Raw genomic sequence first — 42,908 nt, 5'->3', positions numbered from 1 at the left:
CCTCCGATGGATCCAGTCTTTTCACCAGGTAATCATTCCATTTAAAGAACTCTTTTGCAGCCACAGTAACAGCCATAGCAGCACAGATCACCGCTGCCACAATTAATACACGGCCACGTATCTTCTTTCTCTTATATCTTTTACCTGCAACATCTGCTTTATCAATCTGCTGCAGCGTCTCTTCAAACTTTTCGTGAAAATCATACGGTACTTCTGGTGCTATATCTTTCCATTTATTTTCTAACATGGCATTTTCCCCTTTCCTGTCACTTTATCCGACATTTTACTGTTCTTCCTGGCAGTTGGTGGTTTTTCCTCATTAGAAAGCTGTTCTTTTAAAGAATCTCTTGCCCTGGAAAGTTTGCTTTTGATCGTTCCTGTCGGGATCTCCAGAATTTCACTAATCTCTTTTTGCGAAAAACCCTCTATATAATATAATGTTACCAAAATTCTCAAATCTTCCGGAAGTTCCATGATTGCCATATATAAATGATCATAACGATTTTCCTCAAACATTCTTGCATTATCCATATAATCTTCATATGGAATCACATTTTTTCGTCTTCGAAGAATCCCTTTACACTCATTGATCAGTATCCTGGTGATCCATGTTCGAAAAAATTTCTCTCTTTTTAATGTAGGAAGTTTTTCGTATGCTTTAAGAAGAGTTTCCTGTACCGCATCACCACAATCAGAGTCATTCTTCAAAATAGACTTTGATACATGATACAGCATGGCTTCTGCCTCCCGAACCTCCCTGATAAATGCATCTTTTGTCATAATATGTTTTCTCCTTCTGTCCGGCCGGATCTATATACGTTTTTGTTTTACACTAATTAGATGCATATACAGGCAAATTGGTTCTCGTAATAGCAGATTTTTATAAATATTTAGTTGTTTCCTGTAGAAACTGCCCACCCCGCCTGTACTCTTTGTATCACGCTGCCATCGCGTGCATCGATCGTAAGAAGCGAAACACCTGCATCATCCATCGTCACGTCTCCCATGACCAGTCCATCCTCCCCATTTCCGTACTTATACTCTGGTTCTTCGGATGTCCATGTTCCATAAAAATCCCACACTGGGATCAGGACTGCTTCGGTATTGCTGCCTTCACTGTCTGGCATGCGCATATAACCCAGCTGTACCTTTGTTATGGTTATCTCCGCGCTCTGTGCATCAATGGACGGATAACGGTAGTTGCTTCCTCCATCGACAGCAATCATCCGATTCTTGTCTTCTGTCATGACCTGCAAAGTGATCGTTTTTTCAAAGATATCCTTGACCTCATCAAAAGGAAGTAAGAACAGCCTCTCATCGGAAACATTCGATGCTTCAATGGGATTTCTATGTAAAAAGCTCTGAATTGTCCCACTACAAAAATCCATCGTCAGTACTTCATTTTCCCAACCTTCAGATTGTCCTTCATGAAGTGTTCCATCTTCGTTTTCCCATTCAAGGGCCTGCTCATTAACAGGCAGAGAGATTTCCCTTACATAATTAACCGGGATCCCGTCTAGCGCCCGTTCAAAAATAAAATCATCTTTTTCCAAAGTAGTGTTTCCTTCGGTAAGTGCTTTTGAAGAACTTTCAAATAGCTCCCAGTCTCCGGACACAAGACCTGAAACCTTCTCCTTTGCTTCCTTTTCAGACACTTTCCCGCTTCCTGCCTTTATATAATTTTGAAAGCGTTCTTCCCTTTCTTTTTTCTCGCTCGATGCCAGAGTCATGTCTCCACAATCGTCAAAAATAAACTTCGCTATTTGAAATCCAAGTTCCTCCACACCAGATTCCTGCTCACTCTTTACATAAGAGTACTGATAGGTCAGCCCATCTACTGTATACGTCCCCGCCTGTTCATTCTCATCGTTCTCTTCCTGCATGGGCTGTCCTTTGCCAAATGTATCTTTTATCTTGTTCTGTTCTTCTTCAGAAATCGCTACTCTCTTTACTTTTTTTAAACAGATCGTATCCACATCCGGCACTTTTACCGGTGCATCTGCTGTCAGAGTGAACTTCATCGGATTTTCTTTATCCTCCCGATCCGCCGATCTTAAATCCACCTGGATTATTGCCCGATAAGTTTCCGGTGCCTCTACCTGTTCTGCAACTGTTTCCTGAACTGTTTTCTTGTTCTCCTCTTTTTTCTGATCTGTTTCATCTTTTTCTTCTACAACAGCAGACTGGACAACACGGTCACATCCTGATACCGCCAGAAGATTCATACACAGAACGGCTCCCATAAACATTTTTATTTTCTTCATTCTTTTTCCGTCCTTTCCTTTCGGTATTAAAAAAGGTACCCTCTTCTTATAAGAAAAGAGTACCATATTGCCTTTCCAATGTATTCATCAAAATGTAAACAACTTGTAAATCAGAAGACAGCCCTTACCGTTGTCCCCTCTCCCGGCTGACTTTCGATCTGCAGGAATCCGCCATGAAGTTCTGCTACCTTCACACAGAGTGCCAGACCAAGCCCGGAGCCGCCTTCTTTTCGGCTTCGTGATTTGTCCACCATATAGAACGCATCTGTGATCTTTCCCAGTTCTTCCTCTGGGATCCCAATTCCAGTATCCGACACCTCAAAGATCTTTTTTCCAGCTTTCTCATAGGCCTTTACCCAAATGCTTCCACCAGCAACTGTAGCTTTTAGGGCATTGTCAATCAGATTTACCAGAAGACTTTCCATCAAAGCTGCGTCCATCTTCATGGAAAATGCTTCATATTCCGTCTTCAGCTGCACATTTTTCTTCTCTGCCGGTTCCCTTTCCATATCAATAACGTTCTTTAAAAGTTCACCTGCCGGAGTCATTTCCATCTGTATGGCATGGTTCTGATAAAGTCCCAGTAGCTGCAGCATTTTTCCCGAAAGAGCCTCCAGACGTTTTCCCTCCCGGTTGATATGTTCCAATGCCCTGTCTTTCTGTTCATCTTTTAGTTTTACATGACGCAGGGTATCCGAATAACCAATAATGGAGGTTAACGGTGTTCTCATCTCATGGGAAAGTGCTCCCATGAGCAGTTCCTGTTTCTCTGCCACCTCCTGCAGTTTCTCCATCCGTTCCACAGTCCTCTTCATCATCATATAAATAAAAAGTCCTGCAATCAGAAACACTGCCAAATAAATTCCAGTAAACCAGCCAGCTGTCTGCCTCAGCTCTGTAAAGAGTCCTGTGACTTCCCGAACAGAGAGGACGTCATATCCTTCTAGTTTAGATAAAACTACTTTTTGAAGAAGAAGATATTTCTTCCCCAGTTTCTGTATCTTGTAGGCATATGGATCATTTTCATTCTTCAGGCCCAGATTTTCAATTCCTACAACTTCATAATCTGTCAGGTTTTCAATGGCCGCATTACTTTTCTTATCGATCAACGCCATGCCCGCCCCACAGCATCGTTGGAATTGAAATCCCATATAGGCTTTCTTTCCGCTCTCTGACATCTGTTCATATTTGCTGTTGTCCCAAAATTGTTCCAGAAGTGTCTTCCCGTTTTCCAATTGTCTTCCGTAAGTCTCTGCTGCATTATTCAGCCTTCGGTTTCCTGTGACATAAATGCTTAATGCACCCACTGGGATCAGTGCGCACAATAAAGTTACCAGCATAAGAAGTACTGTCCGTTTCCACAGCTTCATACTTATTCCTCCAGACGGTATCCAAGCTTCGGGATCGTCTTGATCTCATCATAAAGTTCCAGTTTTTTTCTGAGCTGTCCGATATGAACATCTACCGTCCTGCTTTCCCCCAGGTAGTCTTCTCCCCAGACCCGTTTTAACAATTCTTCCCTTCCGAGGGCAATGTTTTTATTTTGGAGGAGCAGCACAAAGAGGTCATATTCCATTGGTTTCAGATTAACCGGAATCCCGTCTTTTAAAACCTGATGACTTTGCACATTCACCATAATATTCCGGATCATCAGAACTTTCCTGTCCCGTCCGGTCCTCTCCAGCACCTTCTCAATACGTACCAGAAGTTCCAGCATCTCAAAAGGTTTTACCATATAATCTTCCGCACCCAGCTTTAATCCCTTCACCTTGGAAGCCACATCATCCTTTGCAGTCAGGTAGAGTACCGGAATATCTTTCTTTTTAAAATCCTCCATCAGTGCAAATCCGTCTTTTCCCGGCAGCATGATATCCACCACTGCCATATCTGCATCCTCATGCCATAAGAGCAGCCGCTGGGCTTCTTCCCCATCATAAGCTGCCACAGTCTCATATCCTGCCGCTTCCAGATTCATACACAACAATTCTGAAATTGCACGGTCGTCCTCGATTACCAAAATTTTATTCTTCATTCCTGCTGCCACCTCTGGTACTTTTTTACAGTATAGCTTTTTTTATATCTCACGTCTATATGTATGGATATCTTATCCCTTTATCGGTACATTCCTATTCCCGCACTTAAAGCTACTAATTAATCATTCAACCTTTCATTTTCTCATTAGCATATTTCAGCAATTCATTATGTGAACTGTCAACTCCAGATAAAAAATATCCTCTTTACCTGATATTAATCCGTATCTTCTCTCCAACAGCTTTCCATTCGGAATCATCTGCTACATCGTACACTTTTCCTTCTTCTTCGGCATAGGTATCGTCATCTAAATCATACGTTTCAGTAATATTGCTTTCCATTACTCTGGCAATGATCTGTTTTAACTTTGTTATTGTAGTATCGATCCAGGAAGCTACGGTATCATTCTGTTCCTGCAAGCGCATAAAAAATGTATTCAAATCAATCTTGCCAAAAGACGTGTCCCTTAATCTGTACTTCTCGCCAATGACGGTCACCATAAATTCCCAGGCCAATCGGCTCTGCTTCATCAACGCATACAGACAAATCTGTTTTGCTACATCTGTTGGCTGTGATGCAATCGCAGAAACCAGTGAGTCATCTTCCAGTGCATGAAGCCGTTTGATACAAGCTTTTGCTATGCGTGTGATAGATTTTTCCGTTGGGTACTGAAAAAGATTCTGCTCTACAATTTCTTTCACAATCGCATCATCTGAATTTCCTTCTGCCATTAGCTTTGCGATAGAACGCATCTCGTAGAAAAGGAACGGTTCTCTGGTCAAAGACGCAATATAACGATAAGAATGATCCATACTACCGTACCTCCTTACTGTTCCTCTTTTTTATCTGGAACAAATTCCATGATGTCTCCAACATCACAATTTAATACAGAACAAACAATTCACCACAAACAATTACTCTTCAACCAGCAATACTTTTTCGCTTAAGACCCATGTAGAAATTACATATTAAGAAATAAAAGGAGTTTGCATTATGAGAAAGCTTTTAGCAGACACTTCTATTTCTAACAATCCAAAGATTATAGAAGAATTAAAAAAAGCTGGATGGAAATCCACCACAGCTTATCGCCAGGAAAAAGGAACTCGTTGTTATCAATTTGGTGTTTTATACAGGTTTGAAAATTCATCCGTTCTTAAACAGACAAGTTATTCAAAACGCGTAACTGATAAACAAGTTACGCATTACGCCACAGGAAAAACCGCAGAGAATAAGGCTTTTGAAGCGGGTTCAAACCTGACTATGGGAAACCCATCGTCCCGGTTTGAACCCCCGTATCCTGATATTGCATTTTCTTTCAGCACGTTACCTTCCATAAAGAATATGCTTTCAAACGAGTTCCGCATCACCATTGCCCTTGATACCGAATATGTTACAGGTTCTGCGGATGATGAGATTTCTCGCGAAATTATCACCTGGCAGTTTGCATTCTGGAATCCTGTTAATATAGATCAGATTGTGGAAGTTATCTTCTACTCTCTCAATGGTAACAGACTTCCTCTTTCTTTTGCCCTGTCATGGATGATTGAGAACTTCCATTTAACGAATTATCCTCAGGTATCTCTTTCCGAAAAGGGCATTGACTATCGCGAAACACAACGTTGGGTTTCTCATTCGCGAAAGTCTGGAAAAGACTCTCATAACTATGCCAGACAGATTTACTCTACTTCAAAAGAAGCAATAGAATGTTGTGATAATCCTGCTGAGAAAGAGGCTCTGTTGAACTGTAACCTTAACAGGCAGGACAAGAACTACAATCCTTCTGACCAGTCTGCCTGGTGCTTGGGATATTACAATTCCTTCGGTGACTCTGATAAATCTGCTATTCCCGTAACATTGATCTGCCACTCAAACAAAGCAGATCTTACTTCTTTTGATTTAACAGGATGGAATTTTTTACATAAGTTGAAGGATATACAAGGTGGGATGCTTTCCCTGAAACCGCAGTATATCCACCCTCGCACCTGTTCATGGCACTGGCGTTTTTATCCCATTCAGATCAGTTTCCGTGATACGTTATGCTACGCACCACCAAAAAAGAAAAAACTTGAACACCTTGGTAACATCGTTAACATATATAAACATGAAATATCCAAAAAGGAACTTGCTGACATGAGCTCTTTCCTTCTTTCTAACCCCGTTAAGTATATGGAATATGCCATAACAGACAGTATCATCGTACTTCAATATTCCACAGCTTTATGGGGGCAAAACCAAACTATGCCTTTGACCGTTTCCTCTGCTGCAGTGCGATCGGCCGTACCACAGCTTTCAAAAGCACTTAATGTTCTTCCTGATAATGCAAATGATTTTGACAGGAAATTCAGAGGACTGACCAGAATCTCTCATGGACGTCAGTTAATCATAAATAAATACAATAAACCTTCTTACATAGAAGATACCTCTCTGGTCCCATTAAATGATGACTGCAGAATCTTACATGAGTATGCCAAAAACGCATATCATGGTGGGTATAATGGATCTTCTATCATTGGATATTATGATAAGGTCACTACATATGACTATGATCTGATAAATGCATATCCTACCTGTATGTGTCTGGTACCTGATGTAGACTGGTGTAATTCTGTTGTTATTCAACGTGAAATATATAATCGCCCGATTATACTACAGGATTTTCGAACACCTTTTGATCCTATGTTTGGTTACATAAGGTTCCGCTTTCCGGAATCCGTCAAGTACCCTTGCATCCCTGTTTCAGTGGAAGGCTGTCTCATTTTTCCTCAATCATCAGAGGGCTTAGACGGTGTTTATGCTTCAGGACCTGAAATCTATCTTGCCCTCCGGCTGGGAGCTGAAATCACAGCCGTCCGTGTATATGTTGGTACTGTTTTAGTAGATGATGACCTTCAGATATCCCACAGTCTCTACCATACTGTCAAACAACTTGTAGTTGATCGCAAATGTGTACAGGACACCATTGGAAAAGGCACCATTCCGGATTTTCTGCTGAAAACAGCAGTTACTTCTTTGTATGGAAAAACTGCTCAGGATGTTGTAGAAAAAAGCTCCTGGGATGCTTATAAAGAAATAATGCAAAATATTGGTGGCTCCCGGATCACTTCCCCTGTACATGCCTGTCTCACCACCGCTGGTGTACGATGCTGCCTTATCGCTGCCATGAATCAGTTAAATACTCTTGATTATAACTGTTTCAGTGTGACCACTGACGGTTTCATAAGTGACGCCCCTTCTGAGGTTGTATACAGGCTGAATCTGTTTGGTTTTGCAAGATTGTTTCAGGAAGCCCGCCTGAAATTAACAGACAATCGCAGTTCAGACATCTGGCAACTGAAACATCAGCAATCTGATCTGCTTAATATAACTACGCGTGGAAATGTATCACTCGCTCCTGATGGCGTCTGTGCTCACAATAGTTATTCTACAGGGTACACACCTGATTCTTATGAGGACAGGCTTGCCTTTATGACTAAAGTTCTCTCCCGAACAGGTCCTTTATCCTGTACCACAAAAAAATTCACTGGATTTCGTGATCTGGCAAAAAATAATGATGCTAAAGATTTTAGTGCAACAGACATCACCCGCTCCATTCGAATGGATTTTGATTTAAAAAGACTTCCAGATCCGCAAACATTCCATACAGTATATCCCGTGATAAATGAAACCACTTATGAAATAGCAAATTTTGAAACACGACCTTATACATCAATCGAACAATACAGAAAATATAAGTCAATTGGTAACAGCTGTGTGGTTCTCCGCACTGAGAATGACTGGTCTGTTTTCTTTAGGAAATCTTATGCAAAAAAAGGCGGAAGTGAGCATCATATTGCCGATCATGATGCGTACGCCTTCCGCCAGTTATTTACCATTATTATGGGATACCGTCTCAGGATGTGGGATATTCCATATCTGAGTAATAATAAGCTTTCTGTTAATCAGGTTCTTGACTGGATAAACAAATTCAATCCTTCCTCTCGGGTCTTCAAAAAATCCGACTGGAAAAATGCACGGAATGCAATGCGTGCTGCTCAGATGTTAACCATGCAGGAAGTCTCTGATTTGTTTACAAAAATGCAGTGTATAATGTTGTAACTACTCTACAACATCATCCACCACAACTTCTGCAGGAGATTCTTTAATATCTCTTGCCTGAAGTTTAGTATCGTATTCTGCCAGCGCGCTAACTGCCTTTTTAATTGCTGCATCCGCAGCTTCGATATAATCGGAAAGAATAGCCGCGCATTTGACAATTTCCTGACTTTCAAAATCATACTGAAGAGCATTCTTTGCGTGCTTTGTCTTTTCACCTGCTTTAGTAGAAATCTGTGTTGTCAGGTATCTCATCTTGTCGATCTGGATAGTCGTCTCATCCAGTTCAGTGATTAAAAGATCAAGTTCCATATGATTGACTCCTTTTGTACATAATCGGCTGTCAGATTTTTTCTCCGGCAGCAGTTAATAAGTTGCCAGAAGCCTCCCCACGGTGCTATAATCAGATTTAGCTGCAGGGAAACTCCTGTGGCAGACTCATATAAACCAGTTCACTATCTTGTCAGGGCAGTTGGACTGGTTTTTAATTTTTCGGCAAATGCTCATCTAATACACGTCTTATTGCTTCAGCTTTGGTAATATTATTATCATCTGCATATTTAAGCAATCGATCATAGAGCTTATCATCTACTCTCACTTTCAGATCATGATTTTTCAACGCATCTGTCGGTCTGCCAGTGCGTGGACTCAATTTAATTTCACCTCCCAACTTTTGAGTTCCATAAATACATTATATACTTTTGAGTTCCAAATTTCAACTAAATTTACTACAAAATTATACAATTAAAAAGCACCTTCCTTTTTCAGACACCCTGCATCTTAAAATCACATATTAAAGATAAAAAGGTGATTAACTATGCAGACTGAAGTAAAAAAATCAAGACTGGAAAATCTTTTTATCGATGGTACAATTGATGAGGAAACGGTAGCGGATATTGAAAAAATGCTAACCAGAAAAAAAGTAGAAAAACTTCACAAGTACACAATCTTTTACAACGAGAAAAGAGATGCCTGGTACACTGCCAATCCCCAGAACTACGACAAACGGATTCAACGAAAAACCCGCGGTGAATTGTTGGATGCATTAAAACCATACTATATAGAATCCACTTCTGTTTGCCTGCAGGATATTTTCGAAGAATGGCTCGCCTACAAAAGAACTATCACTGACAGTCCTAACACTATTTGTGCCCACCGAAAACACTGGAGAAGATTTTTTGATGGAACTGATTTTTTTCAGATACCCTTACAGGAAATAAAGGTCTCGGATATCAATTCCTGGGCCAACCAGTTGATCAAAAAATATAATTTATCCAGTCACGCCTGGCAGACGATAAAAACCATTCCAAAACAGATGTTTGAGTATGCGAAAGACCATGGATATATTGCCCGTAATCCATTTCCTGAACTCAAGGTAACCGTTAAATTCCGTCAGGTGTCTAAGCCAACCAGTGAAACTCAGGTTTACAATACCAACGAATATCATAATATCATTGAGGATCTCTGGAAATCATATGATAAGAAACATGAACCGCGCTTTTTATCCATCGTTTGCAATTTTCTGATGGGATTACGTGCCGGAGAATTGTGTGCACTCCGCTGGCGAGATCTTGACATGAAGAAATGGGAAATATCGATTGTACAGGAAATGGTACATATGAATGCCACAGAGCTGAGTAATCCTTATTATGATGTGTATAAGGCTTCCGGACAAATTGTTATTCTTCCTGGTCAGGAAGGCAGAAAGGGCGTGTATGTATTACTTGATCATACCAAGACTCATACAGAGCGTGTCATTCCAGTTGTGCATAAAGCTCAGGAGATTTTCCAATTATTAAGAGCCAATGCTCCTGATGCCAGACCTGATGACTTCATCTTTGGATATGGCAGCAAATATTTAAATCTCCGTTCAATTAACAGTATGCTGGAATATGCCTGCAAACACATCAGTACTGACGTGAAGCGCAGTCATAAACTGAGAAAGACTTACGCAAGCCGCCTGAACGCAGCCGGTCTTCCCCTTGATCAGATTCGTGCTTGCCTCGGTCACAGCAACACCGCAACAACATTAGGGTACATATACAATCCACTGACTCCGGAGGAAAGTCTGAGTATCATGGAAAAGGCATTTGCCAGCTGATTTCACCCGAAATTTCCTTGTCACAGGAAGTCACAGGTTCGAACTCAAATTCACAAACACAAAAAAAGCCGGAAACCATTGATTTTTCAAGGTTTCCAGCCTTTCACTGAAGCGTGCGTTAGAGGATTCGAACCCCCGACCTTTTGGTCCGTAGCCAAACGCTCTATCCAGCTGAGCTAAACGCACATCTCTTTTGTTTTGTGAGTACTTGTCGCTCACAACAAAATGTATTTTATAGTATAACTGTCATTTTGTCAACACTTTTTTTGAAAAAAATTTATTTTTTTTATTTTTATATTTTGAAGGTGCATTTCAGGCATTTTCGGACTCGGTTATGAGGCGGATGAATTCACTCATTTCGCGGGTTTTGTACTTGTTTTTATGATAGAAGATCTGGCGGTACATGGAAATATCAATGTCGGTCACGTCAAGCATGGCAATCCGGCCGCTGCGGATATATTTCTCCACTGCAAAATATGGAAGGAACGAAAGTCCGTCATTTCGCTCCACCATCTTAATGATAAATTCCGTATCGCTGATCTCAAGGACAGGATCCAGCGTGCGGTTCCCAAGCGCAAGATGCTGATCCAGCGCCTGCCTGTAGTTCGCATTTTTTTCCGTCAGAAAAAAAGGTTCTCCCAGGATATCCTGAAGCACCATTTCCTTCCTCAATGCAAATTCAGAATTTACAGATGCAACAAAAACGATCGGCTCTGCTGCCTCCATGACCTTGATCCATTCCTTATTCCAGCGCGGCGTGTCCAGGATATAGATAAGATCCAGTTCATTGTGCTCCATCATACGGATCAGCTTCTCCGGTGAATCCAGCGTGATCTGTATGTTCACCTTCGGATAAAGCGTATGAAACTGGCTCAGGATACGTGGAAACTTCGCTGTGCACAGAGATTCGATCGTACCAATATGAAGCGGATTCTCAAGCTCCCTGTCCTCATTCATCGTCATTATCGTCCTGTTCATTTCATAAAGGATACGGTTGGCATGCTCCAGGAAACGCTTCCCCTGCGGCGTAAGGCTGACTTTCTTACCCATACGGTCAAACAGCTTCGTACCGAGTTCTTCCTCCAGAAGCCGGATCTGGACCGTAATGGCAGACTGTGAATATCCCATAGTCTCCGCTGCCCTGGAAAAACTTCCAAGTCTCGCAACATGAACAAAAGACTGCACCTGACGGATCTCCATGACGCCCTCCCTCTTATTATGAAAAATTTTCAACCATGTCATAAATACTATGAATTTGCTTCATTTATATGTTGATGATACAATACACTCACGAAGACGTCAATCGTATTTTTATGCAAAATCAGCAAAACTTTCTCGATCCTTGGAATCCTCTGGAAAGTTTTCCTTGTTGTTATCGCAATGCATCTGATCTGCATTTTTATCCAGTTCACGATCGCAGGTTCTGTCAGCAAGAAAAACCCTCTGACCCTTATAAAAAACCAGGTTCCTGGGTATACTACAGCTCTTGGAACACAGTCCTCTGCTGCAACGATCCCGGTCAATCTGCAGTGTGCAGAAGCTGACGGCGTGTGCTCCCAGATCCGTAACTTCGTTGTACCACTTTGTGCAAACATCCATATGGCAGGTTCCATGATCACGATCACCGCATGTGCAGCTGCTGTCTGTCTGATGAACCAGCTTCCGATCAGTCTCGCAACTGTCATTCTGTTCATCATGACACTCGGCATCGCAATGGTTGCTTCCCCGGGAGCTCCTGGCGGTTCCATCATGACTGCTCTTCCGTTCCTGTACATGGTATTCGGCGCAGAAGCCGGAGATCCGGAAGGCGCGATCTGCGCCATCATGGTTGCACTTTACATCACACAGGATTCCTTCGGAACAGCCTGCAACATTTCCGGTGACAACGCTATCGGTATCATCGTAGACACTATTTATAAGAAATTTATCTTAAAAACACCACAGCCACAGGAGAATTAAAATGTCTTTTATCAGCGTATTTGATGTAATGGGACCAAACATGATCGGTCCTTCCAGCTCCCACACAGCCGGAGCTGCCCGCATTGGTTTTCTCGCACAGAAAATGATCAATGGTCCACTGAAAAAAGTTGAATTTACACTGTATGGATCTTTTTCCAGAACTTACAAAGGACATGGTACTGACCGCGCACTGCTCGGTGGTATTATGGGATTTTCCACAGACGATATGCGTATCCGCAACTCCTTTGAGATTGCAGAAAAAAAAGGACTCGAATTCACCTTTACGCCAAATAAGCTGGAAACAGATATCCATCCAAACACTGTTGACATCCATATGGTCAACGAAAGCGGTCAGGAAATGACCGTCCGCGGAGAATCTCTCGGAGGCGGCAAAGTCCGCATCGTAAGGATCAATTCCGTACAGGTTGATTTCACGGGCGAATACAGTGCCGTGATCGTAACTCATCAGGACAAACCGGGCGTTGTGGCATACATCACCAAATGCCTCAGCGACCGAAACGTAAACATCGCTTTTATGCGTCTTTTCCGCGAATCCAAAGGCGAGATCGCCTATACGATCGTGGAATCTGACGGACGTCTTCCGGAGGATATCGGAGTCACGATCCGCCAGCACGAAAATATCCACGAAGTCATGATCGTGCAGATGTAAGGAAGGAGATTTTTTATCATGGATTTTAAAAATGCAAAAGAACTTCTGACGCTCTGCCAGGATCATCAGCTTCCGATCTCTGAGATCATGCGCCAGAGGGAGATTATTGTCGGTGAGACGACCGACGAGAGTGTAAATTCACGGATGGCACGTGTCCTTGAGATCATGAAAGATGCCGCTTTTTCCCCGGTCAAAACCCCTGTCAAATCTATGGGCGGACTGATCGGCGGTGAAGCACAGAAGCTTTCCAGGCATCTTGCTTCCGGTAAAGGGATCTGTGGAAATGTCCTGGAAAAAGCAATCACCTACGCAATGGCGACTCTGGAGACAAACGCTTCCATGGGACTGATCGTAGCCTCTCCTACTGCCGGCTCTGCCGGTATCGTTCCGGGACTTCTTCTTGCACTTCAGGAAGTTTATGATTTCTCTGACGAGGATATCCAGAAAGCACTTTTTAATGCTGGCGCAATCGGATATCTTGCCATGCGAAATGCAACCGTTGCCGGTGCTGTCGGTGGCTGTCAGGCAGAGACAGGTGTTGCAGCTGCCATGGCCGCTTCTGCCGCTACAGAACTGATGGGCGGTACGCCACTGCAGTGTACCTACGCCGCTTCTACCGTGCTTATGAACATGCTCGGGCTTGTATGTGACCCGGTTGGCGGTCTGGTGGAATATCCGTGCCAGAACCGAAATGCTTCCGGTGTTGCGATTGCACTGGTCGCTGCGGAAATGTCCCTCGCAGGCATCACACAGCTTATCCCTCTCGATGAAATGATCACGATCATGTTCACCGTAGGCAAAAAGCTTCCTGCGGAATTGAGAGAAACTGCACTTGGCGGCTGTGCAACCGCGCCGTCTGCTTGCGAATCCTGCCATATGTGCGGGTGATATTTACTGATATCAAGACAGACAAATGACCGGGATCAAAAACTCTCCCGGTCATTTTGTCTGTCAAATACTGTTCACTACGTTCACAGTATTTGTCAAAATGCATTCCACATCACCTTCGGTGATAGCATTTTGCCCCGTATGTCTCGGGATTTTGCCATGTCTATGGCAAAACACCTCGCGGGATATTACCTGTGAACAGTACCTGCCTGTTAATTATGCGGATTTCTATGTCAAATTCAGATAATGTCGACTGTTTTATTATTCAGCGTCAGCGCTGTCATCTGTTGTCTCTGCAGCTTCGCTGTCGTCTTTGGATGCGTCATCTTTTTTATCATCTGCCGGTGCTGCATCTTCTTTTGCTTCTGGTGCACCTGCATTCATTACAACAACTGCTGTTGCATTTCCATCTGCATCAAGAGTAACTTTGATGGTATCACCAACTTTGATGTCTGAGAATGCGATTGCTTCTGTCTTCATCTCCGGAGCTTTTGTATCGTCTGGTTTTGCATCTTTGTCAGATGCATCTGCGGATTCGTCTGTTGTTTCATCTGCAGCACCTGCATCTGTGCTGTCGCTGTCTGCTGTTTCATCTGTGGACTCTGTGTCTGCGGACTCATCTGTAGAGTCTGTGTCGTCTGCTTTGGCGTCCTCGCTGTCAGCATCCTTGGAATCATCTGCTTTCTGATCATCTGCCGGTGCTTCGTCCGGTTTTTCTGGCTGAGCTTCCTTCTCGTAAGTTGTAGTGTCTGTTACTGTGATCGTCTGAGATTCTCCTGTCAGATCCAACATGGATGGAGCTTCGCCCTTGTCATCTGGAGCTTCTGCATCTTTCTCATCAGCTGCTGCCTCGTCTGTGCTGTCGGATTCATCTGTAGAGTCTTCCTCTGTATCTTTGGAATCATCTGCTTTTTCATCTTTGCTGTCATCAGCTTTCTCGTCCTTGGAATCGTCAGCCTTTGCATCTTTATCTCCAGCGTCTTTGCCATCCTCTGGTTTTTCACCATCCGGCTGCTGTCCTTCTTTTGGAGTTCCTACATTGATCGTAATGCTGTCCTCTCCGACTTCTGTAACTTCACCGTAAACTTCTGTAGCTTCTGCCTCATCTGTAGTTGTATCTGTGGAATCTGCGCTCTCGTCCTCTGCTGCAGCCTCTGTTGTCTCAGCAGTATCACTTGCTGCATATGCCATATTTACAGAAGTCAGTGCCATTGTCAGTCCTAATACCATTGCTGCATATTTACGTTTCATAATAATCAATTCCTCTCTTCTATTTTAATTTTGATTTTTTGTTTTGCTTTCTGTTGCTTACAGCTAACAATATAGGCTGGATTTGTGACCCTTATGTGATAAAAATAAGGAGATTTTATGAAATCGGTCACATTTTTTGCACAAAAAATCCTTCACCTCGGGAAAGATGAAGGATCTTCGTTATATTTAATTTCGTCTCAGTGCCTCGATCGGGCTCAGTTTTGCGGCTTTTCTTGCAGGGTAGATTCCAAAGAAAACACCTACCGCGCAGGAGAACAAAGTCGCTGCCAGCACGACTGTCGGGCTGATTCCCGGTGAGATTGCCATTCCCATGCTATTACTCATGACCGTACAGATTCCATATGCCGCCAGCACACCGAGCAGGATTCCGATCAGGCCACCGATGACTGTCAGGATCGCTGCTTCTGCAAGGAACTGCAGCATGATAGAAGCAGTCTTGGCTCCAAGAGATTTACGGATACCGATCTCCCTCGTTCGCTCTGTGACAGACACAAGCATGATATTCATGACACCGATTCCACCGACAAGAAGAGAAATTCCGGCCACAAAAGAAATAAAAGTCGTGACCATGCCAAGCATCTCGTTCATAGATTTCATGATATCCTGGAAACTCTCAACCTGGAAATAATCTTCTCCGGCACACTGATGGCGTTTTTCCAGCAGGTGAACGATCTGATCTGCAATCCCCTGGGAATCCTGTGTTTTGTCTGCCTGGACAGTGATCGAATAAAATTCATCAGATCCTACAACCAGATCATCCATGGATGAATACGGGATATTCACCGTAACCGGCATTCCATCATAAGTATAACTTACAAAAGTTCCATTTTCTTTCTGAGTCGTGACACCTATGATACGAAATGATTTGGAAGAATCATAACAGGTGATATCAAGGCTCATACCCACGACATCATCTGTGCCAAACAGTCTTTTGGCATCGGAATCGGAAATGACACAGACGTTTTTGCCCTCCTCGGTCTCCTGCTCTCCGAAATAATTTCCGTATTTCATTTCAGAGTTATTGATCATTTTGGCATCCGGGCCCTCGCCGGTTAACATAATAGAAAAAGTACCCTTGCCAGTCACAGTCTCACCGTCATAACTGTTTGAAACACTGACTCCCTCTACATCATCCAGTTTACGGACTTCCTGCACATCTTCCGGTGTGATCCATTCGTCCTCTGTCATGGCATCACTGCTGACGCTGATCGCGATCTTGCCGGCACCGATCCCGTCGATCTCACTGTTCATCTGATTCTTGGTTCCCTCACCGATAGAAACGATCGCAATAACCGAGGCAATACCTATGATGATTCCAAGCATGGTCAGAAAAGAACGTCCTTTATTTGCGCGGATGTTCTGGACTGCCATTTTTATGTATTCATACAATCCGCCCATCAAGCACCTTCTTCTGTTTCTGTAACCACATCTTCTGCATCGGCAGGAACAGCATCTGTTCCATCGGCACCTTCTGCGCTGGCATCCACGGCCTGTGCAGTCATCCCTTCCTGCAGGGAACCGATATCACGGATCACCTGTTCATCTGCCTCAATGCCATCCGTTACCTCGATATAATCATCAGAACTTATGCCTGTTGTGATATCTTTTCTGGTGATCACACCATCTTCAAGGATATAACAGAAAGAACCTTCTTTGCCAATATTGACAACTTCGGACGGCAGAACGACAACATTCTCCGCTTTCTGTGCCTGGATCGTTACTTTGGCATCTACACCGAGAAAAATATCTTCGTCCGGATTTTTGATACGGATATCTGCTGAGATCAGGGATGCGCCTTTTTCATTCTGCGTCGCAATGTGGCTGACCTTGATAACTTCGCCTTCGTATGTTTTTCCTGCAAGTGTGATCTGTGCGCTCTGTCCTTCCTGAACCTTGTCGTAGTCATACTTGGAAATGTTTACCGTTACATCTACTTTATCTGTATTCTGCAGAGTAAAAAGTTCTGTACCAAGTGCTGTTGTAGAGCCTTCCACAACGGCAACCTTTGTCACTACGCCGTTAAAATCTGCGTGGATTCCTTTTTTGGCTGCTTCTACCAGTTCCTTGGCTGACATCTGATCCAGTTCTGCGAGGTTGTTGGTGATCTCCATTTTTTCTTTTTCTTCTTCGGTCACAGCTCCCGGGTCTGCTTCTGCAGTTGCTTCTTCACTGGACAGTTTGGACTGGAGCTCTGCAAGATCGCTGCTGGCTTTTTCCAGCTCAGATTCCAGAGCAGAGGTATCTGCTGTTACTGTCGCGGTTTCTGTAGTATCCGAAAAATCAGAGGATGTTTCTGTCTTGGTTCCATCTGACACGATTGCAGAACTTTCTCCTGTGTAATCAGATAACACCGGTGCTTCCGGCTTCTGTGCCTTATAATCTTCGTAGTCACGCTTTGCGTCCTGATATGCAATCTGTGACTCACTCCGTAACTGTTCTGCAATGGAAAGTGCATCTGCATTTTCGTCCGTCTGATCCGCCGACCAGGTCTGAAAAGCCATCTGATACTCACTCTCGGACTGATTGTATTCCTGAAGAGTCTGATTCATCGTATTGTTAAGTTCATTCAGCGTATTCTGATATGCCGGGAGTGTTTTGTTCTGATATGTACTGAGGTCGGCTGCATATTCCTGCTGGATTTTCTGCTGTGCAGCTTCCTGGGCGGCCTGCGCCTCGGCTGCTTTTCTTGCAGATTCTGCTGCTGCCTGTGCCTGTGCATTGGCTGTTACCTGAGAAATCTGTGCCTTAAGGCTCGCCACATAATCTTCCTGCGCTGCCACCTGCTGTTTCAGGCTTGACGCATTACCTGCGGCATCTTTCTGTTTCTGAACTGCCTTGTCCGATTTGTTGATCGTATTGGTCATGTCCAATTTCCCGGACTCTACGTTCAGATCAGCTTTTTTCTGCTCTCTTTCGAGATCCTTTTTGTCAAAAGCCACCAGCTCTGTTCCGGCTTTGACGGTGTCGCCCTCTTTGAAATCGACCTTGTCTACTTTGGCATTCACCGGAGAAAAATATGTCTTGGATTCTTCGCTGACTACAGTTCCGCTTGCCTCCACGGTCTGCTGGACATCACCGATCTCGGCTTTTACCACCTCAACCTGTGGAACTGCCTCCTCGCCGGATGACCTGCCTCCCAGGACAGATACGCCGCCCACTGCCACAACTGCGATCACGCCTGCACCGATCAGCAGTTTCTTTTTGGATTTTTTCTTCTTCATGCCTCTGCCTCCTGGTCAAAATCCTCATTTATTGTGTCGGATTCGATTTTTCCGTCCATGATACGTACCACACGGCGTGCCTGAGCCGCAATTCCATTGTCATGTGTGATCAGGATCACGGTTCGTCCTGACTTGTGCATCTTTTTGAGGATCGCAAGGATCTCCCTGCTGGATGCGGAGTCCAGGTTTCCGGTCGGCTCATCTGCCAGGATCACCGGCGGCTGTGCGGCAATGGCTCTCGCGATCGCAACTCTCTGCTGCTGACCACCGGACATTTCACTTGGCTTATGATCCATACGTTTCTCCAGACCGACCAGTTTGAGCGAATCTACGGCAAGCTGGTGTCTTGTTTTCTTGTCTGTGCCTCTGTAGATCAGGGGAAGTTCTACGTTTTCGATCGCGTTCAGATTTGCGATCAGGTTAAAGCCCTGGAAGATAAAACCGATCTCACGGTTTCGCACTTCTGAGAGTTCATTGTCCGTCATTTCGGACACATCTGTTCCGTTAAGATAATATCTGCCGGAAGTCGGAACATCAAGGCATCCGAGCATGTTCATAAACGTGGATTTGCCAGAACCGGACTGTCCGATGATCGCTACCAGTTCTCCCTTTTTGATCTCCAGGCTCACATGATCCAGAGCACGCACTTCGTTTTCTCCAGGATTGTAAATCTTGCATAAGTCTTCTACTTTGATCAGTGTATCGTTGTCCATAAATCCTCCTCTGGTGCCCCTTCATGGAGCCTGATTTATTACTGTTTCAGATATCTTATTATGCATCAAGCAAAAATGCCTTGTATGCTTTCTTTGCTTCGTAAATATCGGCTTTGCTTGTAACTTCCCACGGAGCATGCATACTCAGGACTGCCACACCACTGTCGATCACGTTCATTCCATAAAGGGCTGCGATATATGCGATGGTTCCACCGCCGCCTACATCGACCTTGCCAAGTTCTGCAGTCTGGAATGCAACCTGATGGTCGTCAAAGATCCTGCGGACTTCCGCAACATATTCAGCATTTGCATCGTTGGAGCCGGATTTGCCTCTTGCTCCTGTGAATTTATTGAGCACGATGCCTCTTCCGAGATATGCAGCATTCTTTTTCTCGAAGCATTCTCCATAAGCCGGATCATAGCCCGCGCTTACATCAGAGGAAAGCATGCTGGAGTTGCGGAGAGTTCTTCTGAGTGCCAGATCAGAATAGCATCCCATTCCATCCAGAAGTTCTGCAACGGTATTTTCAAAAAATCTGGACTGCATTCCGGTTGCGCCGACGCTTCCAATCTCTTCTTTGTCTGTCAGGAGACAGCAGCTTGTGCGTTTCGGTGCGTCCATTTCCATCATTGCGACAAAGGAAGTATAGGCGCATACGCGGTCATCCTGTCCATATGCAGCTACCATGCTTCTGTCCAGACCGCAGTCACGTGCCTTGCCTGCCGGAACGATCTCAAGCTCTGCTGAAAGGAAATCCTCCTCTTCTACATCGTATTTCTCTTTGAGGATACGGAGAACATTGGATTTGACTGCTTCTTTTTTCTTCTCATCGGTGCTTTCGCTGAGCGGTCTGCTTCCGATCAGGATGTCGAGATTTTCACCTTCGATGACCTCGGCTGCTTTTTTCTGAAGCTGTTTGCCTGCAAGGTGGATCAGAAGGTCTGTGATGTATACGACCGGATCATTTTCATCTTCACCGATGGTAACGTTGACTACGCTGCCGTCTTTTTTTGCGATCACGCCGTGGATCGCGAGTGGAAGAGCTACCCACTGATATTTCTTGACACCGCCATAGTAGTGGGTATCGAGGTATGCAAGGTCTGTGTCTTCATACAGAGGATTCTGTTTTACGTCGAGACGTGGGGAGTCGATGTGTGCGCCGAGGATGTTCATACCTTTTTCCAGCGGTTCCTGGCCTACGTGGAACAGTGCCATGATCTTTTTCATTCCGACTGCATATACTTTATCTCCCGGCTGGATCTTCTCGCCTGCTGCCTGTTTTGCTTCAAGGCTGACATATCCGTTGGCTTCTGCTTCTCTGACAAGTTCCGTCACACATTCACGCTCTGTCTTGCCTGCATCAAGGAATGCGCGGTAATCCTTTGCAAGTTTCTCCATCTCTTTCTCATCCGATTCTCCATAAGAAAGCCATGCGTTTTTTCTTTCCATAATATATAAAACCACCTTTCGATTGAATTTTTTACTCCGATATTAACGAATTGCTCCGCTGCAAGCAGCTCCCGCAATGTTACTGTTCACTCCGTTCACAGTAACTTGGTCAAAATGCATTCCAGATCACCTTCGGTGATGGCATTTTGCCCCGTATGTCTCGGGATTTTGCCATATTCATGGCAAAACACCTCGCGGGATACTACCTGTGAACAGTAACCCCGCAATTCTGCATATCTCCCACATTATAAATCAAATACTTCCATATTTCTACAATCCTCACAATTCTTAATCAAAAAATAAGAATTCCATTACTTATTTCACAGTTTTCTCAAATTTTTCTTGAAAAATTCGCCTCCACCGTTACAATAATATTATTCATATTCAAGCTACAATTCGTATTTATTTTATGATTATGGAGGTCATCTACATGCAGCAATCCACCGATCTACAGAATCTTTTGCATTCTGTCCACCGAAAAAGTTATCCTGCCTATAAATCGCTCAAAGGCAGTTACCAGTTTGACAATTATATCCTCTCAATCGACCACGTACAGGGGGATCCTTTTGCTTCGCCTTCTCATATCAGTGTCCGGATTCCCCACAAAACTGCGGGATTTCCACGGGAATATTATAGCGATCATGTTACCCGCATCACGCTGTCTGATTATCTTACCAGACAGTTTGAAAAACAAGTCAGCCACTACACCTTCCGTGCCAAAGGCTCCGGCAAGAGCGGTCTGATCTCGGTGAGTCACTGTGGGCAGGAAATCCTAGAGCGAACCGCCTGCGAGATCACAGAAAAAGGGATCACTGCCCGTTTCTTCATCGGTTTTCCGGCCAACGGAAGAACGATCAATGCCACTGAGCTGGAAAAAATCCTCTTCGACTTCCTCCCGGTCTGCGTGCAGAAAGCTTTTCTTTACAGAAACATCAATCACAAAGAACTGGAACAGACTATCTTTCTCGCCGAAGACCAGACCTATATCCGAAGCCAGCTTGCCAAACGAAATCTCGTTACTTTTGTCGCAGATGGCTCCATTCTTCCACGAGAAAGCGGCATTTCCTCTCGTCCAATGAAAGGCTCCATTCCTTTTACCTCACCGGAATCTCTGCGCGTCACCATGGATCTTCCGCACAAAGGCAAAATCTCCGGCATGGGAATCCCTGAGGGTATCACCCTGATCGTAGGAGGCGGATATCACGGCAAATCCACGCTTCTGAATGCCCTGGAGCTTGGCGTCTACAACCATATTTCCGGTGACGGCCGCGAATACGTCATCACAGACGATACCGCGCTGAAACTTCGCTCCGAAGACGGACGTTTTATTAAAGATGTAGATATCTCTCTGTTCATCAATGATCTTCCGAATAAGAAAGACACTCGTTGTTTTTCCACGGAAGACGCCAGTGGAAGTACCTCCCAGGCGGCTGGCATCGTAGAAGGAATGGAGGCTGGAAGCAGAGTTTTCCTGCTGGACGAAGATACGTCTGCCACAAATTTCATGGTGCGTGATACTTTCATGCAGGAAGTGATATCCAGAGAAAAAGAACCAATTACCCCATTTCTTGAACGTGCCGAAGATCTTTATAAAAAGGCCGGGATATCCACAATCCTCGTAGCCGGAAGTTCCGGAGCATTTTTCCACATTGCAGACACGATTATCCAGATGGATTCCTATCATCCTGTGGATATCTCCGAAAAAGTCAGGGCATTATGTGGAAAGTATCCTCTGAATCCTGTCAAAGCATCAGCCTTTGCCTTTCCGGCAAGTCATCGCATCATAAAAAAGCAGGCTCCTTCCATCCGCTCGCACGGAAGAAACGCCGGCCGCCCGGAACAGCTCAAAATAAAAGTACATGGAAAAGATGGATTCCTGATTGGAAAACAGGATGTAGATCTCCGCTACGTGGAGCAGCTGATTGATCCGGAGCAGACAGCAGCACTTGGACTGCTTCTCAAATATGCCATCGAAAAGCTTGCCGATGACCGCCGCACTGTCGCAGACATCATTGAAATTCTTTCCGGACAGCTTGAGCAGAACGGACTCTCCTTCCTGTCCGGAGGTTCTTATATTTCCTGTGGCTATGCCATGCCAAGACTCCAAGAAATCTATTCCTGTTTTAATCGTTATCGGAGGTAATAAACAACTCAAAAAAGATACCCAGAAATCATGCATCATAATTTCCAGGTATCTTTTTTTATTAAAATAAGGGGGTTAATGTAGGATATAACTTTCTAAATCTCTGGTAACATTCTTCATATTTCGCCACCAGTTCTTCTTCCGGCTCAACGGTGTCTACTACGTGAGCCATCTTCTTTCCGATGGTCTCAACATCCAGATATGCTCCGCATCCTACGGCTGCCAGCATGGCTCCGCCCATGGACGGGCCTTCCTCAACTTCAAGGACATCTACTTTAAGGTTCATCACATTTGCGATGATCTTTTTCCAAAGCGGACTCTTCGCACCGCCACCACAGATCTTGGTTCGTTCGATCTTAATGCCGAGTTTTCTTGCTACTTCCAGAGAATCACGAAGTCCGAAAGCCACACCTTCCAGAACAGCCTGTGTCATGTCAGCTCTTGTGGTGTCCATGGACATTCCAAAGAACACACCTCTTGCGTCCGGATTGTTGTGCGGTGACCGCTCTCCCATCAGGTACGGAAGGAAGAATACATGATTTTCACCAAGCTTCTCGATCGGAGCCTGTTCTGCTGCAAAATCCTTGGTCTGAAGGATTTCTTCTGCCCACCATTTGTTGCAGGATGCCGCACTTAACATACAGCCCATCAGATGATAGCTTCCATCTGCATGGCAGAAAGAATGCAGTGCGTTATTCTCATCAACGCCGAAGTTCTTGCTGGAGATAAAAATGGTTCCTGACGTTCCAAGAGAAATATTGCACTGTCCGTCACCAACGGTTCCTGTTCCGACCGCAGCTGCTGCATTATCTCCGGCACCTGCCACAACTTTGACATCAGCAGAAAATCCGAGTTCCGCTGCCACTTCCGGCTTCAGCGTTCCGACCACTTCCCAGCTCTCATACAGTTTCGGAAGCTGTTCTTCTCTTACGTCGCAAATCTCCATCATTTCCCTGGACCAGCAGCGGTTCTTTACATCAAGAAGGAGCATACCGGATGCATCAGAAACATCTGTGCAGAAAGATCCGGAAAGTCTGTAAGCAAGATAGTCTTTCGGAAGCATGATCTTGGCGATTTTTGCAAATTTCTCCGGCTCATTTTTCTTCATCCACAGGATCTTCGGAGCTGTAAAACCTGCAAAAGCAATGTTTGCTGTATATGCAGACAGTTTCTCTTTACCGATCTCGTTGTTGAGATATTCTGTTTCTTTCTGGGAACGTCCATCATTCCAGAGGATTGCCGGGCGAATGACCTTGTCATTCTCATCCAGCGTTACCAGTCCATGCATCTGTCCCCCGAAGCCAATTCCAGCAACCTTGGAACGATCAATCCCCTCTGTCAGTTCTTTCATTCCCTCTACGCTCTGCGTAAACCAATCCTCCGGATTCTGTTCTGACCAGCCCGGATGCGGAAAAAATAATGGATATTCTTTTGATACTGTTTTCAGTATCGTTCCATTTTCATCCATTGCCAATAATTTAACAGCAGATGTTCCTAAATCAATACCAATATAAATCATAGATTATTTTACCTTTATAACTGCTTTAACAAGGTCTGTCTTGTTATTTACAGCTTCATCATATGCGTCTTTAATATGATCCAGATCAAACTCATGTGTTACAATATTCTTAACATCAATTGCTCCACTTGCAACTGCTGCAATTGCTTTTGGATAAATATTCTTATAACGGAACACAGATTTAATTGTTGCTTCCTTGTCCATAATCTGAGCAAAATTATAATTGATTTCTTCTTTTGAGGAAATTCCAACTAATGTAATTGTTCCCCCTCTTCTGACAATAAATGGAGTCTGTGCAATAGTCACAGGTGATCCGGCAGTCTCAAATACTACATCTGCACCTCTTCCACCGGTCAGTTCTTTGATTTTTTCAAGAGCATCTTCCTTTCCACTGTTAATCACAGCTGTTGCTCCAAGTTCCATGGCTTTATCCAAACGAGCCTGAACAAGATCTGCTACAATGATCTGACCTGCACCATGTGCTTTGCATGCCAACAGGGTTACAAGACCAATACATCCAGAACCAAGGATTACAACTGTATCTCCAGTTCCTACATTTCCCTGCTCAGCTGCATAAAATCCTACTGACAATGGCTCAATCAGTGCACCTTCTTTTGTAGATACATTTTCTGGAAGTTTAAAACACATATCTTCTGGAAAAGCGATAAATTCTTCATTACATCCCTGAACTGGAGGAGTTGCAAGAAATACAACATCTGGACATAAATTATAATGTCCTGATTTACAGAATTCGCATTTACCACAAGTAATTCCCGGTTCCAGAGCAACGCGATCTCCGACTTTAAGATTTTCCACATCTTTACCCACTTCAACGATCGTACCTGCACACTCATGTCCTAACATGAAATCCTCTGAAAGATCCACTTTGTATGCACCACAGCATCCATTATGATAATAGTGTACATCTGATCCACAAATTCCAACATATTCTAATGATACAAGAACCTCTTTGTCTTTAATCTGAGGAACAGGAATCTCTTTAATTACCATATTATCTGTGCCTCTCATAACAGCACTTTTCTGTAACATCTTCATTGTAACTTCCCCTTTCTTAGAGTAATTGCCCGATATGTTCTGGCATACCGGGCAACACTTAATAACCTAATTATTCTTCAGCTGCTTTCACATCATCTTCGGTAAGTTCACCATTATCAATATAGATCTGAATGTAATCATCTACGTTATCTGCATTGATTTCCGGAGCATCTACATAATCATTTACATCTGTTACTTCCATTTCACCATTAACAACTTTTTCTGCGTACTCCAGATTCTTCTCAGCAAGGTCTGCTGCTGACTGTAATGCTGTAGAAGTAAGAAGTCCTTCTTTGATCAGGAGACATCCCTGTGCTGTTCCATCAACACCATATGCCAGAAAATTCGCTGTTCCATCTTCATTGAAATAATCTTTATTTTCTCTGATTGCTTCAATCGCACCTGCTGCCATGTTATCGTTCATAGAAATGATAGCATCAATATGAGTTCCCGCCTGTACCCAGGATTCCATCAATGTAAGTGCTTCATCACTGTTCCAGTTTGCAAAATCTTCATAAAGAATATTTACATCTGTACGTTTGCTGAAGAAGTTCTCATCCCATGCTTCACGTCTTTTATCTGCATGATAATTTCCGGAAGGTCCTTTCAATACAACAACATTTGCATTTTCAGGAACTTCATCTACAGCTCTTGTTGCACTGACTTTTGCCTGCTCGATTGGATCTGCATCAACAGTACCCGTTCCTGCCATAACAGAAGTATCATCTCCACCATCCAGATCATTCTGATGTGTAGTCGGATTTGTTGTGATAACCGGAATTCCTGCATCTACAAGCTGCTGCACATACGGAGCCTGAGCACCATTATTATTTGACTGTACAATAACAAGATCATACTGTTTTGTAATACAATCTTCCAGCAGACCGTTTTCTTTATTATCATCGCCCTCGCCACTTACACAGGTAAGTTCAATATCATCATACTTTTCTGCCTGCTTTTTCATTTCAGTTGTAAGCCATGCCGCAAAGGTATCTGAACTTGCTCTTGCAACAAAACATACTCTCTTTGCATCTGCTGCACTGACACTCATCGCCGGTACCATAGACACTGCCATAACACTTGCCAATAAAATTGCTCCGATTTTTTTTGCCTTCATAAATTACTTCCTCCTTAATAAAATGTGATTTACTTATACTGTCACTTCCTCGACAGAATAGTTTCTCTTTTACGCCTGTTTATTCCCCTCTTCTTTAACAATGATCACTTTTCTTGATTTTTTAGATTTGCTTACCACATCAAATGCTACTGCAAGAACAATAATTGCACCTTCAATAATCTGTTGAATATAAGAGTTAACACCCAGAAGATTCATAACATTTTCCAGAAAACCAATGATAAATGCTCCGGCTATTGTTCCACTTACTGTACCAATACCGCCTGTAAAAGAAGTACCGCCAACGATTGCTGCTGTCAGACCTGTCATTTCATATCCAATTGCACCGTTAGGAAGACCTGCATTATTTCTTGCCATAAAAATCATTCCTGCAAGTCCTGTCATAATACCATTTAATATGTAAGATTTATAAATATTTCTCTTTGCATTAATACCACTCGCTTCTGCTGCCGCACGACTTCCACCGATTGCATATAGTGCACGTCCATATCGTGTATTATTGACCAGATACCAGACAACAATTGTTACAAGTATCACCAGAATTACTGGCACTGGCACCGGACCTACCATTCCCTGTCCGATCTTAACAAAATTTCCTAACTGAAGAATATTCTGTCCACCGGTAAAATAAAGGGCAAGTCCTCTGGCTGCCTGCTGCATACCAAGCGTCGCAATGAATGCCGGCACATTAAACTCCGCAATGAAAAATGCATTGACAAGATTACATCCCACACCAGTTGCTACTGCTACGATAAGTGCAAGTAAAATAGAGTTTGTCGCTTTGTAAACAGATACAGAATAAACACCTGCCAATGCAAGTACAGAACCAACCGACAGATCAAGAAATCCACTGATAATCAGAAGCATTTCACCATATGCAATCAGAATTCCGACGCATAACTGCCTTGTAACATTGATCAGGTTGCTGTACTGAAGGAAATATGGACTGATAATGCTACATGCCACAAACAATACGATCAGTACAATATAAATACTAAATTTTTGTAAGTTATTTATTTTTTTTGTTTTCATTCTCTTTACCCTCCGCACATTCAACCGTTCTTTAAGCCAGTTGCGTATCTCATAATTACTTCCTGAGAGAATTCCTCTCTGTTGATACATCCGCTTATTTTACCCTGGCACATGATATAGATTCTGTCACACATTCCAATCAGTTCCGGAAGCTCTGAGGATACCATGATGACCGCTTTGCCTTCCTTTACAATATCTGTAATCAGTTTATAGATTTCAAATTTTGCTCCGACATCGATACCTCTTGTCGGCTCATCCAGGATCATAATATCTGGCTCACACAAAAGCCATCTTGCTAAAAGTACTTTCTGCTGATTTCCTCCGGAAAGTGTGGAAATAGCGGTATCAAGAGTCGGTGTCTTTACATGCATCTTCTCGAAGCTTTCTTTTACACTCTGTTTTTCTTTTGCCTTATGCGTATAACCCTTGTAGATAATTCTTTCCAGACTGGCAAGACTGGCGTTTTCCATAACACTCCTGACAGGAATAATTCCGTCATCTCGTCTGCTCTCAGAAAGCATGACCATCTTCTGTTGAATACTGTCATGAGGACATTTAATCTTTGCCTCTTTTCCATTAATGAAAACCTGACCTGAATCATGAGGATCCAAACCAAAAATCGCTCTCATAGTCTCTGTTCTTCCAGCTCCGACCAATCCGGCAAAACCAACAATCTCACCTTTCGCAACATGGAAATTTATATCTTCAAAGAGATCTTTCTGAGAAAAATCCTTTATCTCAAGAGCTTTGTCTCCAATCGGAACTGTTTCTTTCGGATATACATTATCCAGTTTTCGTCCAACCATTCTGGCAATGACCGTATCAAGATCAAGATCTTCCGCTCTGTCTGTTGAAACTACAGCACCATCTCTTAAGACTGTAATGTCATCTGCGATTCGGAAAACTTCCTCCATCTTATGTGAGATATAAATAATTGAAATACCCTGTGCTTTCAGTTCTTCTATCTTACGGAAAAGCTTTTCAACCTCGCGATCTGTAATGGAAGATGTCGGCTCATCCATAATAATAACCTGTGCATTATTTGTAACTGCTTTGATAATCTCAAGCATCTGAATATCCGATACTGTCAGAGTTTTCAGTTTCTGTGTTGGTTCATATGGAAGATTCTCATCTTTAAGAAACTGTCTGGCATCCCGTCTTATTTTTCTCCAGTCTACTTTTCCGAATCTGTTAACTGGAAGCCGCCCCAAAAAAAGATTCTCCTCTACAGAAAGTTCCGGCACATAATTTAATTCCTGTGCTACCATGGAAATTCCCATTTCCATAGCCTGTATAGGATTCTTGATTGTTACTGGTTTTTCATCAAGATATATCTGACCCTTATCTGCCTGATACAATCCCATGATAATTTTCATCAGTGTAGATTTTCCAGCTCCATTTTCACCACAAAGCGCATGAACGGTTCCTTTTCTTACTGCAAAATCAATTCCGCTCAATGCTTTTACGCCAGGAAAGGATTTCTCTACTCCGCTGACCCGCATCTTGATTTCGTCCATTACTTCACCGCCTTTTTAATTTGCTTGACCTGTTTTCTATTTAAGAGTATATTCCTGTGTTTTACTTATGTCAATACTTTTATGTAAGTTTGTAGAATATATAACAAATTATAATTATTTATTTGTGCATTTTTTATATTTACGCCTGTTTCATCTTATATATTGACATTTTTTTCACATTATTTGCATCAATGTTTTAACAAAAGTTTTTATTTATCCTCTAGTATTCACTCAACAAAAATGCTATTATATGCATATAAGCAATATATTTTTTATATATTCTGCACCAAAGGAGGCAAACCTAATGGAAGAGTATCTTAATAAATCCAAAATATCCGGAGACATTTTCAGATTTCTATACTTAAATAAACAGAGTTCCCGACAGGAAATTGCACAATCTCTCGGCATCAGCCTTCCTACAACTACTCGTAACCTTAATGCACTGCAGGAATCTGGTTTTATTGAAAATGCCGGAGAATTCCAATCCACCGGAGGGCGAAAAGCAATTAGATATCAATGTGTCGCAAATTCCAGATATGCGATTGGTATTGATATCACTCGAAATCATCTTTCTATCGTATTGATTGATCTTGCTTTAAATATCATTGATAATACAAGACTTCGAATTCCATTCCACGAAAGTCACGACTACTTTTGCATTCTGAAACAGGAATTCGAAAAAATTGTTTCGAAGAACATACCTGACCGTTCTAAATTACTTGGAGTTGGCATTGCTCTTCCAGTCATCATAGGCGAAGATCATAAGACTGTAACATACGCAACCGTAATTCCTCTGTCTTTAAACATTTACAATTTCTTCAGCGACTATATACATGAACCGTTTTTATTCTTCAATGATGCAAACTCTGCCGGCCTGGCAGAAAGCTGGAAAGGAGATTATAAAGATGCTGTGGCATATCTTTCTCTAAGCAGTAGTATTGGTGGTGCATATATGAATAATAAAATGATCTACGGAGGCTCCAATAACAGAGGCGGTGAATTCGGTCATATGACAATCATACCTCATGGAAAGCGCTGTTACTGCGGTAGATATGGATGTCTGGATGCTTACTGTACTGCCAATGTACTAACTGATTTCACAGAAGGAAATTTAAAAGAATTTTTTGATATTTTAAAATCAGGAACTAACCGAGGAATTCAGAATATATTTGAAGATTATACCGATTATCTGGCAATCGCCGTAAATAATCTTCGAATGTGCTTTGACTGCGATGTTATACTGGGAGGAAATGTTGGTGCCTATATGGCAGATTATATCGAGGATTTTCGTGAAAAAGCATCAAAGTTAAATCCTTTCGAGAGAGATGGCAGCTATATCCGCGTATGCCATTATCGCACAGAAGCTGCTGCCGTAGGTGCTGCTATTTATTATATTGACCAGTTCATTCAAAATTTCTAATCTTTAAAACCTATAAATCAATCGGATAAACAGAAAACTGCCGCCAGCCCGACGAATCTTGTCAGGCGGCGGCAGTTTAAAGTTCTGTTTTATTTTTAGGGAAAGGAAAGAGTTCCGGCAACTCTCCCGGCATTGAAGTGTTACCGGAGGTCTTAAAAGGCTTTTCCTTTAAGACAATTACATCTTACAATATAAATGTGAGGAGTTTTTGTCCTTTTTCTAATAAATTTATAAAATTTCTAACATAATTATAAATTTCAGGCTTTTCTTTTGTCTAATTTTCTGGAAAGCATCATGCCAAGTCCCTGAAGAATCTGTACAAGAACGACAAGGATCACGATCGTAACCAGCATGATGTCTGTCTGATAACGATAATATCCATAACGGATCGCGATATCGCCGAGACCGCCACCGCCGACAGTTCCTGCCATAGCAGAATATCCGAGGATCGTTCCGACTGCAATGGTAACTCCTACGAGGAGGGAAGTTCTTGCCTCTGCGAGAAGGACTTTCCAGATGATCGTTCCTGTTCCTGCGCCCATGCTGACTGCTGCCTCGATCACACCCGGCTCAACTTCTTTGAGGGAAGATTCTACCATACGTGCAATGAACGGTGCTGCAGCGATCACCAGCGGAACGATCGTTGCGCTGGAACCGTAACTCTGACCCACGATCAGCTTGGTGAGCGGGATCACCAGGATCAGAAGGATCAGGAACGGAATACTTCTGAGGATGTTTACGATCACATCCAGAACTTTATATAATGGTGCATTTGGACGGATACCTTCTTTGTCTGTAACTGCAAGCAGGATTCCAAGAGGGAGCCCCAGAACATATCCGAAAAATGTGGAGACAAGCGTCATGTATAACGTATCTCTTGTGCCTTCCAGCAGCATCGTAATTGTTGCATTATCCCACATCTGAGCTCACCTCCTCTACGCCCATATTGATATCTCTGAGATACTGGATCATCTTATTCGCCACTTCCTCGATCTCGGGAAGCTGCAGGATCATCTCTCCCTGTGCCTGTCCATTAATGTTCTTGGTATCAGCATACAGAATGTTGACCGGTGTCCGGTAAGTAAGGACCAGGTTTGCAATCACCGGCTCGAAGGAAGATTTCTCCTGGAACGTTACACGTACCAGACGTTTGCCCTTCATCTCCTGGATCTGGGTCCTTCCGCTGAATACCAGCTTTTTGGCTTCATCTGTCTTTGGATTGCGGAAAAGTTCTTCCACAGTTCCGGTTTCTACGAGAGCTCCTCGTTCTAGAACTGCTACCTTGTCGCAGATCTCCTGTACGACACTCATTTCATGTGTGATGACAACTACAGTGATCTCATAATCCCTGTTGATCTCTTTGATCAGTTCCAGGATCGCCTTGGTCGTCTGCGGGTCCAGTGCACTGGTCGCCTCGTCACAGAGAAGGATCTGCGGATCACTTGCCAGCACTCTCGCGATCGCAACTCTCTGCTTCTGTCCACCGGAAAGCTGTGATGGATAAGAAAGTGCTTTCTCCTCAAGTCCTACGATCTTGAGATATTCCAGAGCTTTCTTACGTGCCTCTGCCTTCTTAATCCCGGCGATCTCCATTGGAAAACAGACGTTATCCAGTGCTGTTCTCTGCATGAGCAGATTGAAATGCTGGAAGATCATTCCTATCTTCTGACGCTCTTTACGAAGCTCTTTTTCTGAGAGCTCCGTAAGATTTTTGCCATTGACTCTGACTGTTCCTGATGTTGGTCTTTCCAAAAGGTTCAGACATCGTACCAGAGTACTCTTGCCTGCACCGGAGAGACCGATGATGCCGAAGATCTCTCCTTTTTCGATGGAAAAACTGATGTTTTTGGCTGCCTCTACCGTTCCACCTTTGGTGTTGAAACGCTTGCAGAGGTTCTCTACCTGTATCATCGGTTCCATTTAGATCATTTCCCCCTGTCCCTTAATAAACATCCTGAACTTAAATTATTCTGCTTCTTCAGCTGCTGCTTCTGTTGTTTCAGCGTCTGCATCTGCAGTTTCATCTTTAGCTTCGTCTGCTGCTTCTTCTGTGTCATCTGCAGAATCTTCGAATGGAACAACTGCTCCGTCGTATTTCTCGTTGATGAAGTCTTTGATCTCGTCAGATTTCAGAGTATCTACCAGAGCTTTGATCGCTTCGCTGTCTTCGTTTCCTTCTTTGACTGCGATTACGTTTACATAAGTTTTTGCTGCTTCAGAATCAGAAGTTTCGTGTGCGATGGAGTCGTTGGATACGGAATATCCAGCCTGCAGTGCGTAATTACCATTTAATACAACGAATGCAACTTCATCTTTGACACGGGAAACCTGTGCAGCTTCCAGCTCTTCGATCTTGATGTTCTTCGGGTTTTCTTCGATATCTTTGACAGTTGCCTCAAGTCCTGCTCCGTCTTTCAGAGTGATCACTCCATTGTCCTGGAGAAGAAGAAGTGCTCTTGCTTCGTTTGTTGTATCGTTCGGAACTGCGATGGTGTCGCCGTCTTCCAGATCATCAAGAGTTTCTTTTGTTCCTGGATAGATTCCGAATGGCTCGTAGTGGATTCCACCGGCATTTACAAGGTGTGTTCCCTGCTCTTCGTTGAAGTTATCAAGATATGGGATATGCTGGAAGTAGTTTGCATCGAAATCTCCGCTCTCTACTACAAGGTTTGGCTGTACATAGTCATCAAATACGGTAACTTCCAGATCCCATCCCTCTGCCTCAAGGAGCGGTTTTGCTTCTTCAAGGATCTCTGCGTGTGGTGTTGCGGAAGCTGCTACTTTGATGGTTCCTTTCTCTGCGTCAGCGCTTACGATCACGCCGTTTGCTGTGAGTGCTCCGATTGCCAGTGCTGCTGTAAGTGATAATGTGATGATCTTTTTTGCTTTCATAGTTCTTTCCCTCTCTTATTCCTTTTATTTTTGATTTTTTTGTTTATTCTTTATTAAGTTGTAAGTGGCTGCGACCTCCTGCATGTGTCTATCCGTTCCCGGAACTCTTATTCATAAAAAAATAACAGGAAGTCCTCTGGATCCTCCCTGTTCATGCAATCTGTCCGGCATTAAAAAATGCTTTATTTACATCTCAGTATCTGTCATCTCTTATACGTGGTCGGCAGATATCTCAGGAAGTATCCGATACATAGAAGTACAGCAAAACATAGACATGCACATGTCCATACACATCTCCTGATCCATCATACACATGACTTCTCTCTGAACTGCATTTCCTGTAAACATGATTCTTCCTCCTTTTTACTTATTTTAGATAAATTTCTTCCGGAAAATGTATTACCTATTTCTCCGATAGGTTGAATATAACATGTCTCATTCACAATGTCAACACATTTTTTATTTTTTTCCCGGAGCGCGTCTCCTCATTGCTTGACACTGATTTCTTATAATGATACCATAAATTAAATCACTCTACAATCCAATCTACAATCAACAGGAGAAAAATTTATGAATAAAAAAGCGATCATTGCCATGAGCGGCGGTGTTGATTCCAGTGTTGCAGCCTATCTGATGGTTCAGCAGGGCTACGACTGCGCCGGTGCCACTCTGAAGCTTTATGATAATCCACAGTGCAGCTATCCTGGACACCGGGCATGCTGTACTCCTTCCGATACAGAGGATGCTAGAAGTGTTGCCGCACGTCTCGGCATGCTTTATTACGTATTTCCCATGCAGGAGAAATTCCACGAAAGCGTCATCGATAAGTTCGCAGATACTTATCTTCACGGAGGCACACCGAACCCGTGTATCGACTGTAACCGTTTCCTGAAATTCTCCGCCCTTCTCGATAAGGCAAGAGAACTTGGCTGTGAATATATCGCAAGCGGTCACTATGCACGCAGAGAGCAGGATCCGGAGACAGGACGTTTTATCCTCAGGAAAGGACTCGACCCGACCAAGGATCAGAGCTATGTGCTCTACGCCATGACTCAGGATCAGCTTGCCCACACACTCTTCCCGCTCGGTACCTACACCAAGAAAGAAATCCGTCAGATCGCGCAGGAGCAGGGCTTCATCAATGCTGACAAACCGGACAGCCAGGATATCTGCTTCGTTCCGGACGGTGACTATGCGTCCTTCATCGAGCAGTACACCGGACAGGCTTCCGAACCTGGCGACTTCGTTGACAAAGAAGGTAAAGTCCTCGGCAAGCACAAAGGCCAGATCCACTACACTATCGGCCAGCGCCGTGGTCTCGGTATTTCCGCACCGGAATCCCTCTATGTCTGCGGCAAATCCCTGGATACCAATAAGGTCATCCTCGGAGGTAAGGATGACCTTATGAGTAATTACTGCTATATCAACGATATCAATCTGATCCCATGGAATCATCTGGACAAACCGATCCAGTGCAAAGTCAAGACACGCTACCGTCAGCCGGAACAGCCAGCAACTGTTGAGCAGCTTGGAGACGATCTCATCAAGATCACCTTCCAGGAGCCGCAGAGAGCCGTCACACCTGGACAGGCTGCCGTTCTCTACGACGGAGATATGGTACTTGGCGGAGGAACGATCCTCAGCGAAGAAGCCGCAGCAAAAGCAGTCGCTTCCACCAATTAATTTCAGCCCATCTGTACGATCACATGATATTCTTTTTTACCGGGGATCAGAGGAATCTGGTTTCCGGTAATTTTTTGTCCATCCAGCTCGATCCATCTGACACCTTTCTGGACACCCGTCGGTTTATGGATCTCAATATGATATTCCGCTCCCCGGAAATGGCGTTCTACCGTAAAATCACCAAAACTTCCAGGCAGACACGGATCTACCGTAAGTCCGTCATACTCTGGCTGGATTCCGAGAAGTGCCTGCGACAGGTTCACAAACGTCCACGCTGCGGTCCCTGTCAGCCAGCTTTTTTTTGCCTCGCCAAACCGCGGTGCATCTGCTCCTGCCACCATCTGTGAATATACATACATATGGTTCCGTTCTGTGGATGTCGCTGATCTCCTCGATGCAGGACGGACAGATCTTGCGGTAAATTTCAAATGCGCGGTCTCCTCTTCCGATCATTGTCTCTGCGATCGAGATCCACGGATTATTATGACAGAAGATTCCTGCATTTTCCTTGTATCCCGGCGGGTAAGATGTGATCTCGCCAAGTTCCAGATGATATCTGGTGTATGCCGGCTGCAGAAGCATGATGCATTTCTGATACCGCTTTTTCTGCCTCTGCTGCCAGTTTTTCCCTGTCTGTACGTCTGCAGATCGCTGCAAATTCCCTGCCATATTTTACAAACATTGCCGCGATAAATACCGACTCTGCCACCGATCCCTCAGAAGGTCCTGTCGTTTGGAAAGGTTCACCCGGCTCACTGGAGAAGCAGTTCAGGTTCAGACAGTCATTCCAGTCCGCCCTTCCGATCAGTGGAAGTCTGTGCGGTCCAAGATGTGTCACAGTAAACTGGAAAGACCGGTTCAGATGCTCAAACAGAGGCTCTTCGGTTCCCTTTTTGCAGTCAAACGGCACTGGCTCATCCAGGATCTCATAATCACCCGTCTCTTTGATGTATGCCGCCACTGCCGTGATCAGCCACAGCAGGGCATCGTTAAATCCACTTCCAATTCTCGACCTGTTCTACAAAGCAGTCGTAGAAAAATATCCAGAACTTACTTACTAAGCCCCACAACCAACGTGCCTGCCTGACCATCAGGCGGGCACGTTTTACATTATGGAAAAGACTTATGGAGGACAAAAATGGCAAAGAATAATAACCATAAGGCGGTCAGCTATAACAAATGGGGTTATATCTTTCTGATACCGTTTGTAGTAGTATACCTCATATTCCAGCTTGTTCCGCTTATCACTACAATTTATAACAGCTTCTTTGAAAATTACAGATCGGGACTTACGCAGGTCGGACCGAACTTTGTGGGCTTTGCCAACTATGCAAAACTCTTCCAGGACGGTGAGATCTGGATCTATTTCAAAAACACGATGATCATGTGGGTGATGGGATTTGTTCCGCAGATCCTGGTTTCCCTGCTCCTCGGTGCATGGTTTTCCAACCCTAGCCTCCGTCTTAAGGGACAGAGATTTTTTAAGACTGTGATTTACCTTCCGAACCTTATCATGGCATCTGCCTTTGCAATGTTGTTTTTTACCTTATTTGCAGACGGCGGTCCGATCAATGCCATGCTGGTCCATGCGGGGATCCTGAAACAGGCATATTCTTTTTTCAGCCACAAATGGAGTGCCCGGACGCTTGTTGCACTGCTGAACTTCCTGATGTGGTTCGGTAATACAACGATCCTTCTGATGGCAGGCATGATGGGCATTGACCCGTCACTCTATGAGGCTGCAGAAGTGGACGGTGCGACATCCTCCCAGATTTTTAGAAGGATCACTCTCCCGCTTCTCCGCCCGATCCTGATCTACGTTATGATCACATCCCTGATCGGCGGCATGCAGATGTTTGACGTACCACAGATCCTTACAAACGGAACCGGTGATCCGATGCGTTCCACCATGACACTGATCATGTACCTGAACAAGCATCTGTTCAGCAAGAACTACGGCATGGGCGGTGCACTGTCCGTATTCCTGTTTGTCATCACAGGGCTTCTGAGCCTGATCGTATTCCGTTTCAACCAGACAAGAAAAAAACACTTTCTGTACTGATCGCACAGCTTCGAAGTGCAGATTTCCTGAAGTTTGATATGGGACAGGTTTATGTGATGATCGCATTTTCCATCTTCCCGGTTATCATCGTGTACATCCTGCTTTCCCGGTTTATCGTATCAGGCGTTGCGCTTGGCGGTGTAAAGGGGTAAAACAGCGCACTCTCAGCCTAAATTTGGGACATGTCTTTCAGAATGTCTATTGCATACCCTTTCGGTTTGTGATTTAATTAAAAGTAACGATAATACAGACTGAAACGTGTCTTTTTCGTCTGTATTCCACAACTTTTCTATCGAAGGGATATCAAAATGACAGCAAAAACTTCTCGAATTGTTATAAAGACTTTTATAAAGACTGCGCTCAAAGATTCCGATGAATCTCCGGAGCGATGCACCCGAAATCTCGTAGATATGGCACTGAACTTTGCAAACGGCCGGTTCCAGCAGTCTTTTTTTGAAATATCACGTGCAATGCTGAACAACGAAAACAGCCCTTATTATCCACTGATCGAGGATGTCCTCAAGCACATGGATAAGGAGAAACTGATCGACTTTGGTCTGAATATCGGTTACAATGGCTGCACGACAGGCGCGCACATGATCCGTAAACTGAAACGCACAGAGGATATCAATGTTCCATGGCTGCTTTCACTGGTCATCGATACTTCCCTGCCGGATTTTATTACAAAATATGATTCTGTACTGAAACAGGGCAAGGAACTTGGAATCTACACTTACTTCCTCTATACGAAGGATGATCCCGCAGAAATACTTCCTCTTATCCAGAATAACCCGGACTGTGCGATCATCCTTCTCTGTGATCCTTCCAGAATAACAGAAGAGCTCGCAGAAAAATCTGAAGCACTGAACAACGTCTTGTTCGCAGTGAAATACGATGATCAGGCAGAGGCAGCCTGCCTCGTACTCAGAGACCATCGTCTCCTGTACTCTCTGTATCATCTCTATTCTGAGGAAGACCGTGATGAGATCCTGGCCGGCACTTACTTCCGTTTTGCAGAAGAAATGCACTGCCCGTTCGCCGCTGTTTTCAGCAATGTGGACTGCTCCATTGAGACCCGCCACGCCATCTACCAGAAAATAACCGAAGACCGGAGTGCCCAGCGATACCGCACGATCCCACTGGATCTGTTCTGCGATACAGAAGTGATCGGAAATATCATCTCTTCTCCGACCAGTGTCGTCGGCTTCGGACCTGACGGTACGCTCTATACACCTGGCAGAGAAGTTTTCAGGACACCGTACAACCTCTTTGACCAGCCGCTGAAAGAACTTTTTACCAAAGCACTTTAACTCCACCAAAAAAGCCTTATTCATTCGTTTGCTGAGTGAATAAGGCTTATATTTTTGTACTTTTATGCGTCAAGTCTTTCCTGTGTCTTGATGATCACTTTGATGCAGGATTTGAGTAATTTCACAAATTCCTTCGGTGGTACCGGATTTCTCTCTGAGATCCATCTGCCGAACGCGCAGATGATCGCATCATTCCAGAAGTTTACATAAAAATCCGTGTTCGTCTGATCTCCAAGGATTTCTTTGATATCCTCTGCCATGACCGGTCCTACGATATCCCGGAAATGATTGGAAAACGAATTCTGATCTTCTACTTTCATGACTTTCCTGTAAAAATCTTTATTTTCATAAAAATAATCGCAGAGATGAAGGACACTGTCCCATCCGATCAGATCTACGCCAAGCTGTACGTGGCTCAGATACTCCACATCAAAGATCCAGTTCACAAGGTCAAACTTGTCCTTGAAATGATAGTAGAAACTTTTGCGGTTCATATTGCATTTTGCACAGATATCTGAAACGGTGATCTTACTGAATGGGGTAGATTCCATCAATTCCTTTAATGCCGATGCCAGTGCACGCTTCGTAATATTAGAGTCTGCCACGATAGTACCTCCTTCTTACATTTCTGTTGCAAATAATGCTGCACCAAGAGCTCCGCAAAGCTGTGATTTATCGCTGATCACCAGCTTCGTTCCCAGTCTCTCCTCCAACGTTTTGACAAGACCCTGATTCTGTGCAACACCGCCAGTCATCATATATGCCTCTTCCCCTCCGACACGTTTCACGAGGGAGGCTGTTTTGGCCGCAACCGCCTTATTCAGTCCATGGACGATGTCATCGGTTGCTTTGTTCTGTGCGATCAGGGAAACCACCTCTGATTCGGCAAAAACTGTGCACATACTGGAGATCGTAATATCCTCCTGATAGGAAAGTCCTACTTTACTGAGTTCATCCAGGTTCATTTCCATGGTTTTTGCCATCATCTCCAGGAATCTTCCTGTTCCGGCGGCACATTTGTCGTTCATGACGAAGTTTTTGACAGAACCGTCATCATTCAGGCGGATAACTTTGCTGTCCTGCCCGCCGATATCGACGACCGTTCTGACAGATGGATCCAGGAAATGGGCGCCCCTTGCATGGCAGGTGATCTCTGTGATACTCTTGTCGCCATCAGAGATCGCAGTTCTTCCGTATCCTGTGGTCACGACTGCATCGATGTCTTCTCTGTTAAGGTTAGACTGTCTGAGTGCTTCTTCCAATGCACGCTCCGCGCCATTCGCGGCCCCTGCTCCTGTCGGCATGATCACGCTGGAAACAATCTTTTTGTCTCTGTCCAGAATCACAACATCCGTGCTGGTAGAACCACTGTCGATTCCTGCAAAATATCCTTTACCCATGGTTTTCTCCCTTCTCGTTTCTGTCTCTATGTTCAGGCTCTCTGCAAAAGCCTCCAGACGTGTGCTCAGCTGCCCGCTGCTCTGCACGGTATAATCCGATTCGATCTTGAGGAGCGGCACATCGGTATGGCCTTTGATATCAGAATATTCAAAGCTGTAAAAATCACAGAACTTTACGGTATGATAAATGATCCCCTTTAAAGATGGATCCTGATAAAACTGTTTGCGGCCTGCGTGATCCATCATACGCATGCATGGGATCTGATGAAGAAGTTCTTCTGCGTACCATTCCATAAGCTGGTCAAAGTCCAGATCTGCTTCCGGGAGGGTGTCTCCCACGGAACGGTTGTTGACACAGGTCTCATTCACTACAGGAAGCGGCATGGCATCCTGTGTCATCTGAAAAAGTTCATTTCCCATTCTTGCTCCGAGAACTGCAAGATGCGGATCCTGCGTTCTCTTTTTTGGATGAAAAGCTTTGAGAAATTTCTCTTTATCGAAGGTAGTTCCTTTATATTCACCGTAGGCTCTTACAAGATCTTTTAACTGTGCTGCAGTTCTCTCACGGCTGCAGCTCGTATCGCAGTGAAGCATATCCACCATATACAAAAAATCCATCTCGCCGCTGTCTTCCAGAATGTCATAGACGCTTCGGATCGTATCGCAGCAGTTGACCAGGACCAGTTCTTTTACTTTGCCTGCCAGAACTGCTTCAAGGACTGCCTTTCCAAATCCACAGATATTCGGATGTGCTACCTGCTCTGCCAGATCAAATCCCTCCGGCATATCATTCAGGATCTCGCACTCACCTCCAAGGGCTTCAAGAAGTTCTACCGGTGTATATTTACAGACATAATATGTTTTATTCATGATCAAAATCCCCCAGCATCTCCAGAAATGCTCCCAGTCTCGTGGAAGTCTGTCCTTCTCCGCCATGGCTCCTGTCACAGCCATCTCCATCCAGGATCAACAGTGGGATCCCTGCTTCCTCAAAGCGTTTCTTGGCGATTCTGGAACCTCCAAGGGTATGCTTGCATCCCCAGTGATTGAACCAGACAACACCGTCTGCTCCCGCCTGTTTTGCATGACGGATCCCTGCTTCGATTCTCCGTGAAACGGGACCATTCAGGGCATGATATACAAGGCGCAATGCCATCTCCTCATAAGGATCCTCGGAATGCTTCGTGATGTCCGCCACCTGTGCAAGCTCACATCCTACGATCTGTGCCTCCTCTTTCAGAAGAAGTGCATCTTTCACGGCTTCTGACCAGAACGGGATCGTATGCATCCAGTAGATGTGTCTGCCTTTTTTGGCAGGGGCTTTGCTGACATCTTCAAGAAGTTTTTGTGTATAAAGTTCTTCTTCCTCTGTTCCAAGAAGAATGTTGTTTGTCATTCCGCTGTAAAGCGAAGAAACAAGGTCTGAAGGTATGTATTTATCTGCTCTTGCGCTCTGGAACTTATCATAATTCTGCAATGTCCTCCGGCTTCTTGCAAGACGTTCCTTCAGTTTTGATTCATCAATCGTTCTGCCGGTCACTTTCTCAAGGAAAGGAACCAGCGCCCGAAGCTGTGTTGCTACATAAGACACATTTGCCGGTGTCTGTGCAGATGGTATATCAATAGAAAAGACCGGGATGTCAAAAAACTCTGCCAGTCTGTGAAATGTGAGAAGATTTGCGTCACACGCCAGGTTCGTATAGACGATGCATTTTGGTTTCGGAAGAAGCCCCTTCTCTGCCGCTCCGATAAATGTCTTGTGGTAGCTGCAAAGCGTTTCTGAAATTCCAGAATCCTCTGCTCCCTGGAGAAAAGGCCTCTCTGCCTGTGATGCCGCAAGATAGCAGGAAAAGCTTTCTACATTGTATGGATACAGTCCTGCCTCCTGAAGCAGTTCGCACGGAGTAAATACACTTACCATAACCGAACTTTCTGGATGCTTCAGCGGCTGTGTCATAACGTTCATCATCATGCCGGCCAGATACTGATCCGATGGATTCAACTGCCCTTCTGGAAGAAAACGAAATTTCAGGTTCTGCGCTTCCCATCCTGTCTTTAAAAGCCACCTCGCTCTTTCCGGTGACGTTTCACACCATTTCTCTATGTAATTTCCAAATGTCTTCACTATCTCCATATTTTGGTCTGACCGCCTTTCTTCCAAACAGTATATAGCAAATCATCGTTTATGACAAGCAAAAAAAACTTCAATCCAAATTGGATTGAAGTTCATATCACTGCCGCAGACCGGAATCGAACCGGTACGGGTATCACTACCCACGGGATTTTAAGTCCCGGGCGTCTGCCAGTTCCGCCACTGCGGCATATTCAAAAATGGGACCTATAGGGCTCGAACCTATGACCCTCTGCTTGTAAGGCAGATGCTCTCCCAGCTGAGCTAAGATCCCTTAAAAAACGACCCAGATGAGACTCGAACTCACGACCTCCGCCGTGACAGGGCGGCGCTCTAACCAACTGAGCCACTGGGCCAAAAAACAATAATGGACCTTCGGGGACTCGAACCCAGGACCGACCGGTTATGAGCCGGTTGCTCTAACCAACTGAGCTAAAGGTCCAAAAAGCCGATGATCGGACTCGAACCGATAACCTGCTGATTACAAATCAGCTGCTCTGCCAATTGAGCCACATCGGCATATAACTATATGATGTATTATACACCAAATGTCGTAATCAAGTCATCCAAAAATCACAATTATTATTTTTAATGACTCCAAGGGGATTTGAACCCCTGTTACCGCCGTGAAAGGGCGGTGTCTTAACCGCTTGACCATGGAGCCAGGTATAAAAAACTCCCCCTGTTGGACTCGAACCAACGACACTGCGGTTAACAGCCGCATGCTCTACCGACTGAGCTAAGGAGGATTATTAGAAGATATATCGTATCTTCAAAACCACATACATGTTGACTAAGCAATTATATCATAACCAAGCTTGTTGGTCAAGCCCTCACCCTATTAGTAGCAGTCAGCTCCATGTGTTACCACACTTCCACCCCTGCCCTATCAACCTCGTCGTCTTCAAGGGGGTTTACTCCTTTCGGATGGGATATCTCATCTTGAG

The 42,908-nt window shown here is 44.1% G+C and carries 36 protein-coding genes, 8 tRNA genes, 1 rRNA gene and 3 pseudogenes; 11 read left to right on the top strand and 37 right to left on the bottom strand.

Features of this window, described 5'->3' with window-relative positions; genetic code table 11:
• The 7 genes from WMO75_RS11125 to WMO75_RS11095 all read right to left on the bottom strand — a co-directional run.
• The coding region (locus tag WMO75_RS11125; RefSeq protein ID WP_349078028.1) for a hypothetical protein at positions 1-247 on the bottom strand (247 nt) is incomplete at its 3' end.
• Positions 241-780 (bottom strand): RNA polymerase sigma factor, encoded by a 540-nt coding sequence (locus tag WMO75_RS11120; protein ID WP_118699214.1) that lies wholly within the window; start codon positions 778-780, stop codon positions 241-243. The genes WMO75_RS11125 and WMO75_RS11120, both read right to left, overlap by 7 nt.
• 110 nt (positions 781-890) lie before the next feature.
• Positions 891-2,264 (bottom strand): DUF6034 family protein, encoded by a 1,374-nt coding sequence (locus WMO75_RS11115; RefSeq protein WP_118699235.1) that lies wholly within the window; start codon positions 2,262-2,264, stop codon positions 891-893.
• A gap of 110 nt (positions 2,265-2,374) precedes the next feature.
• Positions 2,375-3,634 (bottom strand): sensor histidine kinase, encoded by a 1,260-nt coding sequence (locus WMO75_RS11110; RefSeq protein ID WP_349078027.1) that lies wholly within the window; start codon positions 3,632-3,634, stop codon positions 2,375-2,377.
• A gap of 2 nt (positions 3,635-3,636) precedes the next feature.
• Positions 3,637-4,296, bottom strand: a complete 660-nt coding sequence (locus WMO75_RS11105; protein WP_118699216.1) for a response regulator transcription factor — start codon at positions 4,294-4,296, stop codon at positions 3,637-3,639.
• A 205-nt stretch (positions 4,297-4,501) separates the two neighbouring features.
• Positions 4,502-5,107 (bottom strand): DUF1819 family protein, encoded by a 606-nt coding sequence (locus WMO75_RS11100; RefSeq protein WP_118699217.1) that lies wholly within the window; start codon positions 5,105-5,107, stop codon positions 4,502-4,504.
• Positions 5,108-5,121: 14 nt separating this feature from the next.
• Entirely contained in the window at positions 5,122-5,196 is a 75-nt protein-coding gene (locus tag WMO75_RS11095; RefSeq protein ID WP_243111634.1) for a helix-turn-helix domain-containing protein, read from the bottom strand.
• 92 nt (positions 5,197-5,288) lie between these two features.
• On the opposite strand from WMO75_RS11095, the gene WMO75_RS11090 reads away from it, so the two are divergent.
• A complete protein-coding gene (locus WMO75_RS11090) occupies positions 5,289-8,390 on the top strand; it encodes a hypothetical protein (protein WP_302247953.1) in 3,102 nt (1,033 codons plus the stop codon).
• On the opposite strand, the gene WMO75_RS11085 is transcribed toward WMO75_RS11090, so the two are convergent.
• Positions 8,391-8,699 carry a hypothetical protein gene (locus tag WMO75_RS11085; protein ID WP_118699219.1) on the bottom strand — a complete coding sequence of 103 codons (309 nt, stop codon included), beginning with the start codon at positions 8,697-8,699 and terminating at the stop codon, positions 8,391-8,393. It abuts the gene before it with no gap.
• Positions 8,700-8,871: 172 nt separating this feature from the next.
• Entirely contained in the window at positions 8,872-9,039 is a 168-nt protein-coding gene (locus tag WMO75_RS11080; protein ID WP_118699220.1) for a ribbon-helix-helix protein, CopG family, read from the bottom strand.
• 165 nt (positions 9,040-9,204) lie between these two features.
• On the opposite strand from WMO75_RS11080, the gene WMO75_RS11075 reads away from it, so the two are divergent.
• The gene (locus WMO75_RS11075) at positions 9,205-10,488 is read left to right on the top strand and encodes a site-specific integrase (RefSeq protein ID WP_291580199.1); all 1,284 of its coding nucleotides are present in this window, start codon (positions 9,205-9,207) and stop codon (positions 10,486-10,488) included.
• Positions 10,489-10,600: 112 nt separating this feature from the next.
• On the opposite strand, the gene WMO75_RS11070 is transcribed toward WMO75_RS11075, so the two are convergent.
• Positions 10,601-10,674, bottom strand: a tRNA-Arg gene (locus WMO75_RS11070).
• Positions 10,675-10,800: 126 nt separating this feature from the next.
• Entirely contained in the window at positions 10,801-11,688 is an 888-nt protein-coding gene (locus WMO75_RS11065; RefSeq protein ID WP_118699222.1) for a LysR family transcriptional regulator, read from the bottom strand.
• 123 nt (positions 11,689-11,811) lie between these two features.
• Here WMO75_RS11065 and WMO75_RS11060 point away from each other — a divergent pair.
• From WMO75_RS11060 to sdaAA, 3 genes and pseudogenes are all read left to right on the top strand, one after another.
• Positions 11,812-12,447 (top strand): annotated as a pseudogene (locus WMO75_RS11060) (cation:dicarboxylate symporter family transporter); the annotation flags it as partial.
• Position 12,448: 1 nt separating this feature from the next.
• Positions 12,449-13,117 (top strand): L-serine ammonia-lyase, iron-sulfur-dependent subunit beta, encoded by a 669-nt coding sequence (gene sdaAB / locus WMO75_RS11055; RefSeq protein WP_118699223.1) that lies wholly within the window; start codon positions 12,449-12,451, stop codon positions 13,115-13,117.
• Positions 13,118-13,135: 18 nt separating this feature from the next.
• Positions 13,136-14,005 carry an L-serine ammonia-lyase, iron-sulfur-dependent, subunit alpha gene (gene sdaAA / locus WMO75_RS11050; protein ID WP_118253711.1) on the top strand — a complete coding sequence of 290 codons (870 nt, stop codon included), beginning with the start codon at positions 13,136-13,138 and terminating at the stop codon, positions 14,003-14,005.
• Positions 14,006-14,266: 261 nt separating this feature from the next.
• Here sdaAA and WMO75_RS11045 read toward each other — a convergent pair whose 3' ends face one another.
• The 5 genes from WMO75_RS11045 to WMO75_RS11025 all read right to left on the bottom strand — a co-directional run bounded on the left by WMO75_RS11045 (position 14,267) and on the right by WMO75_RS11025 (position 20,661).
• On the bottom strand, positions 14,267-15,256 hold the full coding sequence (locus WMO75_RS11045) for a hypothetical protein (protein ID WP_349078026.1): 990 nt from the start codon (positions 15,254-15,256) through the stop codon (positions 14,267-14,269).
• Between the two features lie 186 nt (positions 15,257-15,442).
• Positions 15,443-16,675 (bottom strand): ABC transporter permease, encoded by a 1,233-nt coding sequence (locus WMO75_RS11040; RefSeq protein ID WP_302700941.1) that lies wholly within the window; start codon positions 16,673-16,675, stop codon positions 15,443-15,445.
• Positions 16,675-18,498, bottom strand: coding sequence for an efflux RND transporter periplasmic adaptor subunit (locus WMO75_RS11035; RefSeq protein ID WP_349078025.1), 1,824 nt, complete (start codon positions 18,496-18,498; stop codon positions 16,675-16,677). The genes WMO75_RS11040 and WMO75_RS11035 overlap by 1 nt, the downstream gene beginning before the upstream one ends.
• A complete protein-coding gene (locus tag WMO75_RS11030; protein WP_022215216.1) occupies positions 18,495-19,211 on the bottom strand; it encodes an ABC transporter ATP-binding protein in 717 nt (238 codons plus the stop codon). The genes WMO75_RS11035 and WMO75_RS11030 overlap by 4 nt, the downstream gene beginning before the upstream one ends.
• 58 nt (positions 19,212-19,269) lie before the next feature.
• Positions 19,270-20,661: an aminopeptidase gene (locus WMO75_RS11025; RefSeq protein WP_118699225.1), complete on the bottom strand. Its 1,392-nt coding sequence runs from the start codon at positions 20,659-20,661 to the stop codon at positions 19,270-19,272.
• Positions 20,662-21,091: 430 nt separating this feature from the next.
• Here WMO75_RS11025 and WMO75_RS11020 point away from each other — a divergent pair, with 430 nt between their 5' ends.
• Positions 21,092-22,804: an ABC-ATPase domain-containing protein gene (locus WMO75_RS11020; protein ID WP_349078024.1), complete on the top strand. Its 1,713-nt coding sequence runs from the start codon at positions 21,092-21,094 to the stop codon at positions 22,802-22,804.
• 61 nt (positions 22,805-22,865) lie between these two features.
• On the opposite strand, the gene xylB is transcribed toward WMO75_RS11020, so the two are convergent.
• The 5 genes from xylB to WMO75_RS10995 form a co-directional block, all read right to left on the bottom strand.
• The gene (xylB, locus tag WMO75_RS11015; protein WP_118253731.1) at positions 22,866-24,323 is read right to left on the bottom strand and encodes a xylulokinase; all 1,458 of its coding nucleotides are present in this window, start codon (positions 24,321-24,323) and stop codon (positions 22,866-22,868) included.
• Positions 24,324-24,326: 3 nt separating this feature from the next.
• Positions 24,327-25,379, bottom strand: a complete 1,053-nt coding sequence (locus WMO75_RS11010; RefSeq protein ID WP_330427681.1) for an NAD(P)-dependent alcohol dehydrogenase — start codon at positions 25,377-25,379, stop codon at positions 24,327-24,329.
• A gap of 70 nt (positions 25,380-25,449) precedes the next feature.
• The gene (locus WMO75_RS11005) at positions 25,450-26,496 is read right to left on the bottom strand and encodes a sugar ABC transporter substrate-binding protein (RefSeq protein ID WP_118253733.1); all 1,047 of its coding nucleotides are present in this window, start codon (positions 26,494-26,496) and stop codon (positions 25,450-25,452) included.
• 69 nt (positions 26,497-26,565) lie between these two features.
• Entirely contained in the window at positions 26,566-27,546 is a 981-nt protein-coding gene (locus WMO75_RS11000; RefSeq protein ID WP_118253736.1) for an ABC transporter permease, read from the bottom strand.
• A 20-nt stretch (positions 27,547-27,566) separates the two neighbouring features.
• Positions 27,567-29,063 carry a sugar ABC transporter ATP-binding protein gene (locus WMO75_RS10995; RefSeq protein ID WP_118699228.1) on the bottom strand — a complete coding sequence of 499 codons (1,497 nt, stop codon included), beginning with the start codon at positions 29,061-29,063 and terminating at the stop codon, positions 27,567-27,569.
• A gap of 304 nt (positions 29,064-29,367) precedes the next feature.
• Here WMO75_RS10995 and WMO75_RS10990 point away from each other — a divergent pair, with 304 nt between their 5' ends.
• On the top strand, positions 29,368-30,483 hold the full coding sequence (locus tag WMO75_RS10990) for an ROK family transcriptional regulator (RefSeq protein ID WP_118253743.1): 1,116 nt from the start codon (positions 29,368-29,370) through the stop codon (positions 30,481-30,483).
• A 257-nt stretch (positions 30,484-30,740) separates the two neighbouring features.
• Here the strand turns inward: WMO75_RS10990 and WMO75_RS10985 are convergent, their stop codons facing one another.
• The 4 genes from WMO75_RS10985 to WMO75_RS10970 form a co-directional block, all read right to left on the bottom strand.
• Entirely contained in the window at positions 30,741-31,403 is a 663-nt protein-coding gene (locus tag WMO75_RS10985; RefSeq protein ID WP_022215213.1) for a methionine ABC transporter permease, read from the bottom strand.
• Positions 31,393-32,403, bottom strand: coding sequence for a methionine ABC transporter ATP-binding protein (locus WMO75_RS10980; protein WP_227222714.1), 1,011 nt, complete (start codon positions 32,401-32,403; stop codon positions 31,393-31,395). The genes WMO75_RS10985 and WMO75_RS10980 overlap by 11 nt, the downstream gene beginning before the upstream one ends.
• Positions 32,404-32,448: 45 nt before the next feature.
• Positions 32,449-33,375 (bottom strand): MetQ/NlpA family ABC transporter substrate-binding protein, encoded by a 927-nt coding sequence (locus WMO75_RS10975; RefSeq protein ID WP_118253748.1) that lies wholly within the window; start codon positions 33,373-33,375, stop codon positions 32,449-32,451.
• A 210-nt stretch (positions 33,376-33,585) separates the two neighbouring features.
• Positions 33,586-33,723, bottom strand: coding sequence for a hypothetical protein (locus WMO75_RS10970; RefSeq protein ID WP_022215210.1), 138 nt, complete (start codon positions 33,721-33,723; stop codon positions 33,586-33,588).
• Between the two features lie 222 nt (positions 33,724-33,945).
• On the opposite strand from WMO75_RS10970, the gene mnmA reads away from it, so the two are divergent.
• A complete protein-coding gene (mnmA, locus tag WMO75_RS10965; RefSeq protein ID WP_173906064.1) occupies positions 33,946-35,058 on the top strand; it encodes a tRNA 2-thiouridine(34) synthase MnmA in 1,113 nt (370 codons plus the stop codon).
• A gap of 2 nt (positions 35,059-35,060) precedes the next feature.
• Here mnmA and WMO75_RS10960 read toward each other — a convergent pair.
• Positions 35,061-36,064 (bottom strand): annotated as a pseudogene (locus WMO75_RS10960) (GH36-type glycosyl hydrolase domain-containing protein); the annotation flags it as partial.
• Positions 36,065-36,196: 132 nt separating this feature from the next.
• On the opposite strand from WMO75_RS10960, the gene WMO75_RS10955 reads away from it, so the two are divergent.
• The 3 genes and pseudogenes from WMO75_RS10955 (at position 36,197) to WMO75_RS10945 (ending at position 38,430) form a co-directional block, all read left to right on the top strand.
• On the top strand, positions 36,197-37,120 hold the full coding sequence (locus WMO75_RS10955) for a carbohydrate ABC transporter permease (RefSeq protein ID WP_118253754.1): 924 nt from the start codon (positions 36,197-36,199) through the stop codon (positions 37,118-37,120).
• Positions 37,093-37,272: pseudogene (locus tag WMO75_RS10950) on the top strand (carbohydrate ABC transporter permease); the annotation flags it as partial. The gene WMO75_RS10955 and the pseudogene WMO75_RS10950, both read left to right, overlap by 28 nt.
• Positions 37,273-37,428: 156 nt before the next feature.
• Positions 37,429-38,430 carry a hypothetical protein gene (locus tag WMO75_RS10945; protein ID WP_173907194.1) on the top strand — a complete coding sequence of 334 codons (1,002 nt, stop codon included), beginning with the start codon at positions 37,429-37,431 and terminating at the stop codon, positions 38,428-38,430.
• A 62-nt stretch (positions 38,431-38,492) separates the two neighbouring features.
• On the opposite strand, the gene dhaS is transcribed toward WMO75_RS10945, so the two are convergent.
• From dhaS to WMO75_RS10890, 11 genes are all read right to left on the bottom strand, one after another.
• On the bottom strand, positions 38,493-39,035 hold the full coding sequence (dhaS, locus tag WMO75_RS10940) for a dihydroxyacetone kinase transcriptional activator DhaS (protein WP_022215204.1): 543 nt from the start codon (positions 39,033-39,035) through the stop codon (positions 38,493-38,495).
• Positions 39,036-39,050: 15 nt separating this feature from the next.
• Positions 39,051-40,700, bottom strand: coding sequence for an acyl-CoA dehydratase activase (locus WMO75_RS10935; RefSeq protein ID WP_302247948.1), 1,650 nt, complete (start codon positions 40,698-40,700; stop codon positions 39,051-39,053).
• Complete coding sequence (locus tag WMO75_RS10930; RefSeq protein ID WP_302247947.1) at positions 40,693-41,964, bottom strand: 2-hydroxyacyl-CoA dehydratase subunit D; 1,272 nt, start codon at positions 41,962-41,964, stop codon at positions 40,693-40,695. The genes WMO75_RS10935 and WMO75_RS10930 overlap by 8 nt, the downstream gene beginning before the upstream one ends.
• Before the next feature lie 101 nt (positions 41,965-42,065).
• Positions 42,066-42,151: transfer RNA gene (locus tag WMO75_RS10925), tRNA-Leu, on the bottom strand.
• A gap of 11 nt (positions 42,152-42,162) precedes the next feature.
• Positions 42,163-42,235 (bottom strand) — tRNA-Val (locus WMO75_RS10920).
• Positions 42,236-42,243: 8 nt separating this feature from the next.
• Positions 42,244-42,317, bottom strand: a tRNA-Asp gene (locus WMO75_RS10915).
• A 12-nt stretch (positions 42,318-42,329) separates the two neighbouring features.
• Positions 42,330-42,403: transfer RNA gene (locus WMO75_RS10910), tRNA-Ile, on the bottom strand.
• A gap of 4 nt (positions 42,404-42,407) precedes the next feature.
• Positions 42,408-42,480 (bottom strand) — tRNA-Thr (locus WMO75_RS10905).
• A gap of 73 nt (positions 42,481-42,553) precedes the next feature.
• Positions 42,554-42,625 (bottom strand) — tRNA-Glu (locus WMO75_RS10900).
• Between the two features lie 12 nt (positions 42,626-42,637).
• Positions 42,638-42,710: transfer RNA gene (locus WMO75_RS10895), tRNA-Asn, on the bottom strand.
• A gap of 72 nt (positions 42,711-42,782) precedes the next feature.
• A 23S ribosomal RNA gene (locus WMO75_RS10890) occupies positions 42,783-42,908 on the bottom strand; the annotation flags it as partial.

The sequence above is a fragment of the Blautia intestinihominis genome (assembly GCF_040096655.1).
In the GTDB taxonomy this organism is placed as follows: domain Bacteria; phylum Bacillota; class Clostridia; order Lachnospirales; family Lachnospiraceae; genus Blautia_A; species Blautia_A intestinihominis.
Note: the sequence above shows the minus strand (reverse complement) of the source record. Positions and strands in the feature narration are given on the sequence as shown.

Coding starts and splice junctions, on each gene's coding strand:
- WMO75_RS11120 (WP_118699214.1), bottom strand. CDS start 780: ATGACAAAAGATGCATTTATCAGGGAGGTTCGGGAGGCAGAAGCCATG.
- WMO75_RS11115 (WP_118699235.1), bottom strand. CDS start 2,264: ATGAAGAAAATAAAAATGTTTATGGGAGCCGTTCTGTGTATGAATCTT.
- WMO75_RS11110 (WP_349078027.1), bottom strand. CDS start 3,634: ATGAAGCTGTGGAAACGGACAGTACTTCTTATGCTGGTAACTTTATTG.
- WMO75_RS11105 (WP_118699216.1), bottom strand. CDS start 4,296: ATGAAGAATAAAATTTTGGTAATCGAGGACGACCGTGCAATTTCAGAA.
- WMO75_RS11100 (WP_118699217.1), bottom strand. CDS start 5,107: ATGGATCATTCTTATCGTTATATTGCGTCTTTGACCAGAGAACCGTTC.
- WMO75_RS11090 (WP_302247953.1), top strand. CDS start 5,289: ATGAGAAAGCTTTTAGCAGACACTTCTATTTCTAACAATCCAAAGATT.
- WMO75_RS11085 (WP_118699219.1), bottom strand. CDS start 8,699: ATGGAACTTGATCTTTTAATCACTGAACTGGATGAGACGACTATCCAG.
- WMO75_RS11075 (WP_291580199.1), top strand. CDS start 9,205: ATGCAGACTGAAGTAAAAAAATCAAGACTGGAAAATCTTTTTATCGAT.
- WMO75_RS11065 (WP_118699222.1), bottom strand. CDS start 11,688: ATGGAGATCCGTCAGGTGCAGTCTTTTGTTCATGTTGCGAGACTTGGA.
- sdaAB (WP_118699223.1), top strand. CDS start 12,449: ATGTCTTTTATCAGCGTATTTGATGTAATGGGACCAAACATGATCGGT.
- sdaAA (WP_118253711.1), top strand. CDS start 13,136: ATGGATTTTAAAAATGCAAAAGAACTTCTGACGCTCTGCCAGGATCAT.
- WMO75_RS11045 (WP_349078026.1), bottom strand. CDS start 15,256: ATGAAACGTAAATATGCAGCAATGGTATTAGGACTGACAATGGCACTG.
- WMO75_RS11040 (WP_302700941.1), bottom strand. CDS start 16,675: ATGGGCGGATTGTATGAATACATAAAAATGGCAGTCCAGAACATCCGC.
- WMO75_RS11035 (WP_349078025.1), bottom strand. CDS start 18,498: ATGAAGAAGAAAAAATCCAAAAAGAAACTGCTGATCGGTGCAGGCGTG.
- WMO75_RS11030 (WP_022215216.1), bottom strand. CDS start 19,211: ATGGACAACGATACACTGATCAAAGTAGAAGACTTATGCAAGATTTAC.
- WMO75_RS11025 (WP_118699225.1), bottom strand. CDS start 20,661: ATGGAAAGAAAAAACGCATGGCTTTCTTATGGAGAATCGGATGAGAAA.
- WMO75_RS11020 (WP_349078024.1), top strand. CDS start 21,092: ATGCAGCAATCCACCGATCTACAGAATCTTTTGCATTCTGTCCACCGA.
- xylB (WP_118253731.1), bottom strand. CDS start 24,323: ATGATTTATATTGGTATTGATTTAGGAACATCTGCTGTTAAATTATTG.
- WMO75_RS11010 (WP_330427681.1), bottom strand. CDS start 25,379: ATGAAGATGTTACAGAAAAGTGCTGTTATGAGAGGCACAGATAATATG.
- WMO75_RS11005 (WP_118253733.1), bottom strand. CDS start 26,496: ATGAAGGCAAAAAAAATCGGAGCAATTTTATTGGCAAGTGTTATGGCA.
- WMO75_RS11000 (WP_118253736.1), bottom strand. CDS start 27,546: ATGAAAACAAAAAAAATAAATAACTTACAAAAATTTAGTATTTATATT.
- WMO75_RS10995 (WP_118699228.1), bottom strand. CDS start 29,063: ATGGACGAAATCAAGATGCGGGTCAGCGGAGTAGAGAAATCCTTTCCT.
- WMO75_RS10990 (WP_118253743.1), top strand. CDS start 29,368: ATGGAAGAGTATCTTAATAAATCCAAAATATCCGGAGACATTTTCAGA.
- WMO75_RS10985 (WP_022215213.1), bottom strand. CDS start 31,403: ATGTGGGATAATGCAACAATTACGATGCTGCTGGAAGGCACAAGAGAT.
- WMO75_RS10980 (WP_227222714.1), bottom strand. CDS start 32,403: ATGGAACCGATGATACAGGTAGAGAACCTCTGCAAGCGTTTCAACACC.
- WMO75_RS10975 (WP_118253748.1), bottom strand. CDS start 33,375: ATGAAAGCAAAAAAGATCATCACATTATCACTTACAGCAGCACTGGCA.
- WMO75_RS10970 (WP_022215210.1), bottom strand. CDS start 33,723: ATGTTTACAGGAAATGCAGTTCAGAGAGAAGTCATGTGTATGATGGAT.
- mnmA (WP_173906064.1), top strand. CDS start 33,946: ATGAATAAAAAAGCGATCATTGCCATGAGCGGCGGTGTTGATTCCAGT.
- WMO75_RS10955 (WP_118253754.1), top strand. CDS start 36,197: ATGGCAAAGAATAATAACCATAAGGCGGTCAGCTATAACAAATGGGGT.
- WMO75_RS10945 (WP_173907194.1), top strand. CDS start 37,429: ATGACAGCAAAAACTTCTCGAATTGTTATAAAGACTTTTATAAAGACT.
- WMO75_RS10935 (WP_302247948.1), bottom strand. CDS start 40,700: ATGAATAAAACATATTATGTCTGTAAATATACACCGGTAGAACTTCTT.
- WMO75_RS10930 (WP_302247947.1), bottom strand. CDS start 41,964: ATGGAGATAGTGAAGACATTTGGAAATTACATAGAGAAATGGTGTGAA.